Below are 43,454 nucleotides of genomic sequence, written 5' to 3'. Positions count from 1 at the left end.
CCGTGTCTGCCTGGAAAATGGTACGGAACATCGCCTGACCCAGCCAAATCACCCCTGGACCAATGGTCAAGTCGAACGCATGAACCGCACCCTCAAGGAAGCAACCGTCAAACGCTATCATTATGAAAATCATCAACAGTTGCGAGAGCATCTTTACAGCTTCCTGAATGCCTACAACTTCGCCAGGCGACTCAAAACCTTACGAGGACTCACACCTTACGAATACATCATCAAATGCTGGCAAAACGAACCTGAACGTTTTATCATCAATCCATACCATCACAAAGTGGGACTAAACACCTAGGGTTTTTATTGGCGATCTACGGTGTCACGGGCAGTATTCTGGTCTTTCATGCCGAAATCGATGAGCTTTTGAACCCCAAGCTGCTAACCGTCGTTCGACCAACAGGCGGTGCAGTGTACAAACCGTTAGCTGATATTTTTGAGATCGGTACATCCGCTGTACCGGAAGGTGCCAAGCATACTTTTGCAACTTATCCCCGCAACGACAATGCTGCTTTTCGGTTGAATTATTCGGTGTCATCCATTGGCGGAAAAACCGAAAGCTGGCAGGTTTATGTTGATCCCTATTCTTTAAAAGTTCTTGGCAAGCGTCTGATGAAAACCTCTGACAGCTTATTTACCCTTACTTTTATCGGTTTTGTATTCGAATTGCATTATGCCTTATTGATAGAGGGGGAGTTGAGCACCGTAATAGTCGGCCTTTCCGCTGCTTTGTTGATTATTTCAGTGCTGACTGGCTTGATTGTCTGGTGGCCGTTGACCGGAAAGTGGCAACAGGCTTTAATGATCAAGCGCAAGGCCAGTGGTGAACGGTTGAATTATGATTTGCACAAAACAGCTGGTTTTTACAGTACATTGATTTTACTGCCGGTATTGTTTTCCGGTATTTACATGGTCTTGCCACACAACGTAGTGCCGGTATTGGAAGTGTTTTCTCCAGTAACTTACCGCTATTGGTTTCGTTCCACGCCCGTGCCGGGAAAACAGTCGATCAGTATGGCCGAAGCCATCGCACGCGCCGGTCAGCTTTATCCAAAGGGCCGTCCGCACTGGATTTACGGTGCTTATGGTGCTACCGAACAAACGGCGACTTACACTGTGTGCAAGGATGATGTCGACCGTCCTGGAAGCTGGTTGCAACGGGTATGCGTTGTCATGGATCGTTATTCCGGCAAGGTGCTTGATGTTGATGATCCTGCTCTTCCAAATGCTACGGCGGGCGAAGTATTCACGCATTGGCAATGGCCTTTGCATTCTGGCCAAGGGTTTGGCATGACGGGGCGTATATTGGTGTTTTTGACAGGGTTAGCCTGCCCTGTACTGTTTGTGACTGGGGTGATTCGTTGGCTGCATAAGAGAAATGCTACGTCCGTACGGCGACTAAACAATCACCGGCTTTAGCCGGTGGTTGTTTAGTTAGCGGGAGTGCTTTGATCTGTAAGAAGGGAAGTTACAGTGTGAGACAGGTCGGGAGTGTGCTACTTGCTCCCGGCCTGTAGTGCTCAGTTCATCAGAGGGTTACTGAACCGGATTACGTTGCTGATCAGTGAGACCGGCTGACCATTGAGAGTTGAGATTTTGTACCCAGCCGTTATAGACGTTGGGTAACGCCACTATTCCCTGGCCGCCAAAACCCGCCAGACTGCTGATCTTGTCGTCCTTAGGTACCCTACTATCAGCCACAAGTGTAACGGCACCGGCAATTTCAGCATCACTCAGATCACCATCACCGTTTGGATCCGGATCGACTACGATCAGCCGATTGGAGAATTTGTTGGTGATATAGGCGTAGTATCCTCCACCTTTTTTGGCTCCGAAATTGGCCCCATGGCAACCGGGATCGCACGGCAATGACTTGACGATGCTGTCCGTTCTCGTATCGATCACGACAATCTGACCCCCATAAGAAGCCGTTACCATGACTTTGCCATCAGGTGATACTGGTGACTGGATCGGCAATATTCCGATTGGCCCGTTGATTGCACCGGAAATCGGATCGTAATGCTCGATCAGATTGATGTTTTTGATGAAGTTGCCGTCCCCATCCATGACACTGACGCTGTGATGCAGTAAGTTGGCCGCGTATACCTTGCTGGAATCCGGCAGCATACCGATTGCAATCGGATGCGCGCCTGGTTGTCCTTCACCGGTAGCCGTCCTGGCAACGATTTTGCCATCCTCGACATCATAGAAACCTGCATCATGAGTATTGATATTGGGTGTGATGATGCGTTTGCCGTCTGCTGAAATCCAGTGACCGTGCGGATTGCCAGGTGCCTGTCCATGACTCTGTGTCAGTAAGGCATAGTTCACCTTGGTCGTGCCGGCCGGAATGATAACGATGTCATTCTCACCGTTGATGGCCACGGTAATATCATCCGTGTTGGGTAGTGTCATGACATGAGAAGGTGAATCACCCACCTGGACGTTACTGGCCAGTTTGCCCGTTTTCTGTTTGATCGCGGTCAGTTTGTTGTCGAACCACTGAGTGGTATAGACAATCGAATGATCGCGATTAGGCCACATGTTGTGCGGATTGTTCATATTGATTTGTGGCAGGGCAATTTTTCGCTTGAGCGTCCAGTTACTGGTGTCAACTACAGTGATGGTACCTGGTTTGGTTTTGCCGGCAGTTTTCTCGAACTGGGTATCGACCCAGACCTCACCTATGCCCGGTACTGCCGGGCGAGGTAAGGGTGACAGGCTGATATCGTTACCATAACGCGCATTCAACACAGCTGGCAGTGAAACTTTACCGATATCCACGACGACATCCACATCCGGATAAGCGATCTTCCACGGATTGGGAGAAGTAAAGTCCTGCCAGTTCTTTGGTACGGTTGTCACAAAGAAGGTATGCAGCAAACGTGTGGCGAGATCACTGCTGGTCGGTAAATTTTTGACCCCTGAAATCAGATCGATGGTGTTGCCCAGATCCAGACCGTCTGTTGCCGGATCATCGACAATCACAGCGGCAAACATGAAGGGATGGATCTTGCAGGTGAACACATACAGACCAGGTACGTTGAGTTTGAGGATGGCGCCACCCCGGTAAGCCTTGGTTTCATCGAATGGAATCATGAAATGATCACCGCCATGGTCGTTATGTCCGGCTTCGCTTGGCCACAACAGACTGGTGATGGTGTGCACACCTGCAGTATCCGACATGACGAAGTGAACGCTGCTGCCCGGAGGGATGATTTCCAGTGATTTCGTATGCGTGACCGGGCTCAGTGCGTCTCCGCGGGCACTTCTGAACCAGCCGGCAGGTTCATCACTTACGATAAATGTGACCAGTCCGGGCTGATCGCTATCATTGAGAAAAATGGCTCCGCTGGGAGATGCACCAACGATACTGTCTGCAGACTGTCCTGAGTCACGGGCAACCACATGAATGCGGCTGTTCATCCCGGATTGCATGTGCGATATCAGATGGCAGTGAAGTTGCCAGACACCCGGGCCGACACCGGTTCCAGCCTTGATGGTGAAGACATGGCTGTTGTTCAGGTCATCCAGGATATGGGTATCGATGATATGGGGGGTCTTCTGACTACTGCCGGGTTCGATCCAGCGGTGTGCATGCAGATGGAAAGTATGTCCCGGGCCTACTGCCAGTACGTGGAATCGGAGGAGATCATCCTGATAGGCACCCAGATCAGGATTGGCCCACAGAGGCTGCTGATTGCCATTACGACTGATCTCGGCTCCCCAGAAAGTGGAGCCGACCATGAACAGCACGAATTCCTTGCTCAGTTGAGAGCGTTTGGTGGAAACGATAGTGCCATCACCATCCACATAGCTCTGAACATGACCGTTCGATTCATCGACCACGATCGCACCGAATAAGCCCAGCATCGGCGCTTTCTCATCATGGTAAGCAAAAGTACCGGCTTTTCTGGCATTCAGCCGGTAGCTTTTTGTTTGCCCCGGAGCAGCCAGAGCGCTATTGCCCGTTGAAAGACCGGGGGCAGTGAAACTGACCGGGGACTGAGTATTGTTGGTGAGTTGAACATTGATTTTATCCCCTGTTTTGATGAACAGCGTAGGGCCGGGAATAGTGGCCTCGGTTGCATAGCCTGGTACGGTACCGTTACTGCTGGTATGGCTGAGCAATTTATAGGCGGGCTGGCCGTTTGGCAAGGTTTCAGCCGATAGTACGACGTTGTGGGTTGCTGCCATCGACCAGGCGGGAAACAGGCAGGCAGCAACGAATGCAACCAGCGTTGCTGCAAATTGTATAAAAGTGTTGGATCTCATTTTTTTTCCTTGATTTGAGAAACAGATCAATATGTGCGCGATCAACGGGTGATGATGAAGTCACCCCGCATCCCCAGTAATCTGCTGGCGAAGGCAGTATCCTGGTAGCGAGAGGAATGGGTCGCTTTGACTGTAAAGACGTGCTTTTCGAGTGGCCCGAGGACTTTCCGGTTGATCGTGTTGCGTGTGCCTGGATCGATCCACTGATACTTCGGTAGTTCGAACTGATGAAAGTTGGTACCGAGTGCAATCAGATGGAATCTGACATTGGTATTGCGCTGTGCAGTAAGTGGAGGGTTCGTACCCAGAGCAGTCTGTTTGCCGGTGGCGTTATCGATTTCCATGGCCCAGAAGGCATCGTCACCCAGGTAGAACACGTAATCCTTGGCAACATTCGGTGAAACATGAGCCCGATTGCTGCTGGTTTTGGCCTGTCTGGCTTCCGCAGCTGAACGAACGATAAGAGCACCGAACAAACCTTTGTCCTCTGCTCCGTTGTGGTTCTCCATGTTGTGGTCATGGTAGGGCCAGGTTCCGGCTGTACCGGGTGCGGCATTCCAGCGATAAACGTAGGAGAGGTGAGGAACAGCACTCTCATCCTTGTACAGATTGATGTATTTCAGCGTGCCGTCACTTTCCCGATCGTAATGCACACCATGGACATGCAGGCTGACATGCTCCTGGAAGGGGGTATGCGGATCGAACTGATGCAGGAGTTCGATGTCGGCTATATCTCCTTCGTCCAGAATGATGGTCGGCCCCGGAATTGTGGCGGTACTGGTGACATAACGGTTTGTGATATCAATCTGTGTTCCATCCGGTTGTCTGACTATGTGTCCGGCCATGCGGTATCCATAGAGGTTACCGGGCAGTCTTTCAGCATATATGACGATGTTGTGTAAATTTCCTGCTGCCGCTGTGGTTCCGGAAAACAGTAGCAGCAATGCGAGGGTGGCCATCGACCAGGCTATTCCAGTCGATAATGTTTTGCACGACCTTTTCAGATGGTGCAATGGATGAGAATCATGTGTGGGGAATCCACAACCGAACTCGAGCTCCATTTTACTTTCTCCTCTGTTGAATGTTATGAATCAGGCGTTTAATTCGCTCTTGAATGTAAATTTCATATTTCATTTCCTGTAACAGATCCGGATAGCCGTTTCATTCCCGGAAATATGACAAGAGGTAGGATTGTGGCAAACCAGGCGTTACATATCGGTTACAGATTGGAAAATAGTCAAAGGACAAGAAGGCGGGAGGGATATTTTTCTGGTACTTGCATGACCCGTCACGTGGACATATCGACTATCTATAGAAGATGTCTTTCCTGATTTTAGGCTACCTGACGGAGTATCTATCCGAAGTGCGGGTGGTATGAGATCGTCATACCCGGAATACCAGGACTACTCGGTACGTAAATCTGTTATCAGTGACTGGTAGAGAAGTTGGATTTCCTGACTGGGACTGGTGCCCAGATGAGAAAGAAACGTGTGACGGCAACGCTGGTAAGTAGTTAGTGCTTTGGCAGGTTGACCCAGCCGGGTGTAACAGATCAGACGCAACCTGTATCCAATGATAATTGGCGATTCTCCAGCCGAATTACTGACCACCCGGCGCGCATGGATATTTCAGTAGTTCTAAACATATCGTCTTTTTATATATTGTTGCTGGTGTTCGAGAATATAGTGAAACAGGGCTGATTCTGTTTTAGATTGTCATCTTTGCCGGTGTCAGGAGTATTGATATTCTGACGCAATGTTTATCGACAGGTTAAGCTGTTATCCATCTGTGCATCCAAGCACTCTTACTTGAGGTTTTCAGAATGAAGGCTGACATATTTACCACCAGAATCCTGATCCTGGATGACGATCCGTTCATACTGAAACTGCTGATGCGAATGCTGGCGAATATGGGGTTTTCATCCGTCATTTGTTGTGAAAACGGAGTAGATGCCTTGAAGTTGCTGGATGATGTCGCAACCCGGCCCGATCTGATTCTGCTGGATCTCAACATGCCCGGTATGGATGGTATCGAATTCGTTCGTCATCTGGTCGAACGAAAGTTTTCCGGCAGCCTGATTCTCGTCAGTGGCGAGGATGAGCGAATGCTCAGAACGACAGAGAAACTGGTGCAGGCACATCGGATCCCTATTCTGGGTTACCTGCAAAAGCCGGTACAACCCGAAAGTTTGCGTATGCTGCTGATGAAGCTGGATGTGCCGTCATCCATGCGGAGCGGGGAAAGAAATACCCGAAAGATCTACGATGCCGACACAATCAGAACCGCCATCGATTCCGGTCAATTGATCAATTATTACCAGCCCAAGGTTCGGGTCGATACCGGTGTGATTGCCGGTGTCGAGGCGCTGGTGCGCTGGCATCATCCCGTGGATGGAATGGTTTATCCCGATCAGTTTATCGGCGTGGCAGAGGAAAACGGTCTGATCGGCCGGCTGACTCACACCGTGCTCAGCCGGGCTTTCATCCAGGCGAAAGTATGGCAGCAAAGCGGATATGAGCTGAAAGTGGCCGTCAATGTATCGATGGATAATCTGACATCGCTCGATTTTCAGGATGCTGTGGTAAGGCTGGCTGCCGAGGCTGAAATTCTTCCCGGCAAAATCGTACTGGAAATCACTGAAAGCCAGCTGATGGGGGATGTGCGTGTCTCGCTGGAGATTTTAACCCGCTTGCGTCTGAAACGTTTTCATTTGTCTATCGATGATTTTGGTACCGGCCATTCCTCACTGACACAATTGCGGGATATTCCGTTTGATGAACTCAAGATCGATCAGGGGTTCGTACATCGGGCCTCGGGCGATGAAACACTGCGCGCGATATATGATGCCAGTCTGGCCCTGGCAAAGCAGTTGAATATGGAAGCCGTTGCCGAAGGGGTGGAAGATCGTGAAGACTGGGAATTACTGCGCCAGACCGGTTGTGATCTGGCACAGGGTAATTTCATCTCGCGACCGATGCCGGCCGAAGCGCTGGGTGAGTGGATGGAGAAATGGCATGTGCGAATCGAGGCTGAATCGCTGGTTTCTCCAAAAGCAGGCAAGGCGTTGTGATAAGCGTTTACCGCCGATCAGGGAGATCGATACCGTTCAAAGTCAGGATAAATCTGTCGAACAGGCACCTGCATTGACCGGCTGCTTGCGGTCCAGTACCACGAAGTGATATTCGATGCCGCTATCTGTTGCCTGATGCATTTCACGGGAGATCTCCCGCCAGTTGTCACGATCATACTCCGGAAAGAAAGTATCTCCTGCGAAATCCTGCTGAATCTCGGTCAGATATAAACGCTGGCAGAACGGCAACGTCTGCTGATAGATTTCAGCACCACCGATGATGAAGATCTGCCGATCGTCACCACAAAAATGCTCCAGCACTTCCTGTATCGAACCTGCCGTGAGGATACCGGGCTGATTAAAGTGACGTTGTCGGGTGAGCACGACATTGGTACGATCAGGCAGTGGCCTGCCAATCGAATCAAACGTCCGGCGCCCCATCACGACGATCTGGCCGGTGGTCAGTTGCTTGAAATGCTTGAGATCAGCCGGCAGATGCCAAGGCAGTGTATTATTCAGCCCGATTACCCGGTTGGCTGAAACAGCAGCCAGAATCGCCAGCCGGGGGGGTGAAAGCGACGGGATGGTCATACAGCCACCGGTGCCTTGATAGGCGGGTAAGGATCATAATCGTGCAAGGTAAAATCCTCGTATCCGAAATCAAAGATATTTCTGACTGTTGAATTCAGTTGCATGGCTGGGAGTGCTCTGGGTTCGCGTTCCAGTTGCAACCGCGCCTGTTCAAGGTGGTTCAGATACAGATGCGCATCACCAAAGGTATGGACGAATTCGCCGGGCTGCAGGTCGCAACATTGTGCGATCATCAGTGTCAGCAGTGAATAAGAGGCAATGTTGAAGGGAACGCCCAGAAAGATATCGGCACTGCGCTGGTAAAGCTGGCAGGAGAGTCTGCCATCCGCCACGTAAAACTGGAACAGTACGTGACAGGGGGCGAGCTTCATTTTGTCGAGATCACCTACATTCCATGCGGAGACGATCATCCGGCGTGAGTCCGGTGTTTCTTTGATTTGCTGGATCACTTGCGATATCTGGTCAATGACAGTGCCGTCGGAAGCTGCCCAGGATCGCCACTGATGGCCGTAGATCGGGCCCAGATCACCGTTTTCATCTGCCCATTCATCCCAGATGGAAACCCCGTTTCTTTTCAGGTAATCGATGTTGGTTTCGCCGCGCAGAAACCATAGCAGTTCATGAATGATCGATTTGACATGACATTTCTTGGTTGTCACCAGCGGAAAACCCGTTTGCAGATCAAAGCGCATCTGATAGCCAAAAACGGAGAGTGTGCCGGTGCCGGTGCGATCACTCTTTTTATGGCCGTATTGCAACACATGTCGCATCAGGTCGAGGTACTGATACATGAATAATCCTGAAAGGGTGAATCAAGCGGATATAATACAACGTTATTTTGACAATGATGCCGGTGGGCTTTTTGGGAGTGCCACCCGGCCGGAAACCAATGCTCGCCACACTTATACAAAACGATAACACTTTCGACGAATCAACCCGGACTTCTCACTTACTGATTATCTTTCCCAAGACAGACAAAATCCCCGGGAAATATCAATTGCCTGCCGAGCAGGTATTGAATGATTTGCTGCAACGGCAGGGTATACCGGTAAACCGGCTGGCTGAAACGCCTTTGTCGGCCAGTTTGCAGCATGGAGGGTTGTATGCCTGGGTGATGGTGGATCCCGGTAGATCGCTGTTCGAGCAGCAGACCAGTCTGCGCAAGGCCATGCAATTGCTGCTGAATGAACATCCGGCCGAAATCCATCTCGCTGTTTATGGGGATGATGCTCAAAGGCGTCATCTGGCTGAGCTTGCAGTGTATGTTGCCTGGGTCAATGGAGCAATTCTGCCGGTACGCAAGCAGCGTAAGCCGGACGATAAGCCTTTGGAGCGAATTTGCCTGCACGGGATAGTGGATTCCACCGGGTTTGCCATGCAATGTGCGCAGGCAGAGGGAAATTTTCTTGCCAGAGGATTGACCATTCTGCCACCTAATGAACTGACACCCAGAACTTACCGCGAGCAGATCAGAAAGCTGGCCGCCAGTGAGAACTGGCAATATGAGGAATATGAGCTGTCCCGATTGCGCGAACTGGGAGCAGGTGCATTCAGTGCCGTTGCCCAGGGCAGCCTCACGGACGATGCAGCGATCGTCCATTTGCGCAGAACCGCAGGGCACGGGGAAACCGGTAAAACGATTGCGCTGGTGGGGAAGGGGATCTGCTTCGATACCGGCGGTCATAATCTGAAACCGGCACGCTATATGTATGGCATGCATGAGGATATGAATGGTTCCGCAGTGGCGCTCGGTGTGCTGCTGGCAGCCACGCGAGCCGATCTGCCGATCAATATCGACTGCTGGCTTGCCATCGCACAGAATCACATCAGTCCCGCGGCATTCAAGCAAAACGATGTGATCACCGCTCTGAATGGTATGACCATAGAAATCGTTCATACCGACGCCGAAGGCCGTCTGGTGCTGGCTGATACGCTGACGCTTGCCGCCAGGGAAAAACCGGATCTGATCATCGATTACGCCACGCTGACGGGCAGTCTGATTACCGCGCTGGGATCACGTTACAGCGGAGTCTTCACCAATCGGGATTATCTGGCGCAGAATGCGGTGGCTGTTGGCCGGTCAAGTGGTGAGCGGGTGTGCGTATTACCGGTGGACAGTGATTACGAGGCTGATCTCGACAGTAAAATCGCTGATATCAAACAGTGCACTATAGAAAGCGAAGCTGACCATATTCTTGCCGCCTGTTTTCTGCGGCATTTTGTGAATGATATTCCCTGGCTGCACATGGATCTTTCTGCTTGCCGTCATCAGGATGGACTGGGTGCGGTGGGTACGGAAGTTACCGGTTTTGGTGTGACCTGGTCAATGCATTTTCTGCAGGAGATACTAAAGATCCTGCAGAAAAGAATGAGCAAATCCCGCACCGATTGAAAGTAGTAAATATATAGCCGAATTCATCAACCCGTTTGAGACATCACTTTATGAATGACGAAGTAAAACAACGATTGCAGAGTACTGAAACCTGGATTCGTGTACTTTTTATGTTGCTGTTCATGTTTATCCAGGGGAGTGTGAAATTTCTGATCGTGCTGCTGGCCCTGTTTCAGCTCGGATCGACTGTCCTGACCGGGCAGGCCAATACCCGACTGCTCAAACTGGGCCGCCAGCTGGCAATGTATGATTACCAGATCAGTCTGTTCCTGACATTCAACAGCGAACAACGCCCGTTTCCATTTTCTTCCTGGCCTTCTGATACAGATAACCGTACCTCGGACAATGCAGATAATCGTACTCCGAACGAGAATCCGGAAAAGACCAGCTGGTTTCAGTAATCGTTCTGCTGTATTTCTGAGCAGATGATCTCTGCTCAGTGAAGGGATGCACAGCTCGATGAACTGGCAGGCATCCGCGCAAATAATAGTGATTACCTCTCTGGATTAATGACTTTGCATATTAGAAATTCAGAAACAGGTTAACTGCAAAATTGTGCATCATTTGATCAGGACGAGGATTATGGCGCCTGTCAATGAATTGGTTCATATAACCCAGTTCAACGGTCGCATTCTGATGAACTTTGTAACCCAGACCCACAAAAGCGCGATTCTGATCGAAGCCGCGAGAAATAAAGCCCGGGTTACTAACCGTGTTCAACCCGATGAACAATTCGTTCTGAATGATAAAAGTAAGATTGGGATCGATCATGGCGACTGGAATCGCCAGTTTTACCAGCTGACGGAAACGGTAAGCCACATCGTCACTACCAGAAACAGGTGCATTGTGATCAAAGAAGCGCTGCTCAAAGCGACTGCGCAATGACAATTTACCGAAAGAAAATTCATCCGCCCAGGTTACCTGCTGCCAGATTCTATGCTCATCGAACGGGAGCCCTGACTTTGGTACCAGCGGTTCATCCGAGGGAATCCAGGCATAGCCCGCCCAGATGATGATTTTATCAGTGATCGCATAGCCCAAACCCGGGCGGATGATAGCCTGCGTAAACTGTGAGGAATCATTACCGAATCGTCCCTGTCCTTCCATCCACCATCTGAATTTCTTCAAATCGGGGTTGCCCGGATTGACGAAGCCAAAATTACCAAGTGCAGTAATATTTCCCCAAACCTGAAAATCCTCTACGGTTCTGCCAGCCGTGGCGGGTTGATTAAATATCAAACTCAATGTAACGAGCGCAACAAAAATACCGACTCTTTTAAACACGCAATTTCCCCTTCTTCTTTTATATATAAGAATTTCTAGTGTTATTTACAGTATTCAGAAAAATACTGCAGATGAACGTACATAGATGCACATGCCTGACTTTACCGGATCATCAGGAAATTTTGCATCTTTATTAAATTTGACTCTGGAAAATAACACAGCTGGCGGAACGCTTCTGTGTCAGCCGGACAACCATCCATGAAGTTCTGAACGCGCCGAACTGTAAGAGTTTACGCTATACGACGGCACCAATCAGTCATTTGAAACGCTGGAATATGGACTCATGCCAATCTCGCATCAGTAGTCGTTCTATTGTATTTCTGAGCAGATGGTATCTCTGCTCAGTGAAGGGATGCACAGCTCGATGAACCGGTAGGCGTATCCGCGCAGATAGTGGTTACGTCGTATGGATATGCAGGTGGTATTCTGCTCGAACAGATGAGAACCATCCAGTTTGATCAGTTTTGTATCCCGTTCCGGTGTAAATGCGACAGATGCAACGATACCAATTCCCATACCCAGAGTGACATAGGTTTTGATGACATCTGCATCGAGAGCGGACATGGCGATATTGGGTGTCAATTCCGCGCGAGAGAACGCCTGATCGATTCGGGAACGCCCGGTAAAACCCTTGTGATAGGTAATGATCGGAAATTGCGCAACAGCTTCGAGTGTGAGAGGGTGTATCGATTGCAGCGGATGTTCTGCCGGTACGATGATCGCATGATGCCAGGTATAGTACGGAAACGATACCAGTTCAGAAGTACTCTCCAGCGCTTCGGTTGCGATGCCAATATCCGCCTGGCCATTCAGCAGCATGGATACGATCTCGCCGGGACTGGATTCGTGAAGTACGAGATGTACTTTTGGGAATATTTCCTTGAATTGCCTAACAACATCCGGTAAGGCGTATTGTGCCTGGGTGTGGGTGGTAGCCACGGTCAGTTCACCCTGGTCATGCTGACTGAACTGTTCTGCCAGTCGTTTGATATTTCTGGTATCCAGCAGAATGCGGTCAACGATTTTGACCAGTTCCTTGCCCGGTGCGGTCAGTCCGGTCAGGCGTTTGCCCTTTCGGATGAACAGATCGATGTTCAGTTCATCTTCCAGATCTTTGATATGCTTGCTGACCCCGGATTGCGAGGTAAACAGGGCATTGGCCACTTCCGTCAAATTGTAATTCTGCCGAATTGTTTCACTGATGATGCGGAGTTGCTGAAAATTCACGTGTTTATACCTGTTGTCGATACGTGTGTGGTGGCGTGGAGGAATGGATGTGGTACAGAAATTATGCAGGCCTGTTATCTGTACCGCATGGTGTTCAGAATGCGTTTTTCTTTCCCCGGATACGGTCTATGGCAGCGGCCAGCCTGTCGATATCCGTATACGTGTTATAAAAAGCCAGCGAGGGGCGGACGGTACTTTCCACGCCGAAGCGGCGCAGAATAGGCTGGGCACAATGATGACCGGCACGTACCGCAATACCTTCACGATTGAGAGCAGTACCGACTTCTTCCGTAGAGAAATCCTTCAGGGTAAAAGACAGTACACCTGCTTTATCTGGTGCGGTACCAATGAGTCGCAGTCCTGCTATCGATTTTAGGCACCCGGTAGCATAGGTCATCAATTCGTGCTCGTAGCGGCTGATATTTTCAAGACCGATACGTTCCACATAGTCGATTGCGGCGCCCAGTCCTACTGCATCGGCAATATTACCGGTCCCCGCCTCGAACCGGGCAGGGGCACCGTGATAAGCTGTCTTTTCGAAAGTGACATCTTGAATCATATTGCCGCCACCCTGCCATGGCTGTGTGTCGTTGAGCAGTTCTGTCTTGCCATATAGAACACCAATACCGGTCGGGCCGAATACCTTATGCCCGGAAAAAACGAACCAGTCACAATCGAGTTGCTGGACGTCGACCCGCATGTGTGAAACCGATTGTGCTCCATCGACCAGTACACGTGCACCGACGCGGTGTGCCATTTCCACCATTTGTCTGGCAGGTGTGATGGTCCCGAGTGCATTTGAAACCTGTGAGAATGCAACGAGTCTGGTGTGTGAGTTGAGCAGCTTTTGATATTCTTCCAGCAAAACCTGTCCATCCTCATCGACCGGTACCACGCGCAATCGGGCGCCCGTTTCATTACACAGCATCTGCCATGGAACGATATTGGCATGATGTTCCAGCCAGGTAATGATGATCTCGTCTCCGGCGCTGATATGCTGCCGCCCCCAGCTTTGGGCAACGAGGTTGATCGCTTCCGTCGTTCCCCGCAGAAAGATGATTTCATCGGTGGATGCGGCGTTGAGAAACTGGCGAACCTTATTCCTCGATTCCTCATACGCATCTGTCGCACGGGCTGCCAGTTCATGTGCTGCCCGGTGAATATTGGAATTTTCGTGCGTGTAGAAATAGGTCAGCCGATCGATGACGGCCTGAGGTTTCTGTGTCGTTGCCGCATTGTCCAGCCAGACCAGGGAATGCCCATTGACGTGTTCCTGTAAAATGGGGAAATCACGCCGGATCGCATGGATATCGAAGGGGGGATGGGCAGCAGGAATTTGTGCTGCCCGGTCATGGCGCTCGGGTGCTATCCCTTCATCGAGGAAATAAAATGATGATTCCCACGGTGGATGACCGGAATGATCTGAATCAGACAGGCTGATATGAGCCGGCGCACGATACTGATTCGGTGTGAACAGGGCTTTCAGTTCCGCTTCGCAAGGCAGTGGAATGGTCGAAGGGTAGCTCGACCCGGTGGCCGGGCGTGAATGACTGACTTCAGCACCGGGAACCGTCAAAGCAGGCGGTTCGGTCGATCGGGAAAGCGGAGGAGTGTTGAATAACGCATTGCCCATTTGCGTCAGTGACTCAATATCGGGTACATAAGCGGATGCCTCACCCGATACTTTATCTATCCACTGGTTGAACTCATTTGTATTCATGGTATTTACCCACTTCGACATTTTCCAGAACACCGAGTGCATCTTCAGTCAACACGGCCAGTGAGCAATACAGTGAAACCAGATAAGAAGCGATGGCCTTATGGTTGATCCCCATGAAACGTAAAGATAATCCCATGCCCTGTTCGCCTTGCAGTCCCGGCTGATAGAGTCCTACCACCCCTTGCCGGCTTTCACCCGTGCGTAGCAGCAGGATACTTGTTTTCCCTCCGGTAATGCCTATCTTGTCGCATGGAATGAGGGGTAGCCCGCGCCAGGTAAGGAATTGTGAGCCGAACATCGATACGGTGGGAGGAGGTACGCCACGCCGTGTGCACTCCCGACCAAATGCCGCAATGGCTTTGGGATGTGCCAGAAAGAAGGCCGGTTCCTTCCAGACGAGTGAGATCAGATCATCCAGATCATCCGGGGTGGGTGCGCCTGTACGCGCTTTGATCTTCATGTTTCTGGCAACATTGTTGAGCAAACCGTATTCCTTGTTGTTCACCAGTTCTTTTTCCTGGCGTTCCTTGATGGTTTCAATGATCAGCCGGAGTTGCTCGCGGGTCTGATCGTGCGGGCTGCTGTAAAGATCGGCGACGCGAGTGTGGACATCCAGCACGGTATTGACTGCACTGAGTACATACTCACGCCCCCATTCCTCATAATCTACGTAAGTGGCAGGTAATTCGCGCTCATCCTTGTTGGAGCAGTCGACTTCAACCTCGTCAGGATCTTTGACTTTATTGACGCGGTAGATACCCGCCTCGACCGGAACCCACTGCAGCAGATGAGTTAGCCACCGTGGCGTGATCGTGCCCATCATGGGAATGGTTTTAGTCGCGTTGGCAAGTGTACGGGCCGCAACATCACCTAATGCGGTCTGTGCCTGATGAATATCAGTCATTTAAATTCTCCTGAAGATTGTTGGGAAGAAACAGCGTTTTGTGTCACCGAACTATTCTGAATAATCCGGCGTTATTCGCATATACGAAATAAAGATATGCAATTGAAATTAACCGGGTACTTTTTCATGGCGCATCTGCGCCTGGGTGATATGACTCCCGGGGGGGATGTCGTGTGTCAGCCAGACATTTCCGCCTATCGTGGAGCCATGTCCGATAGTGATACGCCCGAGGATGGTCGCTCCCGCGTAGATCACGACATCGTCTTCGACGACAGGATGACGCTGATTTCCCTTGATCAAGGCACCTTGTTCATCTACCGGGAAATGTTTGGCGCCTAGAGTGACTGCCTGATACAGGCGTACTTTACGACCGATGATGGCCGTTTCCCCGATGACGACTCCGGTTCCGTGATCTATGAAGAAACTGTCACCAATCCGGGCTCCGGGATGTATTTCTATGCCGGTCAGAGAATGCGCGATTTCTGAAATCATGCGTGCAATCAGAGGGACTCCCAGCTTGTGCAGTTCATGTGCCAGCCGGTAATGGATGATGGCGGTGATCCCTGGGTAGCAGACCAGTACCTCGTCGATATTGTGTGCAGCCGGATCGCCTTCATAGGCTGCACGAATGTCACTGTCCAGAATATGGCGTATGGCAGGCAACTGCCCGGCAAATACATGCGTGATTTCCACCGCCCGCTCTCGAACCGTATGGCTGACGGCCTCGAGCCCGGAAGCAAAATGGAGCTCCCGGATTACCTCTGCCGACAGATCGCGCAGGGCGGTATCCAGTGTGTACCCTACGAAGTAATCGATACTTTCTCCGGTCAGGTCGGGTTGACCCAGGCGGTTGGGAAACAATGCGGCACTCAATTTGTCGATGATGTCCGCCAGCGTTTTGCGTGAGGGAAGTTTGGGCGGATTGTTGAGTCTCTGCCGATGCTCCAGTGAAGTCTCGCGTAAATTACGCAACTCAATGACAACGTTGCTGATTGTCGTGCGCAGATAGGATAATTCCGGCAAAACCGTTTTTTCAGAGGCTGTCATCAATGTATCGATCCGTTTTGGGCATGGTTTGGAAACAGATCGAGCTTGCGCGGCTTGATGAAAACCTGATCTCCTCTTGCCAGTTGCAACTCACGAAAACGCTCCTTGCTGATCTCGGCATAAATACTGTTTGTACTTTGATTGTCTTTGCCTGCCAGCTCCAGCCGTACGACCGGTCCGATAGCGAGAATATGGACGATATGAGCAGCCAGAGCCGGTTCACCGTTTAATGTCCGGTCCACTTCGATGTCATGCGGCCGCACATAGGCGATGGCACTGAGATCTTCTGCTTCTGAGTACTCCGGGGCATCGACTTCGAGATCGCCAATCCATGCATGGCCCTGATGCACACGCCCGTGGAACAGATTGACGTGTCCAAGAAATTCATATACGAACGGGTTGGCCGGTTTCTCATAGACTTCATCGGGAGTGCCGATTTGTTCGATACGGCCCCGGTTCATGACGACGATCCGATCTGCCACTTCCAGTGCTTCTTCCTGATCATGTGTCACGAAGACACTGGTAATGTGCATGTCATCGTGCAGTTTGCGCAGCCAGGCACGCAGCTCCTTGCGCACTTTGGCATCGAGCGCACCGAATGGCTCATCCAGTAACAGAACACTGGGTTCGACTGCCAGTGCCCGTGCCAATGCGATGCGCTGGCGTTGCCCCCCGGAAAGCTGGTGCGGATAACGATCTGCCAGCCAGTCGAGTTGCACCAGTTGCAGCAGTTCAGTCACGCGGTGATTGATTTCCGGAGCGTTGGGGCGCTGTTTTCTAGGGCGTACACGCAAGCCGAATGCTACGTTCTCGAAAATGGTCATATTGCGAAAAAGTGCGTAATGCTGGAAGACAAATCCGACATGCCGATCACGAATGTGTTTGTCGGTTGAATCTTCCTCGTTGAACAGCACTTGACCGGAATCAGCTGTTTCAAGGCCGGCAATGACCCGCAGCAGAGTGGTTTTACCGGAGCCGGAAGGACCCAGCAGCGCGAGCAGCTCTCCCGGGTTGACTTTCAGATTGATGTCGTTCAGTGCGGTGAAAGAGCCGAATTGCTTGGAGAGATCGTGTATTTCGATAGTCATGAATGATTTCCTCTGGAGGTTTGTTGTGCCACTTTTGCTTCAACCAGCGTTTTCAGTACCAGCGTAATCAGTGCAAGTAATGCCAGCAAGGAAGCCACTGCAAAAGCAGCAACAAAGTTGTATTCGTTGTAGAGAATTTCGACGTGCAGGGAAAGAGTGTTGGTCAGGCCGCGAATATGTCCGGAAACGACCGAGACGGCGCCAAACTCGCCCATTGCTCGGGCATTGCAGAGAATGGTGCCATACAGCAATCCCCATTTGATGTTGGGAAGCGTGACGTACCACAGTGTCTGCCAGCCACTTGCGCCCAGAATGATGGCGGCTTCTTCCTCCTCGCTTCCCTGTGCCTGCATCAGTGGAATCAGCTCACGTGCAATGAACGGCACAGTCACGAAAATCGTTGCCAGAACGATGCCGGGCACGGCAAAAATGATGGAAAGATCATGCTCCCGCAGCCATGGACCGATCCAGCCCTGCAGGCCGAATATCAGTACGTAAATCAATCCGGCGACGACGGGAGAGACGGAGAATGGCAGATCGATCAGGGAGGTGAGGATACTTTTGCCGCGGAACTCAAATTTGGCAATTGCCCAGGCGGCTGCGATACCGAATATCAGGTTGAGCGGTACGGCGATGGCGGCTGCAATCAGGGTCAGGCGGATGGCGGCGAGGGCATCGGGTTCAGTGATGGCTGCAAGATAAACTTCCCATCCTTTTCTCAGTGCCTCAAAGAAAACTGCTACCAGGGGCAGTAAAAGAAAAAGCGACAGGAAGGAGAGGGCCAGCAGGATGAGTGTCCAGCGCGCCCACGGTGATTCCTGCGTAACCACCTTGTGCGGTGCCGGAGAGGTTTGGAGTAACGGGACGGCAGTCATGATTTTCCTTTATGCCTTTATGCTGCGATGACGAACCCACCACTGCAGCAGGTTGATGATCAGCAGAAGAATGAATGAAATCACCAGCATCACGACGGCAATGGCCGTTGCACCAGCGTAATCATATTGTTCGAGTTTGGTGATGATGAGTAATGGCGTGATCTCCGAGACCATCGGGATATTGCCGGCAATAAAAATAACGGAGCCGTATTCTCCGATGGCGCGGGCAAAAGCCAGTGCAAAACCGGTGGTCAGTGCAGGTAGAACTGCCGGGAAAATAACGTACCGGAAAGTCTGCCAGCGTGTTGCGCCCAGCATGGCAGCAGCTTCTTCCAGTTCTTTCTCGATATCTTCCAGTACAGGTTGAACGGTGCGAACGACGAACGGCAACCCGATGAATGTCAGTGCCACGAAAACACCGACCGGGGTGAAGGCGACCTTGATTCCCAATGGTTCCAGATACTGACCGAGCCAGCCGTTACCCGCATAGATTGCGGTGAGCGTGATACCGGCAACGGAGGTGGGTAGTGCGAAAGGCAGATCGATCAGGGCATCGACCAGGCGCTTACCCGGAAACGGGTAACGTACTAGTACCCAGGCTACCAGCAATCCGAAAAATGTATTAACCACTGCGGCTGCAAACGAGGCTCCAAATGTCAGCCGATAGGACGCGACGACTCGGGGTGCAGTCACCGTACTCCAAAATTCCGGCCAGGTCAGTTTCGCGCTGTGGATGAATGCTGCCGACAGAGGAATCAGTACGACCAGACTCAGGTAAAGCAGGGTAAATCCCAGTGCCAGATTGAAGCCTGGTAGTACACTGTATTGTTTGAAAGTGCTCAAAATTCAGACTCCTGTTATTCGATTGTAAAAATCCTTTTGGGTGATTGCCGGGATCATGTTGTGAGTCATACTGTTTTTCCTAGAAAGTTACCCTGCAGGTAATGTGCGCCCGCTTGCTTTGCCGCTGTCAGCTGCTCTTGCGTTTCGATTTTTCTGACATGCAGGCGGAAGCCGGCATCACGGGTGCTGTTGTCTTCCGGATAGTCATTCAGCTGATAGTGTAATAATTCGTGTGCTTGCACGATCAGGATGTCCGGATGGAGATCATCTGTTCCCAGTAACCAGTGTCCGTTGGTACTGCTGAAATTAAGGGCTATTTGATAACCGTATGAGCGGTAGTTAATGATCAGTTTCTGCAGCAGTTTCCAGTCGTGATTCAGGGCTGGCGGTATTTCAATCACGATCCGTGAAGTACTGATTCCGGTTAAATCCAGAAAATCTTTGAATGTTCGTCCGTGTTCATTCTGGATGCTGCTCAGCAGGCGTGGATGTACACTCAGGAAAAGCTGACCAGTGTTGGTGTCAAAGTTCTTCTTAAAATAATTCAGGGCGTGAATTGCTCTGCACAGGCGGTCGAGGTCGATCAATTGTTCATCTTTGGAAGCAAGTGCAAATACCTGCCAGGGCCAGAGCGAGACTTCACCATTTGATTCAGAGCGAATGTAGGCTGCGTGCCCAATTATGTTATTTTCATGAATATCGAGGATTACCTGAAAGGCACTGGTCAGTTTGCAATGGTAGAAATTTCCACTGATCCGGCCATTTTCATCCTGTTCCAGCGAGTAGTCGGTAGCAGCTTTGATCAATTCGAACTCATCCATTACGGTAAAAGGCTTGGCAGTGGTTCTATTCATGAAAGCGCTCCTTTCAAGATGGTTTGTCGCTGTTTTTATATGCAAGGCTGTTTTCGGGTACATGATTCGATGTCTCGTAAATAGAACGGGTTATATGCTTCTGTAAGGTTGATTTTCCTGCAGTGATTCATTATCGAATCTGTATCCATTCCGCTCGTCTGGTATCTGCCAGGAAAAGGGAGTCAGCATGTTGTCGGCTTTACGCGAATATCTGGCCAGGAAATTTCCCTGTAGCAGATCTGCACCTGCGTGTATTGCATCTGTCAGTTGATATGAAGTTTCTATGTTGCCTACCAGAACATCTGCTCCTTGATTATGAGCAGTGACTATCAACGGATCCAGTACGCTACGCCGTAACAGATCACGTGCATCAATACGTATGACATTAGGATATAGCTTGCCAAGTTCGGATATCCGGTCATTATTGGTACCGCTGTAATTGACTGAGATCAGATACCCGTGTGCACGATAGTTCATGATCACGCGTTTCAGCAGCCGCCAGTCACGATTGGCTTCAACTGGGATCTCGATAACGATTCTGGAGGTACGTATTCCGATAATGTCGAGTATTTGCTCAAATGCGCTGCCATGATCATCCTTGACACTTTCCAGCAAACGGGGCTGTACGCTGACGAACAGCTTCATCTGTTTGTTAGTAATATTGTCAAGAAAATTGAGGGCATGAATCGTTCGGCAGAGGCGATCCAGCTTGATGAGCTGTTCATCGTCGGGGGCGAGTGCGAATATATGCCAGGGAGAAAGTTGTATTTCTCCATTTCCATTTAAATCAGCGCGGATACGAGCTTCTTGTCCAATGATATTGTTCCGGGCAGCTTCAAAAACAGGTTGATAAGCGCTTGATAACTTGCAATGGTAAAAAAGGCCAGTAATCTCGCCATTATCAGAGTGTTGTAAGGAAAAACCGGTGCTTGTGATAATGCGTTCTATCGTACGAATCATATAATCACCGTGTACCAGTGTTTTTAACGTTGATGGCAGCATTTGTAACTCCAGCAAAGAAGCTATCTGAATTGAAGCAAGAGAAGCGGGTAAATCGTTCATCCATTTCAACGGGATCTGCGCACTTCTTGCTTCACTGGACTTGTTCATTACTTATACAAAGTTGCAACAACTTTCTTCAGCTTTTTTCTCATCGAAGATCGTGTCGATTTCGTGCATGGCATGACGGCAGAAAATCATCGGGATCCCGATACGGCTGGCCTGATCTTTCACTGAATTGGCAAGGTTGTGGCTGACGTAATCGTAGATAATCACGACCAGCTTTGTTCTGCCGGGCAGTGCTCGCTTGTTGAACCCTTTTTTACGACCGTTCCAGTGTTCTATACGGGAATAGCCGTGTGCCGTGATTCTCTGTTTGAGAGATGCAATGTAATCTCCACCCACTATCAGTACTGTCATTTCTGATTCTTTTCGAGTTTGAGGTTATGAGCAATCAATGTGCCGGATACAGAATCGATCATTGATTTACATAGATTTTGTCGAACAGGCCGCCGTCCTTGAAGTGGATGCTCTGGGCTTGCGGCCAGCCGCCAAATACTTCATTGATCGTAAACAGATTGATTGCCGGGAACTGATGAGCATATTTTTTGGCGATTTCCGGATCGCTCGGTCGATAGAAGTTGCGTGCCGCAATTTCCTGCCCTTTTTTGTCGTACAGGTACTCGAGGTAGGCCTGGGCAATATTACGTACGCCATGTTTGTCGACATTCTTGTCGACGACAGCGACAGGGGGTTCGGCAAGAATGCTGATCGAGGGAATGATTATTTCGAATTTCTCCGGGCCATATTCCTTGAGCGCCAGAAAAGCTTCGTTTTCCCAGGAAATCAGAACATCCCCTATGCCGCGCTGGATGAAATTGATGGTTGATCCACGTGCCCCTGAATCAAGTATTGAGACATTCTTATAAAGTCGGGTGAGGAACTCTTGTGCTTTTGCTTCATCGCCATCGTATTTTTTCAGTGCAAAACCCCACGCCGCCAGATAATTCCAGCGTGCACCACCCGATGTTTTCGGATTGGGCGTTATGACGGCGACACCCGGTTTGATCAGATCATCCCAGTCCCTGATTCCTTTGGGATTGTCTTTGCGTACCAGCAGGACGATCGTTGAGAGATAGGGCGAACTGTTGTTGGGTAAGCGTTTCTGCCATTCTGCCGGGATCAGCCCCGATTGCTCGCTGATCGCGTCAATGTCATGAGCAAGGGCAAGTGTCACTATATCTGCAGGCACACCGTCAATGACCGCACGTGCCTGTTTGCCGGAGCCGCCATGTGACTGTTTGACAGTAATTTTCTCCCCGGTTTTTTCCTGCCAGTAGCGGATGAACTCGCGGTTATATTCCTCATACAACTCGCGTGTCGGATCGTAGGAAACATTGAGAAGAGTCCGGTCAGCAAATGCCTGACTGGCACCTGCCAGAGCAAACGTCAGTAATCCGACTGACAACCATATATTGAATTTCATTTGATTCCCTTTTATAGATAAGTTGATGTTATTTGAATGCGCTGATAGCGACTTCAACATAGAAAAAATCCGTCCCGGCAGTGGTTTCTCCCAGTTCCGCCAACTGCTGGTTTTTTATGAATCCGCCGTTGAACCAGTGTGAATAGCCTAGTGTGGTACTGATATGAGGTGTCAGCTTGTAACGGGCGCGAATATCGGCTGAATGCCCGATAAAGCTGCCACTGTTCCCGCTGCGATCACGGTTATTTCCACTGCCGTTGAGAAGGTTGTTGAAACGGTCAGTCTTACTGGCGAGCCAGAAGCCGTTATAGCCTCCGTCGATTTGTAAGTCGGGATGTGGCTGGAACTCTACCTTGATTTTCGGTGCCTGGATGTTTTCCATAATGATGTAGTCATCAGCTGACCAGGGGCGTGCAAAACCGAAGAATCTTTCAAAACGGTTGTTTGTGCGATCGTTAGGATCACGATCACCACTTACATAACCGTAAAAGGCACTGACGCGGGGCTTCCAGGCAGCCTGCTGGAAGGTATAGCCGAATTCGAGCAGATAGGCATGTGCTGATTTTTTCTGTCCACCGTCACGGCCAAATTGATAAATGGCACCGAGATCGAAATCGACTTCAGTGTTGGGCACAACACCATAGGCTCGTATGGCAGGAGAGTGGATTTCACGTTTGACTCGTGTTCCACCATCGTCATCCTGTATTAACCCCATATAGTAGGGTTGAATGGTGATTATTTTTGACCATTGACGAAAATGTCCGATTGCGCCATAAAACCACTGGCCTTTGTCGCGCCGGTCAAATTTGTCTATCAGTCTTATGACCGGTTGCACTCCCCATGCATCGAACTCCCAGTCATTCGATTCCTGGCCGAGTGTAACGCGGAAGCCTTCAAAATTATTGGTAGTGTTGCGCCATTGATTACTACCCAGTAAGCGCCGATCCAGCGTTTCCCATGCCATGCGACCACCCCGGATTCTGACAGGACGATAATTACCCAGGTCATCTCGCCCCAGCGCATCTTTGAAATAGAGTTCGCCATAGGTCTGGATCAGTTCGAATTCATTCCAGTCGCGGTTATCTTTAGGGAATTTACCGTTATAGCGGCGTGCATCTTCAAATTCGACGACGAAGCGCAGAGGATCCAGGATTTCTTTGATACCCAGATAAGCCCGTGTTCGCAGGAGAACAGGGTCATCCGTGGTGATACGTGAGCGCCGGATATCATTGTGGCGATGTTCATAACGTACGCGGTAATCCAACCCGACATCCAGCCAGTAAAGATTTTTGAAAGCGTCGATCCCCGTTTTGGACAGCGTGCGAACATAACGGGGCGGATCGGATTCCGGGTGGGTGCTGTAACTGCGCGCGCGCTGGTAGAAACTGGAGGGTGCATTACCAGCGATGAATGTTGGTTTGGTCGATTCAGTTTGCTGGTTGGCCGCAGTTTGTATAATTACTTCCTTGGATGCTGCAGAACCGGAATCGACTGCTGTTGTCTGGCCATTCTGGTTGTCTGGAAGCGTTTCTTTTGCATGAACCATGTTTGTCAGCGATGGGAGAGTAATCAGATAAAGCCATATCCATGTACGGTGTTTCATTTATGCCTCTGTTTTATAGTTGTAGGTTTATTGGTTTATGGCTCTCGACGTCGTTCGAGCGAAGCAAAGATAACAATAATCTCTTATTTATAAAAATAATAAATAATGATTTCTTTATCTGAATTTAATATATGAGAGATTGTTTTGATTGAGCAGCAGCGTGAATATGCGGTTAAGAGGGATAATCAGGTACTGATGAAATTAGCACTCATGAACTAAGAGTGCTAGGATATGTCTATTCGCTTCAAATCACGCAAGTACATTCTGAAAATCAATGGAGAAAATCATGAATGAGATTATGGCTTTACCGGTGATGGCAGGCGGTGATCTGGACAGCTATATTCGTGCGACCAGCAGCTTTCCTGTCTTATCCCGGGAAGAGGAAGCTTCCCTGGCTAAACGTATGCGAGAAGAGGGTGACGTCAATGCAGCGCATCAGCTGGTGCTTTCCCATTTACGCGTGGTGGTTACCATTGCACGCGGTTATCTGGGATATGGGCTGCCGCATGCTGACTTGATACAGGAGGGTAATATCGGCCTGATGAAGGCTGTCAGACGGTTTGACCCTGAACGGGGTGTCCGGCTGATTTCCTTTGCGATTCACTGGATCAGGGCGGAAATTCATGAATTCATCATGCGTAACTGGCGGCTGGTCAAGATCGCCACGACCAAACAGCAGAGAAAGCTTTTTTTCAATCTGCGCAGCATGAAAAAAGGGCTGGATACGATGAGCCAGGCTGAAGTGGCTTCGATGGCGGAACAGTTGGGTGTCAAAGCTGAGGAAGTCGTCGAGATGGAAACACGTTTCAGCGGCCGGGATATTTCACTGGAACCGGTGACGGACAGTGATGAAGATGATTTCAGCCCGATTGCCTGGCTGACGGATGGATCCGATCCCTCCAGGGAGCTGGAAAAAGAGCAGTTGGAGCGACTGACACACGCCCGGCTGAAAAATTCGCTGGACAGTCTGGATGAACGCAGCCGCCGTATCATCGAGGCACGCTGGCTGCGGGAAGACAAGGCTGCCACCTTGCATGAGCTGGCTGATGAGCTGGGCGTTTCTGCTGAGCGTGTGCGTCAGATCGAAGCAAAAGCCATGAAGAAAATGCGAGCCGAGATCGCCATCTGAACCGGTACGAATCATGAACATGCCTTGGGCTGATGGTTGCGTGTTGGTGGCGACCATCAGTTTTTCAATGCCTTAATCCATTTTTTGTACAGGCGATCTGCGATTGATTGCAGTGCAGCAATGCGGTCATCGAGATTCGCCTGAATCTCTTCACTGCTGCTGACAGCGGGACTTTCCCGGCTTTGTACCAGCTCGGCAGCATTTGCCTCACACCATATTTTTACCATCTCGGCGGTCATTTCGATATGACACTGCAGGCCCAGGTGAATCCCCAGGGCAAAGGCCTGATTGGGGCAGTAAGGGCTGGATAGCAGCCTGACTGCGTTTGCCGGTATGCTGAAAGTTTCGCCGTGCCAGTGAAAGGCATCGAATTCCGTGAGATCAGTACCAAACCAGTCATGCGCGATGGATGAAGAAGTGACATCCACGCGTCCCCAGCCCAGTTCCTTGATCGGATTGTTTGTTACCACACCTCCCAGAGCGGTTGATAAAAGCTGCCCACCCAGGCAGTGGCCCAGTACCGGAATATCGGTACTTGTCGCTTGCCTGATGAGTGACAGTACCGAGCCGATCCAGGGTAGATCATCATGTACGCTCATCGGCCCGCCCATCAATACCAGGCCGCTGTATTTGTTCATATTTTTCGGCGGAGGCGTTCCTTCATCCAGACAGATCAGTTGCCATGGTATGTGATGGTGGTTGAGAAATGTGGCAAAATAGCCGGGCCCTTCGATCGGGAAAAACCTGAGAATTGCGACGGGTTTCATTGATGACATCCTTCCTGAAATAAATGAACGGACTTTACTGTCCTCTTGCGGATACTCTGTTTTGTTCGATAGAGCGTGGATTGTACGGTTTTCCAAGTTTTTACGGGGATCAGGTTGTATTACGATATTCCGAAGTGAGATAACCGTTTTCCATTATCGTATTCCGGCCGTTTATGCTGCTTGCCTCATCGGCTGGTGACAGGTTTTCCAGGTCGCCCGGGTTATGGCGAGGTGATCTCATTTTTATTTTTCTGTTTAGATATCGATAGTGATGGCATTAAAAAACCACGATTTCAATGATCTGGTTCGACTGGAACAATTGCGGCATATTGAAACAGGCCAGCCTCAGGCACTTTCTTACGCCGGTATTGCGAGTATGGAAGCGTACCCTGCTTCCGGTTTCAGTTACGCTGCTTTTCTGGAAAGATTACTGGATCGCGCTCATCATCTGGTTCATGACAATCATCTGGACGAGGTGCTCCAGCAGCCGGAGAAGCTGTTCATACGTGCAAGCAGAATCATTCTGCTGCTGGCGGCGGTTCTCGGAGGGTTGGCCGCGGTCAATGCAGCCAGCGAATCTTCGACGCTGAATATTTACTGGTTGCTGGTCGTGTTGCTTGGGTTCAATTTCCTGTCGATGTTGCTGTGGTGTGCCGGGATTTTGCTGAGTGTTCAGGGATTGAGCTCGGGCATTGCTGCGCAACTGGCCTGCTGGCTGCCTTTTCAGCTCAAGAAAAGAGAGAGTGACTCCACTGGTACGTTTGCTGCACGTGCCTGGTGGGAAACCTGCCTGTCCGGCAGGGTGGGCCGGTGGCGAATCAGCATGTTGACTCATCAGTTCTGGCTGGTTTATCTGCTTGCAGGGATGGGCGTGCTGATTCTGCTGATGCTGGCAAAACAGTACGATTTCGTCTGGGGGACGACATTGCTGCCGGAAAACAGCCTGCCAGAGCTGACTCGTCTGTTGGGTGTTCCCATGCAGCATATTGGCCTCGCTGTTCCTGACGGCCAGCAGATCGCAGCCAGCCGGATCGGGGCAGGTGTGCAGGATTCAGTCATCAGAAGCGCCTGGGCGGAATTTCTGGTGGGAGCACTGATCGTATATGGATTGCTGCCCCGGCTGATCCTGATGCTGCTTGCCTTTTTCATGTTGAAGCTGTCCGAGTATCGCTACAAACTGGATTTATACCTGCCTTACTACGTCACCCTGCGGCAGAGCCTGATCGCAAAAGAATTCGTGACCAGTGTGATCGACCGCGATCCCGGAATGGCAAAAGAATCGCTGGAACCGATTACCCGTGCGAAACACAGTCGTCGTTTTCCCGAAAATGCATTGGTGATCGGTGTCGAACTGGACAGCCATGCCATCTGGCCGGAAGGATTGGTTTGCCAGGAAAATGTGGCGGATCAGAAAACATTTGCCCGGGTCTCGGAAATGCTCAAAAAATCCAAAGGAGCGTTAGTCATTGGCGTGGCGGCACATCGGTTGCCTGATCGTGGAGTGCAGCGGATGGTAAGAGAGCTTGCAACACTGGTATCCGGTCAGATCTGGTTGATATTGTTGCAAAGCAGCCCTGCAATTCCGGTGGCGGAATCACGCAGACAGGCCTGGTACCGGCTGGCACAAACCTGTGCGATTCCAGCCGAACATATCCTTTCCTGATGATGCATACTGATATGAAATCTGTCGGGACAGTCTCGATGCAGGAAGCACCGCTGCTGGAGATTGCTGTCGTTGGCCATACCAATACCGGAAAAACCTCGCTGATTCGTACTTTGCTGCGCAGTACCAGCTTTGGCAGAGTGGATGATGCAGCGGGGACGACCCGTCATGTCGAACGGGCTACCATTTTTGCCGGAAGTGAAGCGGTGCTCAATTTGCACGATACACCCGGAATCGAAGATGTCTATGCACTGCAGGACAAACTCCATCTGATTGCGACCAGAAACAAGCGCAGCACGCAAAGTGAACTGCTGGAAAAATTTGTTGCTGCGACGCCTCTCAACGATCCGCTGGAACAGGAAGCCAAGGTTATCCGGCAGGTGTTGCGTAGTGATGTGCTGTTATATGTGATCGACGTGCGTGAGCCGGTGCTGGAAAAATATCTCATCGAAATCGAGATACTCGGCAAGGCAATGAAGCCGATGATCCCGATATTCAATTTTACTGCGGCGCATCGGGCCGAGCTCGATCTGTGGAGAAAAAAGCTGGCGGCGTTCAACATATACGCCTCGCTTGAACTGGATACCGTGGCATTTGCCTTTGAAGCGGAAAAGCGCCTGTACCAGAAAATACAAAGCCTGCTGGAAGTGCACTATACCCGCCTGCAACGTCTGATCGACCACCGTGCCAGAGTCTGGAATCAGCTTTGCATGTCTGCCGCCAGGCGGATTGCCGGCTTGATCATTACTACGGCGTGTTACCGGGAGCATACGGGTGATGAACGCAGTTCGGCTGGTGATACTTCATCTGCAGCGATCAGATTGCAGGATTTCATCCGTCAGGCAGAGCAGCACTGTCTGGTTGATTTGCTGAAGATGTTCAATTTCACGGATAAGGATATCGAACTGCAAAAGATCCCGGTACAGAATGGCTACTGGCAGCTTGATCTGTTTGCACCCGGTGTACTGAAAGCCTATGGTCTGGATATCGGCAGTGCGGCACTCAAGGGGGCTGCTGCTGGAGCAGGAATCGATCTGATGACAGGAGGATTGAGTCTTGGGGTTGCCAGCATGCTGGGCGCACTTGCCGGAACCGGCTGGTCTACATTCAGACGTTACGGCAAGGAGATTCAGGCGAAAATCCGGGGTACCCGGTGGTTATGTGTAGATGACAGCACCTTGCAGTTGCTGTATCTGCGCCAGCGCCAACTGCTGGATAAACTGATGAACCGGGGGCACGCTGCCTGTCATACCGATCAGGTAAGTCAGCAGCCGGAGCGTGGTGAGCTGCCGGACGGCTGGCAGCAGATCATCGATATGCTCAGGCAGAACCCAGCCTGGGGCAGATCACCAGGACTGCATACGGACGATACCCGGCAGTACAGCTCGATCGAAAAAAGACTGATCGATGCGTTGTTGAAAAATCCAGCGTTATAGAATTACGTTACGAGGCCTGTCACACATCCTGTTTGTAATCGATCGGGTAGAACAGATTGACTGATTCGACCGGGTATCTGGTACCTGCAGGAGCATAAGTGCCGTAACCGGACAGTTCTGTCGGTGAGATATAACCCGTGACCGATTCGAGATCACCGAGGCGAATGCCTTGCCTTACCAGATAGAGAATATAAGTCTGGCGCAATATTTCAGCCGAAATCTGGTTATCTGCTGACAGATCGGCATCGATCTGCAGGCAGATCAGTAAGGCTTCCAGCTCTTCCTGATTCAAACGATTCCCGGCAGGATCCGTCAGACAGTGGCCGTATTTACCGTAGAGCGCGGCCAGGACAGGATGTAGAGGAATCGTTCTGGCCGGCACGCTTCTGACCGTGAGTGAATTGTGTTCAAGATCGATGTCATCCTGCTGCAAATGGGTGATTTCATCCGGCGTCAAACCACTCAGCAGCAAGAGCAGCAGCTGTTTTTCCCGGATGTTCGCTGTCTGAAACAGGGTGGCGATCTGCTGTGGCGTGAGCCCGTTCATACTGGTATGTTCGAGTGCCTGAGCAGGTTGCCGAGGCAGATTGACTGATGTCGACGGCAGGACATCGAAGGCACTGTGGGGCAAATTATCCTGATTGTGAAGATGGATACCGGATAGATGGATTGCCAGTTTTTCCTGCTCCTTGTGCATCAGGAATTCAAGGATCCAGATCGCAGTCAGGCCCAGCAACAAAGACGCCAGTGTCGCGATCATGGCGTTCCACAGGTAATCCGGTCCGATCGGGTGATGGGGCAGGAAAGCACGTTCAATGACATCGACGTAGGGGTATTTTCCGGTATGTTGCGCCTCGATCTGAGCCAGTCTTGCCTGAGTATCGCGGTAGAGCTGCTCCAGTTCTTCCAGATCGGATTTCAATGCATCATGTTCGGTGAAGCGGGCTGTGAATTCAGCCGCTTTTTTTCTGTGCTGGTCGAGTTGTTCCTGGATTGAACGGGTAGCCTGCCGGGCAGCAGCATATTCCTGCTCGGCATCACTGACGACTACGGTCTGACCTTTCCGACGGATGTGCTGAATTTCATCTTCGAGTGCTCGCAGTTTGTCCGGAATCACTTTGAGATCAGGGGATAAAGCCATGTATTCACGGGTGTATTGCCGATCCAGTTCTTCCAGTTGTTCTCGTAACTCCTGTGCACGTCTCTCGAGCGCACTCAGTGTGCGTGTATCTTCATTGGGTACGACGATCTGTCCCCTTTCGATCGATTTCCTGATGGTGTCGAGACGTGCTTTGGCCTTGACTTCTTCTTCGCTGGCTTTATTCAGCGAATCAGTCAGTCCTTTGAGACGTGCCAGTGCTTCATTGTCCTGCCGTTCGGTCGAGACGATTTCGTTATGCTGTCGGAATTGCTCGAGCTCGAGCCTTTTTTGTTGAATCTTTTCGGTCAGCGCAACCAGTTCCTCCTGCATCATTTCTACCGTCGAGCCTTTGGATCGGGCAATTTCTGCTGATCGTGCATCCAGATAGACGTCGATCCAGGTATTGATGAGGCGTGGCAGTAACCCGGGTTCATTCCCTTCAGCCACCATTTCGACCAGATTGGTGTCGTCTACCGGCCGGACATCCAGCATGTCGCGAATGGCAGCGTGTGTCAGATTGATTCCCGCTTCAGCATCGTCGCCTTTCCGCAGACGATCTGCCGTTTCGGTCAGCAGTTCCGAACCGAGGAGAACCTGTTTCTGAATGGCAACATGCTGGATGTCGGCTTCCCTGCTTGCCTGATCGATGGCTGTTTTGGCAACGGTCAGCAGGGTGGCATAGCTCTGATAAGTTGCCGGTTGTAAAAAAACGAAACCGAGCGAAAGTAACAGGCAGGATAAAAAAACAGAGGTGAAAATGACCAGTCGGGTTGGTTTGAGTCGGGTGAGGTGATCGAGAAGAGAGCGGGTCATTTTTTCTTCGACGGGTGTGGTGTTTTCCAATCGAGGACTCTCTTGTTTCATTATTCCTCCCGGTAGTGACGACAGTCAGGTTCAGGAAAAAACCGGTTGAAGGAGTAACGCTTCAATTCATGGCTTCCGGTCTGTTTCCTGGTTCGATTAAATACGACGCCAGCATGAATGCAAGCCAGGCAATTCACAGTTTAATTAATGCCGGTAACCGGCCAGTAATCCTATACTTAAATATTATCCGCTGTTATCGTGAGTTGCAGTTATTTTAACCACAGAAATTCAGGCAGGTGGTTTCCGGGAAATATTAACCGCTGTTCCTGAGCCCGGTAGCGACTCCATTGATAGTCAGATGAATTGCACGACGAACGGTATCGTCATCATCTCCCGAGCGATAGCGGCGGAGCAGTTCTATTTGCAAGTGGTTCAGCGGGTCGATATAGGGTGTCCGGATACGGATGCTGCGCGCCAGAGTCGGGTTATCCTGCAGAAGTTCAGAATAGCCGGTAATGGCAAACAGCCATTTCATACAAAGCTCCCATTCAGTGCGGATGCTGGTGAAAACGCTTTGTCGTAATTCGGGATCAGTTACCAGTTCGGCGTAGCGCGAGGCGATACCCAGATCGCTCTTTGACAGCACCATGTCCATGTTGGACAGCAGGGTTTGCAAAAAAGGCCAGGTGCGATACATCTCCTGCAGTTGTTTCAATGCTTCCTGCTCATTCCCGGCTTGCTGCACGAAATTTTCCACGGCTGTACCAAACCCGTACCAGCCAGGAATCATCGTGCGATTCAGGCTCCAGCTGAATACCCACGGAATCGCCCGCAGATCTTCGATTTTGTCAGAAGGTTTGCGCGAAGTCGGCCGACTGCCGATATGCAGACCGGCAATTTCACGGATCGGGGTGGATTCCAGGAAAAACTGCTTGAATCCCGGTGTTTTATAGACCAGATCGCGATAGGCAGCACACGCACTGGAAGACAGTTCTTCCATGATCTGGTGATAATGGGGTGCGTGATAATGGACGGCATCACGATCCAGTAGTGTGGATTCGATGGTGGCGGCAACCAGGGTTTCGAGATTACGCCGTCCGATTTCAGGGTCTGTATATTTACTGGCGATGACTTCACCCTGCTCGGTCAGCCGGATCTGGCCACTGACACTGCCTGGTGGCTGAGCCAGTATTCCCTGATAGCTGGGACCACCGCCACGTCCTACCGTACCGCCGCGGCCGTGGAACAGACGCAGCCTTACTCCGTGGCGATCGAATACCCGAGTCAGCTCGATTTCGGCTTTATAGATTTCCCAGTTTGAAGTAACGAATCCACCGTCTTTGTTGCTGTCAGAATAACCCAGCATGACTTCTTGCAGATTGTCTCGTGAAAGCAGTAACTTGCGGTAATCCGGAAGAGAAAACAATTCATCCATGACGCTGGCGCAGCCGCGCAGATCATCGATCGTTTCGAATAGCGGGATGATGTTTACGGTCGAGCGCGGGTCATCACCAAATTGCAATAATCCGGCTTCTTTCAGCAGCAATGCCACTTCCAGGATATGTACAACGCCGGTTGCCATCGAGATGATGTAGTTGGGCAGTGCGGCGTGGCCGAAACGGCGCTGGATTTCAGCAGCCATTTTCAGGATGCGTAATTCGCCCTGGGTAACGTCGGAGAAATCTGAAAAAGAGGTGACCAGTGAACGTGGATGCCTGAGTTCGGCCAGCAGCCATTCAACACGTTCAGAGCGAGACATCTCGAGGTAATTCCGGTCGTCCCGGGTGTTTTTCTCATACAGTTCAGAGATGACCTGTTCATGAATCTTGCTGTGCTGGCGCATATCCAGCGGTGCCAGGTGGAAACCGAATACATCTGCCGCCCGTCGCAGATCACGTAAAGCCCCCTGGGCCAGTCTGTCTGACCGGTGTTGTCTCAATGAACGGATGACGATATCGAGATCATGTACGAATTCGGCACTGTCGGCGTAAGGTTCGGCATTGTTTTCCTGGCAACATCCACGAATGGACGATCCCAGATGTCTGCTGGTTGCGATCAGACGGGCATGGATGCCGAGAAATACACGCCGGTAGGGCTCATCGATCCTGCTGGCCGGCAGGCCGGGTGCGGTGGAAGCCAGTCCTTCCAGATCACTGCTGACCTTGATCAGACGCTCGGACAGACTCATGGTCTGGCCGATTCTTTCCACTTCGCTGATGTAGAAATCAAGTATCAGTGCCGAGTGCCGCTCAGCGGCATGCAGCATGATCTGGTGGGTAACGAAAGGGTTGCCGTCCCGGTCTCCACCTATCCAGCTGCCGATCCGTAGAAATGAGGCAATGCGCGGCGCTGCCTTGTCCATGTGGCGTTCCAGGATATCCTCGAGCTTGGCGTAGATATAGGGAATTTGCCGGAGAAAAGTGTAGTGGTAATAGATCAGGCCATTCTCAATTTCATCCTGTACCGTCAGCCTGACGGAACGTAGCACCCGGGTCTGCCATAGTGTCTGGATGGCGGAACGCAGATCTTCCTCGTTGTGGCGCATTTCATTGGGTGTGAGCTGGGTACGATCCCGTTCTTTGAGCAGGCGCTGAATCTTCAGCTGATAATCCAGGATGCTGCGTCGCTGCACTTCAGTCGGATGAGCTGTCAGTACAGGGGAGATCAATGCGCTGGCAAAAAAATTCTGCAGTTGCTCGGCATCGATGCCTTTTTTCACTACGCGTTGCAGAGCCAGCGTGACACTGCCATCCTGGGGAGGGGAGCCTGCACGCAAATGGGCACGACGACGGCGGTTGTGGTGCAAATCTTCAGCGATATTTGACAGCAGTGAGAAATAACTAAATGCTCGTACGACAGCGATGGTTTCCTTGTGGCTGAGATGGTTGAGGATGGTATCGAGCTCGTGTTCGGCCGCTTCATCCTGATCTCGCCGGAAGCGTACGGATGTCTGGCGAATGGTTTCGACTAGGTTGAACATCGTTTCACCTTCCAGCTCTCGTATGGTGTCCCCCAGCATACGTCCCAGCAAACGAATATCTTCCCGCAACGGATAATCTTTTTCGTTGGGCGTGTTTTTCTCGGGAATAATGTTTGCTCGGGTATTCAGACTCATTATTGCATGTCTCCTGTAATCATGGATTTGGGGGCCGGGATGAAGGCGCAGTCATCCGTCATCATCCGTACCGGGGGCGGCCATGCTAGAATGGCTGCATTGCCGCAAATTCGGATTTCTGCTATGTCCAGTCCTAAAAAAATTGTTATTGCATCACGCGAGAGCCAGCTCGCTTTGTGGCAGGCGAATTTCATCCGGGGCCGTCTGCTCGAATTATACCCGCAAACTGATATCACCATACTTGGCATGACGACCAAAGGAGATCAGATTCTGGATGTTTCCCTGTCGAAAATTGGTGGCAAGGGACTTTTTATCAAGGAGCTCGAGCTGGCGCTGGAAGATGGTCGTGCGGATATCGCCGTGCATTCCATGAAAGATGTGCCGATGATTGTTCCATCCGGATTCACACTGGCAGCTATTACGGAACGGGAAGATCCGCGTGATGCGTTTGTTTCAAATGATTTTTCCAGCTTGGAAGAATTGCCTGCCGGAAGTGTGGTGGGTACCTCCAGCCTGCGACGTGAATCCCAGTTGCGTGCACGTTTTCCTCATCTGCAGGTGCGGCCGTTGCGTGGCAATGTCCAGACGCGGCTGAGAAAACTGGATGAGGGAGAATACAGTGCGATCATTCTGGCTGCAGCCGGATTGAAGCGTCTGGAACTGGGGTATCGCATCAGTATGCTGCTGCCACCCGAACTGAGCCTTCCTGCGGTTGGACAGGGTGCGCTGGGTATCGAATGCCGTGACAATGATCCTGATATGGTGGAGTGGATGAAGCCATTGCACCACGCTGCAACAGCTTGCTGTGTGGAGGCGGAACGTGCCATGAGCCGTATGCTGGGGGGCAGCTGTCAAGTGCCTCTGGGTGGCTTTGCCGAGATTTTCGAAGATGTATTGACCCTGCGCGGTTTTGTGGCGACTCCTGACGGATCGAGAATGATTGCGGATAAATTATGCGGTAAACCGGAATCGGGTGAGCAGGTGGGTCAGCAACTGGCACAAAACCTGAAAGCTCATGGTGCGGAGGAAATTCTTGCTGCACTGGCGTGAAAAGTGACTGGGACCGGGGTTGAAACCGGGGTGGATTTGTCCTCCAATCGGCTGGCCGGTAAAAGTATCCTGATTACACGTCCTCTGCATCAGGCAGGTGGTTTGGCGACATGGGTCAGAGAACTGGGCGGAGAGCCCTGGTTGTTTCCCGTGCTGGAAATTTCCGACAGTGAAAACAAGCAGCCCTTGCTTGATCTGATTGCAAGACTCGATGAGTTTGATTTAGCCGTATTCGTCAGTCCGAATGCCGTGGAGAAAGTCATCCCACTGGTTCAGGTCAGCCACAGCTGGCCTCGGCATGTACTGGTAGCAACTGTGGGTAAAGGGAGTGCCAGGGTACTTGAACGCTACGGCATCACCAATGTGATTGTTCCTGAAGAGGGTTCTGACAGCGAGGCATTGCTGCGCATGCCTCAGTTTCAGGTCATGCAGGGCAGGCACGTAGTGATTTTTCGCGGCAATGACGGACGGAGATTGCTGGGAGATACATTGCGTGAGCGCGGAGCCAGTGTTGAATACATTGAATGCTACCGTCGTCACAAACCGGAAGCTGATCCGCTGCCGTTGCTGAAACATTGGCGTGATGACGGGATTCAGGCAGTGATCATAAGCAGTAGTGAAGGTCTGGATAATTTATTTGACATGATCGGTGAAACCGGCCAACAATTGCTCAAAGCCACGCCGGTGTTCACTGCACATGAGCGGATAGAGCGCAAAGCCCGGGAGCTGGGTATCAGAAAAATATATCGCACTCTTCTCGGAGATGAAGGAACAGTACAAGGCTTGCTGGAGTATTTCGAAAAAATGTAGTTTCGCTAAGAATATTCGATCATATGAATAAGCACACGCAGACCTCGACTTCCGGATCAGCCCGTCGCCTGGCTCTTTTCATACTGATCATCCTGCTGCTTGCCGTGGCTGTCATGCTGTGGAACTGGGCAGGCAAGCAGGGATACATCGCTGCAATGGAGTACTCCCTGACGAAATATCTGGCAGATGCAGATGTTTTCAGCAATCGTTCCCGCAAGATGCTTGACGAGCTTGAAGCGAAGAAAGCAGAAGTGGAACAGCAGTTAAATCTTCTTGAAGAAAATTTGCAGGCTGATCCTGCATCCTCCCCGGCAGTTGTTGAACTGCCTGCTGACGAAGGTAATGGTACCCGGTCCGATGCCTGGATTCTGGGTACGGTTGAACGCCTTGTCGTCTCGACTGATCGTCAATTACGATTGACAGGTGATGTGCGTTCCGCACTTGTTTCGTTGAAACACGCGTACGAATTACTGCAATCGAGTGATGTCCTCGGCGCTTCAAAACTGGCTGTAATACTGGCTGGAGAAATTGAACGACTGGAAACACAACCCGTTGTGGATGTCTCTGAAATTTCCCGGAATATTGACAAACTTGCAGCACAGATCGAAACGCTTCCGCTGGCAATGGAAGCCCATCTGATCAACGTCGATTTATCTGAAAAATACGATGATATGCCTGAACCAGAATGGTGGCAGCGTTATCTGCGTGAAATCGGTGAGGATCTCAGTCGACTGGTCAAAATTGAAAAGACAGATCAGGGAATACCCCTGTTGTCACCTTCTCAAGCTCACCTTCTGAAAGAAAACATCGAGTTGCAATTGATACTGGCTCGTCTCGCCTTGCTGACCCGGGACGAGGAGAGTTTTGGTTCCGCTGTCAAATCGGCATCAGACTGGATACAGCGGTATTTTGATATCGAGGCTCAGTCAGTCAGAGATGTACTGAAAGAGTTGGAGAGGCTGGCTGGCATCGATATCGGATCACGGTTGCCGGATACCGGAAAACTTCTGCAAGCCGTGCGTTACAACTAACTTACCATGAAAGGGGAGAAGGATGAAGCTGGTATTGTGGGTGTTGGCGCTGCTCGCGGCAGCGGCCGTCATTGTATTGACTGCATATTACAATACGGGTTCGGTACTGTTTACGGTGCCGCCTTATAAAGTTGAGCTTGCGTTCAATACATTCGTTCTGATCTTGCTGTTTGCTTTTATCCTGTTTTATGCATTGCTGAGGGCGCTGTCCGGTTTGTCCGGTCTGCGCAGCAGGAAAGTCGAACAGCTGACACGGTCCGGACTGAAGGCATTCTTTGAAACCCGCTATGACAGAGCTGTAGCGCTTGCAGAAAAAGCTGCCAGACTGGCTGACAGACAAACGATCAAGGTTTTGAACGCCGTTGTGGCAGCCCGGTCAGCCCATCAGCAGAGAAACTATGCGCTGCGTGACCGTTTGCTGGCTGTTGCCAGAGAGCAGGCGCCAGCGGGGCGGGCACTTGCATTGATCGCCGAAGCAGAGTTGCTGCTGGATGAGGGGCGCCATGGCGATGCGCTGGCCGCGTTGCAATCGCTTTACTCGACCGGTGGCTTGCAAAGTACAGCAGTGCTGTTACTGGAGTTGAAAGCGCGTCAGATGGCTGGAAACTGGGATGCTGTACTGGAATTGACGAAGGTGCTGGTGAATCGACCTGCTGTTGATAGAACTCTCATAGATGAGCTGCGATTCCGCGCTCATCTGGAAAATATCAGAAAGAATGCGAAAGATATTGCCTCGTTGAGAAAGTATTGGGGGAGTTTGTCGTATCGGGAAAAGCTCGATGGCAGACTTGCGGTAGCCGCTGCCCGTGCCCTGATTTTCCTGGGGGATAATGCCACAGCCCAGAAAATTATCGAGAACGGCCTGGATGCTCAGCCATATCCGGAACTCGTGACGTTATATGCCGACTGTAAGAGTGGGGTGGTCAGCTGGCAGATACAGCGTGCCGAAAGCTGGCTTGCAAAATATCCGAACAATGCCGGTTTGCTGCTGACACTGGGAAGACTTTGCACTTACGGAGAGTTGTGGGGTAAGGCACAGAGTTACCTTGAAGCCAGTTTGTCAATCGAGCCGGGATACCCGGTGCACCTTGCGCTGGCGCAGTTATTCGAGAAACTGGGCAAGCAGGAGGCAGCGAGTGAACACTATCGCAAAGGGCTTGATTTTGCACTGAAACGGATCGGTACAGCCTGATTTCTCAGGCTGTTGCCGGTTTGGAAGGAACGAATGCGTCGGAGAAGAAATTTTCGCTCTGCAAATTGCGCTGATGAGTGAAATCATCAAAAGCAGCTTTTACCATGGCGGGCGCGCCACAGGCGTAAACCTGACAATCAGACAACGTGTTCATATCATTTATGACAGCTTGATGTACCAGGCCGGTTCTTCCCTGCCAGTCATCAGTTATGAGTGGCTCGGATAGCACCGGGATATAACTGAAGTTTTCATTCTCAGCTGCCCATTTTTCTGCCAGATTACTCAAGTAGAGACCATCTCTGGTTCGTGCACCCCAGTACAACCTGATTGTGTTGTGAGTGAAACGGGTATTTTCTGTTTGAAAAATATGTTCCAGCATGCTTTTTACCGGTGCGAAGCCGGTGCCGCCAGCAAGAAGGATAATGGGAGTGTCTTTCTTGGGCGCATCGTGCAGAAAGAACGATCCCAAAGGGCCTTCAAACCGGAGAATATCTTTTTCCTTCATGTGAGAAAAAACGTATTCTGAAAATACCCCACCTGCATAATTGCGGGTATGTAACTGCAGAAATTCATCATTAGCGGGGGCATTGGCCAGAGAGAAGCTGCGGCGCTGACCATCTTTCATCAGGATGTCGATATACTGGCCTGGCAGAAACTGCAACCGTTCATTTGCGGGCAGTTTCAGGTAAATAATCATGACATCGGATGCAACATGCTCCAGTTTGTGTACCCGACAGGGCATGGTGCGAATCTTGATGTCTTTGATTGCTTCGATTTCCTGGCATTCTATTTCCAGATCAGAGAGAGGCCGGGCGCAGCAGAAGAGTGCCAGTTGCTGGTTCTTTTCCTGTTCCGTCAGCGCTTCTTCGCTATGAACGCCGTAATCGACGATCCCTTGTATAATTTTTCCCTTGCATGTGCCGCAAGAACCATTACGGCAGCCATAGGGTAAGGATAATCCATGGTGCAGTGCTGCTTCAAGAATGGTCTCGGTCGATTCAGTGGTGATGATACGACCGCTTGGCCTGAAGGTAATACGGTAAGACGCCATCGGGGAGATATGATTTATAAATATGAGTTATGAAAAATAAGCTGTTGATCGTAGGATGTGGTGATATTGCTTCAAGAGCGGCTGGTCTGCTCGAAAAACACTACCAGCTGTTTGGTTTATGTCGCAGAGCCGAAAATTCCGGCCACCTGCGTGCACTGGGTATCAGGCCGATAACGGGCGATCTTGATCAACCGGCAAGCCTCAACAAAATAGCCGGACTTGCTGCGCACACGATATTGCATCTTGCTCCGCCCCCGGGTCACGGCGAACGTGATATGCGCACCTTACACCTGCTGTCGGCGCTTTCCAGACATTCATCAAAAACACAGACGGGAATACTACCACAACGGTTGATCTATATCAGTACCAGCGGGGTGTACGGGGATTGCAGCGGTAGCCGGGTCAGTGAAAGTCACCCAACCAACCCGAAAAATGCACGTGCATTCAGGCGGCTGGATGCGGAACGTCAGGTCAGAAGCTGGGGGATCCGTAATCGGATACAGGTATCCATTCTGCGTGTGCCGGGAATCTATGCGCACAACCGACTTCCGATCGAGCGTTTGCAGCAGAGGACACCTGTACTGTTGTCGACCGAGGACAGTTATACCAACCATATCCATGCTGACGATCTGGCTCGCATTATCGTGGCAGTGCTGCGTTCTGGCAGGCCGGGCAGAATTTATCATGCAAGCGATGATTCCTGTTTGAAAATGGGAGAATATTTCGATCTGGTGGCAGATCATTTTGCTTTGTCCCGCCCGGAAAGAATTACCCGTCAGGAAGCGCGGAAAGTGATTTCCCCGGGCCTCCTGTCCTTTATGCTCGAATCAAGACGTTTGACCAATGACCGTATCAAACGGGAATTACGGGTTCGGTTACGTTATCCGACCGTTTCTGACTGTCTGGCAGAAATGAGAAAAATACCGGTTAAATCATCCTGAAATTTTTGCCGTAATAACCATGATCCGAGTCAGAAAACCAAAAGGGAACGGGTATGGCGACAGTTGCTGCATCAGAAAAGAAAATCAAGGAGTTCAATTTTCTGTGGGAAGGAAAGGATAAGGCTGGCAAGGCAGTCAAAGGTGAGATGCGTGCTGCCGGTACTGTTGTGGTGACTTCCACACTGCGCCGCCAGGGTATCAGGGTGACGAAAATCACCAAAGCCAGAGCTGGTGGAAAAATAACGGATAAGGACATAACGCTGTTTACACGCCAGCTTGCGACGATGATGAAATCAGGGGTGCCTTTGCTGCAAGCATTTGATATCGTGGGTAAGGGACACAGCAACCGTGCCGTGGGAAAACTGCTGATGGACATCAAGTCCGATGTGGAAACAGGTAACAGTCTGGCCAATGCCTTCAGAAAACATCCGCTTTATTTCGATTCCCTGTTCTGTAATCTGGTGGCCGCCGGAGAGGCCGCCGGTATTCTGGACAGCTTGCTGGACAGGCTGGCTACCTATAAGGAAAAGATTCAGGCCATCAAGGGAAAAATCAAATCGGCTCTGTTTTACCCCATTTCGATAATCGTGGTTGCATTCGTCATTACCGCAGTGATCATGATATTCGTGATTCCAGCCTTCAAAGAGCTTTTCCAGGGATTTGGTGCCGATCTGCCTGCCCCCACTCTGATGGTGATGGCGATTTCTGATTTCTTCGTGGATTACTGGTGGGCAATTTTTGGGTGCGTCGGTGGCGGGCTGTACGCATTCTTCTATACATGGAAGCGCTCTACAGTGATGCAGCATGTGATGGATCGACTGGCGCTGAGGTTGCCGATATTTGGAGAAGTAATTCGTAAAGCCACTATCGCTCGCTGGTCTCGCACGCTTTCAACTATGTTTGCTGCGGGTGTCCCTCTGGTCGAAGCGCTCAATTCCGTGGCCGGTGCGGCCGGAAATCAGGTGTATTTCGAAGCCACCAGGAATATACAGAATGAAGTCAGCACGGGCAGCAGTCTGGTAGATGCCATGACAGCCACCAATGTGTTTCCTTCCATGGTGTTGCAGATGGTTTCCATCGGTGAGGAATCAGGCTCGCTCGATGCCATGCTCAGCAAAATTGCAGATTTTTTCGAGGCAGAAGTGGATGATGCGGTGGAAGCACTCTCCAGTCTGATGGAGCCGATCATCATGGTTGTGCTGGGGACGCTCATTGGTGGAATGGTCGTTGCCATGTACCTGCCCATCTTTAAAATGGGTCAGGTCGTTGGCTGATAAACCTTTCTCATTTCTGAAACTGGATTGGAACGGACAGGCAGCACATGAATTTTCTTGATACCCTGCAGGCTTCATCTCTTTTTTTCGTTTCGTTCATCTCGATAATCGGCCTGCTCCTGGGCAGTTTCCTGAATGTAGTGATTTATCGGCTGCCCGAGATGCTGAAACGTGAGTGGCAGCAACAGTGTGCAGAGCTGCGCGGGGAACAGATAAAAGCACTGCCGGTATATAACCTGGCTATACCGGGATCCGGTTGTCCGCAGTGTGGGCATAAAATTTCCATTCTTGAAAATATCCCGATCATCAGTTACCTTTTTTTGCGAGGACAGTGTTCCGGTTGCCATACGCGCATTCCGTTCAGCTATCCTCTGGTCGAAGCGCTGACGGCCATTCTGAGCGGTCTGGCCGCTTGGCATTTTGGTTTCGGTGGCCTTCTGTTTGCTGTCCTGGTTTTTGTGTGGGCGATGATCGTTCTGACCTTTATCGACCTGAATACTCAGCTTTTACCGGACAGTATCACCCAGCCGTTATTGTGGACAGGGTTGATCGTCAATCTGAACAACGGTTTTACCGATGTTCATTCGGCTGTGGTCGGTGCGGTTGCAGGTTATCTCACGCTCTGGAGTGTTTACTGGCTGTTCAGATTGCTGACCGGCAAGGAAGGCATGGGATACGGCGATTTCAAGCTGCTGGCTGCAATCGGTGCCTGGCTGGGCTGGCAATTGCTGCCACTGGTCATTCTGTTTTCTTCTGTGGTGGGTGCCGTCGTTGGTACTGTTCTGATTCTATCTGCCGGCCATTCGAAAAACATGACACTTCCCTTTGGCCCTTATCTGGCTGGCGGCGGGCTGATCGCCCTGTTCTGGGGTAAGCAGATCAATCAGGCTTACCTTGCCATGTTCTGATAATGGCACTGATTATCGGATTGACTGGCGGAATCGGCAGTGGCAAGACCAGAGCAGCCGATTCGTTCAGGGAACTGGGCATTGAAATCATCGATACTGACCAGATTGCGCACGAGCTGACACGTTCTGCTGGCAAGGCGATCAGCCCGATCCGTATCGCATTTGGTGATTGCTTCATCTTGGACGATGGTTCACTGGATCGGTCAGCGATGCGCAGACTGGTATTTTCTGACGAAACTGCAAGGCACCGTCTCGAATCCATACTCCATCCGCTGATTTATCAGGAAACCTTGCAGCGCCTTCCACTTATCCAATCCGAATACGGTATCGTGGTCGTGCCCTTACTGCTGGAAATTGATGGTTACCTTAAATTGGTCGATCGCGTGCTGGTGATTGACTGCCCCGAACCTCTGCAGATCTCCCGTACCATGCTGCGCAGCAAATTGAGTGAACAGGAAGTGCGTGACGTGATGGCTGTGCAATGTTCACGAGATAAACGTCTTGCACAGGCGGATGATGTGATTGTGAATGATTCCGGCGAGCAGCATCTGCAACGGCAGGTAGAGGAACTGCATCGGAAATACCTGATGCTTGCCCGCAAACACGGCCTTTGAACGATTCTGGTAAGATGCGTGCATATTGCAGTTTTCTGCTATGCTTTACAGTTCCAACGCCATCTTACTTACCGTGATCTGTTACGAATTGCCCCTGAGTGAACGCATCCGCATGCTGTTGAGGCTGGAAGATCTGTTCGACAAGATTGATTTTTTTTCGGCTAGGGATACCTCTTTCGAGCATCATGCTGTTCTGGTTGCACTGTTTGAGATTCTTGATGTGACCAGTCGATCTGATCTCAAATCGGATCTGTTGCAGGAGCT

Annotated in this window: 39 protein-coding genes (1 of these 39 cut by a window edge); 17 read left to right on the top strand and 22 right to left on the bottom strand. The window is 50.8% G+C overall.

The window, feature by feature from the left end; translation table 11 throughout:
• Positions 1-304: integrase core domain-containing protein (locus B5D58_RS01665; protein ID WP_143779541.1), on the top strand; the 304-nt coding region annotated here is incomplete at its 5' end.
• Positions 305-312: 8 nt separating this feature from the next.
• A complete protein-coding gene (locus tag B5D58_RS01660; RefSeq protein WP_198407858.1) occupies positions 313-1,425 on the top strand; it encodes a PepSY-associated TM helix domain-containing protein in 1,113 nt (370 codons plus the stop codon).
• A gap of 117 nt (positions 1,426-1,542) precedes the next feature.
• Here B5D58_RS01660 and B5D58_RS01655 read toward each other — a convergent pair whose 3' ends face one another.
• The 3 genes from B5D58_RS01655 to B5D58_RS14400 form a co-directional block, all read right to left on the bottom strand.
• On the bottom strand, positions 1,543-4,281 hold the full coding sequence (locus tag B5D58_RS01655; RefSeq protein ID WP_011111190.1) for a multicopper oxidase domain-containing protein: 2,739 nt from the start codon (positions 4,279-4,281) through the stop codon (positions 1,543-1,545).
• Positions 4,282-4,322: 41 nt separating this feature from the next.
• Positions 4,323-5,342 carry a multicopper oxidase domain-containing protein gene (locus B5D58_RS01650; RefSeq protein WP_011111191.1) on the bottom strand — a complete coding sequence of 340 codons (1,020 nt, stop codon included), beginning with the start codon at positions 5,340-5,342 and terminating at the stop codon, positions 4,323-4,325.
• A 342-nt stretch (positions 5,343-5,684) separates the two neighbouring features.
• Positions 5,685-5,891 (bottom strand): bacterial transcriptional activator domain-containing protein, encoded by a 207-nt coding sequence (locus tag B5D58_RS14400; RefSeq protein ID WP_074671112.1) that lies wholly within the window; start codon positions 5,889-5,891, stop codon positions 5,685-5,687.
• 212 nt (positions 5,892-6,103) lie between these two features.
• On the opposite strand from B5D58_RS14400, the gene B5D58_RS01640 reads away from it, so the two are divergent.
• Positions 6,104-7,351 (top strand): EAL domain-containing response regulator, encoded by a 1,248-nt coding sequence (locus B5D58_RS01640; RefSeq protein ID WP_011111192.1) that lies wholly within the window; start codon positions 6,104-6,106, stop codon positions 7,349-7,351.
• A 42-nt stretch (positions 7,352-7,393) separates the two neighbouring features.
• On the opposite strand, the gene B5D58_RS01635 is transcribed toward B5D58_RS01640, so the two are convergent.
• Together B5D58_RS01635 and B5D58_RS01630 are read right to left on the bottom strand one after the other, a co-directional pair.
• Positions 7,394-7,942: a dihydrofolate reductase gene (locus B5D58_RS01635; RefSeq protein ID WP_011111193.1), complete on the bottom strand. Its 549-nt coding sequence runs from the start codon at positions 7,940-7,942 to the stop codon at positions 7,394-7,396.
• Positions 7,939-8,733 carry a thymidylate synthase gene (locus B5D58_RS01630; protein ID WP_011111194.1) on the bottom strand — a complete coding sequence of 265 codons (795 nt, stop codon included), beginning with the start codon at positions 8,731-8,733 and terminating at the stop codon, positions 7,939-7,941. The genes B5D58_RS01635 and B5D58_RS01630 overlap by 4 nt, the downstream gene beginning before the upstream one ends.
• A gap of 98 nt (positions 8,734-8,831) precedes the next feature.
• On the opposite strand from B5D58_RS01630, the gene B5D58_RS01625 reads away from it, so the two are divergent.
• Both B5D58_RS01625 and B5D58_RS01620 read left to right on the top strand, forming a co-directional pair.
• Positions 8,832-10,334: a M17 family metallopeptidase gene (locus tag B5D58_RS01625; protein ID WP_011111195.1), complete on the top strand. Its 1,503-nt coding sequence runs from the start codon at positions 8,832-8,834 to the stop codon at positions 10,332-10,334.
• A gap of 50 nt (positions 10,335-10,384) precedes the next feature.
• Positions 10,385-10,735: a DUF4389 domain-containing protein gene (locus tag B5D58_RS01620; RefSeq protein WP_011111196.1), complete on the top strand. Its 351-nt coding sequence runs from the start codon at positions 10,385-10,387 to the stop codon at positions 10,733-10,735.
• A gap of 121 nt (positions 10,736-10,856) precedes the next feature.
• Here the strand turns inward: B5D58_RS01620 and B5D58_RS01615 are convergent, their stop codons facing one another.
• From B5D58_RS01615 to B5D58_RS01555, 13 genes are all read right to left on the bottom strand, one after another.
• Positions 10,857-11,618 (bottom strand): DUF2490 domain-containing protein, encoded by a 762-nt coding sequence (locus B5D58_RS01615; RefSeq protein ID WP_011111197.1) that lies wholly within the window; start codon positions 11,616-11,618, stop codon positions 10,857-10,859.
• Between the two features lie 309 nt (positions 11,619-11,927).
• Positions 11,928-12,845 (bottom strand): CysB family HTH-type transcriptional regulator, encoded by a 918-nt coding sequence (locus tag B5D58_RS01610; RefSeq protein WP_011111198.1) that lies wholly within the window; start codon positions 12,843-12,845, stop codon positions 11,928-11,930.
• Positions 12,846-12,939: 94 nt separating this feature from the next.
• The gene (locus tag B5D58_RS01605; RefSeq protein ID WP_011111199.1) at positions 12,940-14,565 is read right to left on the bottom strand and encodes a family 2A encapsulin nanocompartment cargo protein cysteine desulfurase; all 1,626 of its coding nucleotides are present in this window, start codon (positions 14,563-14,565) and stop codon (positions 12,940-12,942) included.
• On the bottom strand, positions 14,552-15,469 hold the full coding sequence (locus B5D58_RS01600; RefSeq protein ID WP_011111200.1) for a family 2A encapsulin nanocompartment shell protein: 918 nt from the start codon (positions 15,467-15,469) through the stop codon (positions 14,552-14,554). The genes B5D58_RS01605 and B5D58_RS01600 overlap by 14 nt, the downstream gene beginning before the upstream one ends.
• Positions 15,470-15,577: 108 nt before the next feature.
• A complete protein-coding gene (epsC, locus tag B5D58_RS01595) occupies positions 15,578-16,516 on the bottom strand; it encodes a serine O-acetyltransferase EpsC (protein WP_011111201.1) in 939 nt (312 codons plus the stop codon).
• Complete coding sequence (locus B5D58_RS01590) at positions 16,516-17,604, bottom strand: sulfate/molybdate ABC transporter ATP-binding protein (protein ID WP_011111202.1); 1,089 nt, start codon at positions 17,602-17,604, stop codon at positions 16,516-16,518. Before B5D58_RS01590 ends, epsC begins: the two co-directional genes overlap by 1 nt.
• Positions 17,601-18,479: a sulfate ABC transporter permease subunit CysW gene (gene cysW, locus B5D58_RS01585; protein WP_011111203.1), complete on the bottom strand. Its 879-nt coding sequence runs from the start codon at positions 18,477-18,479 to the stop codon at positions 17,601-17,603. Before cysW ends, B5D58_RS01590 begins: the two co-directional genes overlap by 4 nt.
• A gap of 9 nt (positions 18,480-18,488) precedes the next feature.
• Complete coding sequence (gene cysT / locus B5D58_RS01580) at positions 18,489-19,322, bottom strand: sulfate ABC transporter permease subunit CysT (protein ID WP_011111204.1); 834 nt, start codon at positions 19,320-19,322, stop codon at positions 18,489-18,491.
• Between the two features lie 65 nt (positions 19,323-19,387).
• On the bottom strand, positions 19,388-20,176 hold the full coding sequence (locus B5D58_RS01575) for an EAL domain-containing protein (protein WP_011111205.1): 789 nt from the start codon (positions 20,174-20,176) through the stop codon (positions 19,388-19,390).
• A gap of 90 nt (positions 20,177-20,266) precedes the next feature.
• On the bottom strand, positions 20,267-21,286 hold the full coding sequence (locus B5D58_RS01570; RefSeq protein WP_234988949.1) for an EAL domain-containing protein: 1,020 nt from the start codon (positions 21,284-21,286) through the stop codon (positions 20,267-20,269).
• A gap of 3 nt (positions 21,287-21,289) precedes the next feature.
• Positions 21,290-21,595, bottom strand: coding sequence for a DUF2325 domain-containing protein (locus B5D58_RS01565; RefSeq protein ID WP_011111207.1), 306 nt, complete (start codon positions 21,593-21,595; stop codon positions 21,290-21,292).
• Between the two features lie 58 nt (positions 21,596-21,653).
• Complete coding sequence (locus tag B5D58_RS01560) at positions 21,654-22,661, bottom strand: sulfate ABC transporter substrate-binding protein (protein WP_011111208.1); 1,008 nt, start codon at positions 22,659-22,661, stop codon at positions 21,654-21,656.
• Positions 22,662-22,689: 28 nt separating this feature from the next.
• Positions 22,690-24,264, bottom strand: a complete 1,575-nt coding sequence (locus B5D58_RS01555; RefSeq protein ID WP_011111209.1) for an alginate export family protein — start codon at positions 24,262-24,264, stop codon at positions 22,690-22,692.
• A 286-nt stretch (positions 24,265-24,550) separates the two neighbouring features.
• On the opposite strand from B5D58_RS01555, the gene rpoH reads away from it, so the two are divergent.
• Positions 24,551-25,393: an RNA polymerase sigma factor RpoH gene (gene rpoH / locus B5D58_RS01550; RefSeq protein ID WP_011111210.1), complete on the top strand. Its 843-nt coding sequence runs from the start codon at positions 24,551-24,553 to the stop codon at positions 25,391-25,393.
• A gap of 56 nt (positions 25,394-25,449) precedes the next feature.
• Here the strand turns inward: rpoH and B5D58_RS01545 are convergent, their stop codons facing one another.
• Positions 25,450-26,160, bottom strand: a complete 711-nt coding sequence (locus B5D58_RS01545) for a type 1 glutamine amidotransferase (RefSeq protein WP_011111211.1) — start codon at positions 26,158-26,160, stop codon at positions 25,450-25,452.
• Positions 26,161-26,431: 271 nt separating this feature from the next.
• Between B5D58_RS01545 and B5D58_RS01540 the strand changes: the two genes are divergently transcribed.
• Together B5D58_RS01540 and B5D58_RS01535 are read left to right on the top strand one after the other, a co-directional pair.
• Positions 26,432-27,823 carry a DUF2868 domain-containing protein gene (locus B5D58_RS01540; RefSeq protein ID WP_011111212.1) on the top strand — a complete coding sequence of 464 codons (1,392 nt, stop codon included), beginning with the start codon at positions 26,432-26,434 and terminating at the stop codon, positions 27,821-27,823.
• A gap of 14 nt (positions 27,824-27,837) precedes the next feature.
• The gene (locus B5D58_RS01535) at positions 27,838-29,259 is read left to right on the top strand and encodes a DUF3482 domain-containing protein (protein ID WP_173251251.1); all 1,422 of its coding nucleotides are present in this window, start codon (positions 27,838-27,840) and stop codon (positions 29,257-29,259) included.
• Between the two features lie 19 nt (positions 29,260-29,278).
• On the opposite strand, the gene B5D58_RS01530 is transcribed toward B5D58_RS01535, so the two are convergent.
• Together B5D58_RS01530 and ppc are read right to left on the bottom strand one after the other, a co-directional pair.
• Positions 29,279-31,264 (bottom strand): GumC family protein, encoded by a 1,986-nt coding sequence (locus tag B5D58_RS01530; RefSeq protein ID WP_011111214.1) that lies wholly within the window; start codon positions 31,262-31,264, stop codon positions 29,279-29,281.
• Positions 31,265-31,517: 253 nt separating this feature from the next.
• Positions 31,518-34,319, bottom strand: a complete 2,802-nt coding sequence (gene ppc / locus B5D58_RS01525) for a phosphoenolpyruvate carboxylase (protein WP_011111215.1) — start codon at positions 34,317-34,319, stop codon at positions 31,518-31,520.
• A 123-nt stretch (positions 34,320-34,442) separates the two neighbouring features.
• Here ppc and hemC point away from each other — a divergent pair, with 123 nt between their 5' ends.
• Genes hemC through B5D58_RS01505 form a run of 4 tightly spaced genes read left to right on the top strand, consistent with a single transcriptional unit; the run spans position 34,443 to position 38,402 of the window.
• Positions 34,443-35,369 (top strand): hydroxymethylbilane synthase, encoded by a 927-nt coding sequence (hemC, locus tag B5D58_RS01520; protein WP_011111216.1) that lies wholly within the window; start codon positions 34,443-34,445, stop codon positions 35,367-35,369.
• Between the two features lie 3 nt (positions 35,370-35,372).
• On the top strand, positions 35,373-36,179 hold the full coding sequence (locus tag B5D58_RS01515) for a uroporphyrinogen-III synthase (RefSeq protein WP_234988948.1): 807 nt from the start codon (positions 35,373-35,375) through the stop codon (positions 36,177-36,179).
• 23 nt (positions 36,180-36,202) lie between these two features.
• On the top strand, positions 36,203-37,210 hold the full coding sequence (locus tag B5D58_RS01510) for a uroporphyrinogen-III C-methyltransferase (RefSeq protein WP_011111218.1): 1,008 nt from the start codon (positions 36,203-36,205) through the stop codon (positions 37,208-37,210).
• 22 nt (positions 37,211-37,232) lie between these two features.
• Positions 37,233-38,402 (top strand): heme biosynthesis protein HemY, encoded by a 1,170-nt coding sequence (locus tag B5D58_RS01505; protein ID WP_011111219.1) that lies wholly within the window; start codon positions 37,233-37,235, stop codon positions 38,400-38,402.
• A 4-nt stretch (positions 38,403-38,406) separates the two neighbouring features.
• Here the strand turns inward: B5D58_RS01505 and B5D58_RS01500 are convergent, their stop codons facing one another.
• The gene (locus B5D58_RS01500) at positions 38,407-39,453 is read right to left on the bottom strand and encodes a CDP-6-deoxy-delta-3,4-glucoseen reductase (RefSeq protein ID WP_011111220.1); all 1,047 of its coding nucleotides are present in this window, start codon (positions 39,451-39,453) and stop codon (positions 38,407-38,409) included.
• Positions 39,454-39,482: 29 nt separating this feature from the next.
• On the opposite strand from B5D58_RS01500, the gene B5D58_RS01495 reads away from it, so the two are divergent.
• The 5 genes from B5D58_RS01495 to zapD all read left to right on the top strand — a co-directional run.
• The gene (locus tag B5D58_RS01495; RefSeq protein ID WP_011111221.1) at positions 39,483-40,394 is read left to right on the top strand and encodes an SDR family oxidoreductase; all 912 of its coding nucleotides are present in this window, start codon (positions 39,483-39,485) and stop codon (positions 40,392-40,394) included.
• A gap of 53 nt (positions 40,395-40,447) precedes the next feature.
• Positions 40,448-41,668, top strand: coding sequence for a type II secretion system F family protein (locus B5D58_RS01490; RefSeq protein WP_011111222.1), 1,221 nt, complete (start codon positions 40,448-40,450; stop codon positions 41,666-41,668).
• Between the two features lie 47 nt (positions 41,669-41,715).
• Positions 41,716-42,576, top strand: a complete 861-nt coding sequence (locus tag B5D58_RS01485) for a prepilin peptidase (protein ID WP_011111223.1) — start codon at positions 41,716-41,718, stop codon at positions 42,574-42,576.
• A gap of 2 nt (positions 42,577-42,578) precedes the next feature.
• A complete protein-coding gene (gene coaE, locus B5D58_RS01480) occupies positions 42,579-43,190 on the top strand; it encodes a dephospho-CoA kinase (RefSeq protein WP_011111224.1) in 612 nt (203 codons plus the stop codon).
• 73 nt (positions 43,191-43,263) lie between these two features.
• On the top strand, positions 43,264-43,454 hold the start of the coding sequence (gene zapD / locus B5D58_RS01475; protein WP_041357059.1) for a cell division protein ZapD. 565 nt of this gene lie beyond the right edge of the window; the window shows 191 of its 756 coding nt (coding positions 1-191); it begins with the start codon at positions 43,264-43,266; the stop codon falls past the right edge of the window.

Origin of the sequence: Nitrosomonas europaea, from assembly GCF_900167395.1 — a bacterium.
GTDB lineage: Bacteria > Pseudomonadota > Gammaproteobacteria > Burkholderiales > Nitrosomonadaceae > Nitrosomonas > Nitrosomonas europaea.
The sequence above is the reverse complement of the archived record's forward strand: the minus strand, read 5'-3'. Positions and strand labels throughout refer to the sequence as shown.

Bases quoted from the DNA above. Each gene is read 5' to 3' on its own strand.
- coaE (WP_011111224.1), top strand. From the start codon at position 42,579: ATGGCACTGATTATCGGATTGACTGGCGGAATCGGCAGTGGCAAGACC.
- B5D58_RS01625 (WP_011111195.1), top strand. From the start codon at position 8,832: ATGCTCGCCACACTTATACAAAACGATAACACTTTCGACGAATCAACC.
- B5D58_RS01530 (WP_011111214.1), bottom strand. From the start codon at position 31,264: ATGAAACAAGAGAGTCCTCGATTGGAAAACACCACACCCGTCGAAGAA.
- cysW (WP_011111203.1), bottom strand. From the start codon at position 18,479: ATGACTGCCGTCCCGTTACTCCAAACCTCTCCGGCACCGCACAAGGTG.
- B5D58_RS01490 (WP_011111222.1), top strand. From the start codon at position 40,448: ATGGCGACAGTTGCTGCATCAGAAAAGAAAATCAAGGAGTTCAATTTT.
- B5D58_RS01650 (WP_011111191.1), bottom strand. From the start codon at position 5,342: ATGGAGCTCGAGTTCGGTTGTGGATTCCCCACACATGATTCTCATCCA.
- B5D58_RS01565 (WP_011111207.1), bottom strand. From the start codon at position 21,595: ATGACAGTACTGATAGTGGGTGGAGATTACATTGCATCTCTCAAACAG.
- B5D58_RS01620 (WP_011111196.1), top strand. From the start codon at position 10,385: ATGAATGACGAAGTAAAACAACGATTGCAGAGTACTGAAACCTGGATT.
- epsC (WP_011111201.1), bottom strand. From the start codon at position 16,516: ATGACAGCCTCTGAAAAAACGGTTTTGCCGGAATTATCCTATCTGCGC.
- B5D58_RS01495 (WP_011111221.1), top strand. From the start codon at position 39,483: ATGAAAAATAAGCTGTTGATCGTAGGATGTGGTGATATTGCTTCAAGA.
- rpoH (WP_011111210.1), top strand. From the start codon at position 24,551: ATGAATGAGATTATGGCTTTACCGGTGATGGCAGGCGGTGATCTGGAC.
- B5D58_RS01555 (WP_011111209.1), bottom strand. From the start codon at position 24,264: ATGAAACACCGTACATGGATATGGCTTTATCTGATTACTCTCCCATCG.
- B5D58_RS01635 (WP_011111193.1), bottom strand. From the start codon at position 7,942: ATGACCATCCCGTCGCTTTCACCCCCCCGGCTGGCGATTCTGGCTGCT.
- B5D58_RS01540 (WP_011111212.1), top strand. From the start codon at position 26,432: ATGGCATTAAAAAACCACGATTTCAATGATCTGGTTCGACTGGAACAA.
- B5D58_RS01505 (WP_011111219.1), top strand. From the start codon at position 37,233: ATGAAGCTGGTATTGTGGGTGTTGGCGCTGCTCGCGGCAGCGGCCGTC.
- hemC (WP_011111216.1), top strand. From the start codon at position 34,443: ATGTCCAGTCCTAAAAAAATTGTTATTGCATCACGCGAGAGCCAGCTC.
- B5D58_RS01510 (WP_011111218.1), top strand. From the start codon at position 36,203: ATGAATAAGCACACGCAGACCTCGACTTCCGGATCAGCCCGTCGCCTG.
- B5D58_RS01575 (WP_011111205.1), bottom strand. From the start codon at position 20,176: ATGAATAGAACCACTGCCAAGCCTTTTACCGTAATGGATGAGTTCGAA.
- B5D58_RS01535 (WP_173251251.1), top strand. From the start codon at position 27,838: ATGAAATCTGTCGGGACAGTCTCGATGCAGGAAGCACCGCTGCTGGAG.
- B5D58_RS01590 (WP_011111202.1), bottom strand. From the start codon at position 17,604: ATGACTATCGAAATACACGATCTCTCCAAGCAATTCGGCTCTTTCACC.
- B5D58_RS01655 (WP_011111190.1), bottom strand. From the start codon at position 4,281: ATGAGATCCAACACTTTTATACAATTTGCAGCAACGCTGGTTGCATTC.
- B5D58_RS01640 (WP_011111192.1), top strand. From the start codon at position 6,104: ATGAAGGCTGACATATTTACCACCAGAATCCTGATCCTGGATGACGAT.
- ppc (WP_011111215.1), bottom strand. From the start codon at position 34,319: ATGAGTCTGAATACCCGAGCAAACATTATTCCCGAGAAAAACACGCCC.
- B5D58_RS01560 (WP_011111208.1), bottom strand. From the start codon at position 22,661: ATGAAATTCAATATATGGTTGTCAGTCGGATTACTGACGTTTGCTCTG.
- B5D58_RS01605 (WP_011111199.1), bottom strand. From the start codon at position 14,565: ATGAATACAAATGAGTTCAACCAGTGGATAGATAAAGTATCGGGTGAG.
- B5D58_RS01630 (WP_011111194.1), bottom strand. From the start codon at position 8,733: ATGTATCAGTACCTCGACCTGATGCGACATGTGTTGCAATACGGCCAT.
- B5D58_RS01545 (WP_011111211.1), bottom strand. From the start codon at position 26,160: ATGAAACCCGTCGCAATTCTCAGGTTTTTCCCGATCGAAGGGCCCGGC.
- B5D58_RS01570 (WP_234988949.1), bottom strand. From the start codon at position 21,286: ATGAACAAGTCCAGTGAAGCAAGAAGTGCGCAGATCCCGTTGAAATGG.
- B5D58_RS01500 (WP_011111220.1), bottom strand. From the start codon at position 39,453: ATGGCGTCTTACCGTATTACCTTCAGGCCAAGCGGTCGTATCATCACC.
- B5D58_RS01485 (WP_011111223.1), top strand. From the start codon at position 41,716: ATGAATTTTCTTGATACCCTGCAGGCTTCATCTCTTTTTTTCGTTTCG.
- B5D58_RS01600 (WP_011111200.1), bottom strand. From the start codon at position 15,469: ATGACTGATATTCATCAGGCACAGACCGCATTAGGTGATGTTGCGGCC.